Source organism: Paenibacillus sp. 2TAB23 (assembly GCF_052115165.1).
GTDB lineage: Bacteria > Bacillota > Bacilli > Paenibacillales > Paenibacillaceae > Pristimantibacillus.
Genome location: NZ_JBFRGD010000005.1, coordinates 1 through 57671, shown reverse-complemented (window position 1 = coordinate 57671; position 57671 = coordinate 1). Strand labels below are relative to the sequence as shown.

The 57671-nt window shown below is 46.3% G+C and carries 56 protein-coding genes, 1 tRNA gene, 1 rRNA gene and 1 pseudogene (1 of these 59 running past the window's edge); 15 read left to right on the top strand and 44 right to left on the bottom strand.

The annotated features are described in order from the left end of the window. From AB4Z29_RS09790 to AB4Z29_RS09760, 7 genes and pseudogenes are all read right to left on the bottom strand, one after another. On the bottom strand, nt 1-1033 hold the 5' portion of the coding sequence (locus tag AB4Z29_RS09790) for an ABC transporter permease (RefSeq protein ID WP_441942870.1). It extends 89 nt beyond the left edge of the window; only the first 1033 of its 1122 coding nucleotides appear in the window; the start codon lies at nt 1031-1033; its stop codon lies beyond the left edge, outside the window. A 124-nt stretch (nt 1034-1157) separates the two neighbouring features. Continuing rightward, entirely contained in the window at nt 1158-1724 is a 567-nt protein-coding gene (locus AB4Z29_RS09785; RefSeq protein ID WP_441942869.1) for a TetR/AcrR family transcriptional regulator, read from the bottom strand. 690 nt (nt 1725-2414) lie between these two features. Further along, a pseudogene (locus AB4Z29_RS09780) lies at nt 2415-3071 on the bottom strand (transposase). Next, a complete protein-coding gene (locus AB4Z29_RS09775) occupies nt 3061-3429 on the bottom strand; it encodes a helix-turn-helix domain-containing protein (RefSeq protein ID WP_441942868.1) in 369 nt (122 codons plus the stop codon). The pseudogene AB4Z29_RS09780 and the gene AB4Z29_RS09775 overlap by 11 nt, the downstream one beginning before the upstream one ends. Before the next feature lie 365 nt (nt 3430-3794). Then, the gene (rlmH, locus tag AB4Z29_RS09770; RefSeq protein WP_441942867.1) at nt 3795-4274 is read right to left on the bottom strand and encodes a 23S rRNA (pseudouridine(1915)-N(3))-methyltransferase RlmH; all 480 of its coding nucleotides are present in this window, start codon (nt 4272-4274) and stop codon (nt 3795-3797) included. 50 nt (nt 4275-4324) lie between these two features. Further along, on the bottom strand, nt 4325-4492 hold the full coding sequence (locus AB4Z29_RS09765) for a CxxH/CxxC protein (RefSeq protein WP_183563336.1): 168 nt from the start codon (nt 4490-4492) through the stop codon (nt 4325-4327). A 468-nt stretch (nt 4493-4960) separates the two neighbouring features. Further along, complete coding sequence (locus AB4Z29_RS09760; protein ID WP_441942866.1) at nt 4961-6322, bottom strand: S1C family serine protease; 1362 nt, start codon at nt 6320-6322, stop codon at nt 4961-4963. Nucleotides 6323-6482: 160 nt separating this feature from the next. Between AB4Z29_RS09760 and AB4Z29_RS09755 the strand changes: the two genes are divergently transcribed. Next, nucleotides 6483-6704, top strand: a complete 222-nt coding sequence (locus AB4Z29_RS09755; RefSeq protein WP_441942864.1) for a hypothetical protein — start codon at nt 6483-6485, stop codon at nt 6702-6704. On the opposite strand, the gene AB4Z29_RS09750 is transcribed toward AB4Z29_RS09755, so the two are convergent. From AB4Z29_RS09750 to AB4Z29_RS09685, 14 genes are all read right to left on the bottom strand, one after another. Further along, nucleotides 6673-7479, bottom strand: coding sequence for an MBL fold metallo-hydrolase (locus AB4Z29_RS09750; RefSeq protein WP_183563345.1), 807 nt, complete (start codon nt 7477-7479; stop codon nt 6673-6675). The two genes, AB4Z29_RS09755 and AB4Z29_RS09750, sit on opposite strands and share 32 nt — an antisense overlap. A gap of 32 nt (nt 7480-7511) precedes the next feature. Further along, nucleotides 7512-8267: a two-component system regulatory protein YycI gene (yycI, locus tag AB4Z29_RS09745; protein ID WP_183563349.1), complete on the bottom strand. Its 756-nt coding sequence runs from the start codon at nt 8265-8267 to the stop codon at nt 7512-7514. Nucleotides 8268-8299: 32 nt separating this feature from the next. Next, nucleotides 8300-9751, bottom strand: coding sequence for a YycH family regulatory protein (locus tag AB4Z29_RS09740; protein WP_441942863.1), 1452 nt, complete (start codon nt 9749-9751; stop codon nt 8300-8302). Further along, nucleotides 9748-11598, bottom strand: a complete 1851-nt coding sequence (gene walK / locus AB4Z29_RS09735; protein WP_441942862.1) for a cell wall metabolism sensor histidine kinase WalK — start codon at nt 11596-11598, stop codon at nt 9748-9750. Before walK ends, AB4Z29_RS09740 begins: the two co-directional genes overlap by 4 nt. A gap of 1 nt (nt 11599) precedes the next feature. Then, nucleotides 11600-12346, bottom strand: a complete 747-nt coding sequence (yycF, locus tag AB4Z29_RS09730) for a response regulator YycF (RefSeq protein ID WP_183563358.1) — start codon at nt 12344-12346, stop codon at nt 11600-11602. 198 nt (nt 12347-12544) lie between these two features. Beyond that, nucleotides 12545-14119, bottom strand: coding sequence for a peptidoglycan DD-metalloendopeptidase family protein (locus tag AB4Z29_RS09725; protein WP_441942861.1), 1575 nt, complete (start codon nt 14117-14119; stop codon nt 12545-12547). 141 nt (nt 14120-14260) lie between these two features. Continuing rightward, a complete protein-coding gene (locus AB4Z29_RS09720) occupies nt 14261-15034 on the bottom strand; it encodes a hypothetical protein (protein WP_441942860.1) in 774 nt (257 codons plus the stop codon). A gap of 165 nt (nt 15035-15199) precedes the next feature. After that, nucleotides 15200-16486 carry an adenylosuccinate synthase gene (locus AB4Z29_RS09715; protein WP_441942859.1) on the bottom strand — a complete coding sequence of 429 codons (1287 nt, stop codon included), beginning with the start codon at nt 16484-16486 and terminating at the stop codon, nt 15200-15202. 198 nt (nt 16487-16684) lie between these two features. After that, nucleotides 16685-18046: a replicative DNA helicase gene (gene dnaB, locus AB4Z29_RS09710; protein ID WP_183563370.1), complete on the bottom strand. Its 1362-nt coding sequence runs from the start codon at nt 18044-18046 to the stop codon at nt 16685-16687. A gap of 133 nt (nt 18047-18179) precedes the next feature. After that, complete coding sequence (gene rplI, locus AB4Z29_RS09705; RefSeq protein ID WP_441942858.1) at nt 18180-18623, bottom strand: 50S ribosomal protein L9; 444 nt, start codon at nt 18621-18623, stop codon at nt 18180-18182. Next, the gene (locus AB4Z29_RS09700) at nt 18620-20581 is read right to left on the bottom strand and encodes a DHH family phosphoesterase (protein ID WP_441942857.1); all 1962 of its coding nucleotides are present in this window, start codon (nt 20579-20581) and stop codon (nt 18620-18622) included. Before AB4Z29_RS09700 ends, rplI begins: the two co-directional genes overlap by 4 nt. Before the next feature lie 18 nt (nt 20582-20599). After that, the gene (locus AB4Z29_RS09695) at nt 20600-21505 is read right to left on the bottom strand and encodes a DUF2232 domain-containing protein (RefSeq protein WP_441942856.1); all 906 of its coding nucleotides are present in this window, start codon (nt 21503-21505) and stop codon (nt 20600-20602) included. A gap of 220 nt (nt 21506-21725) precedes the next feature. Then, nucleotides 21726-22154: a CBS domain-containing protein gene (locus AB4Z29_RS09690; RefSeq protein ID WP_441942855.1), complete on the bottom strand. Its 429-nt coding sequence runs from the start codon at nt 22152-22154 to the stop codon at nt 21726-21728. An 81-nt stretch (nt 22155-22235) separates the two neighbouring features. Next, complete coding sequence (locus AB4Z29_RS09685; protein ID WP_441942854.1) at nt 22236-23285, bottom strand: LCP family protein; 1050 nt, start codon at nt 23283-23285, stop codon at nt 22236-22238. A 205-nt stretch (nt 23286-23490) separates the two neighbouring features. On the opposite strand from AB4Z29_RS09685, the gene AB4Z29_RS09680 reads away from it, so the two are divergent. The 3 genes from AB4Z29_RS09680 (at nt 23491) to AB4Z29_RS09670 (ending at nt 26011) form a co-directional block, all read left to right on the top strand. Beyond that, on the top strand, nt 23491-23847 hold the full coding sequence (locus AB4Z29_RS09680; protein WP_312890899.1) for a DUF4870 domain-containing protein: 357 nt from the start codon (nt 23491-23493) through the stop codon (nt 23845-23847). A gap of 263 nt (nt 23848-24110) precedes the next feature. After that, on the top strand, nt 24111-25430 hold the full coding sequence (locus AB4Z29_RS09675) for a hemolysin family protein (protein ID WP_441942853.1): 1320 nt from the start codon (nt 24111-24113) through the stop codon (nt 25428-25430). 116 nt (nt 25431-25546) lie between these two features. Further along, on the top strand, nt 25547-26011 hold the full coding sequence (locus tag AB4Z29_RS09670; RefSeq protein ID WP_441942852.1) for a CBO0543 family protein: 465 nt from the start codon (nt 25547-25549) through the stop codon (nt 26009-26011). A gap of 3 nt (nt 26012-26014) precedes the next feature. Here the strand turns inward: AB4Z29_RS09670 and AB4Z29_RS09665 are convergent, their stop codons facing one another. From AB4Z29_RS09665 to rpsF, 5 genes are all read right to left on the bottom strand, one after another. Next, nucleotides 26015-27172, bottom strand: coding sequence for an AI-2E family transporter (locus AB4Z29_RS09665; RefSeq protein WP_441942851.1), 1158 nt, complete (start codon nt 27170-27172; stop codon nt 26015-26017). Between the two features lie 149 nt (nt 27173-27321). Next, a complete protein-coding gene (locus AB4Z29_RS09660; RefSeq protein WP_441942849.1) occupies nt 27322-28482 on the bottom strand; it encodes a cation:proton antiporter in 1161 nt (386 codons plus the stop codon). Between the two features lie 130 nt (nt 28483-28612). Then, nucleotides 28613-28897, bottom strand: a complete 285-nt coding sequence (gene rpsR, locus AB4Z29_RS09655; RefSeq protein ID WP_441942848.1) for a 30S ribosomal protein S18 — start codon at nt 28895-28897, stop codon at nt 28613-28615. Between the two features lie 111 nt (nt 28898-29008). Then, complete coding sequence (ssb, locus tag AB4Z29_RS09650; RefSeq protein WP_308997673.1) at nt 29009-29530, bottom strand: single-stranded DNA-binding protein; 522 nt, start codon at nt 29528-29530, stop codon at nt 29009-29011. A gap of 36 nt (nt 29531-29566) precedes the next feature. Then, complete coding sequence (gene rpsF, locus AB4Z29_RS09645) at nt 29567-29851, bottom strand: 30S ribosomal protein S6 (RefSeq protein WP_139990857.1); 285 nt, start codon at nt 29849-29851, stop codon at nt 29567-29569. A 250-nt stretch (nt 29852-30101) separates the two neighbouring features. On the opposite strand from rpsF, the gene AB4Z29_RS09640 reads away from it, so the two are divergent. Continuing rightward, complete coding sequence (locus AB4Z29_RS09640; protein ID WP_183563404.1) at nt 30102-30284, top strand: YjzC family protein; 183 nt, start codon at nt 30102-30104, stop codon at nt 30282-30284. Nucleotides 30285-30747: 463 nt separating this feature from the next. Here the strand turns inward: AB4Z29_RS09640 and AB4Z29_RS09635 are convergent, their stop codons facing one another. The 5 genes from AB4Z29_RS09635 to AB4Z29_RS09615 form a co-directional block, all read right to left on the bottom strand. Next, nucleotides 30748-31206: a helix-hairpin-helix domain-containing protein gene (locus AB4Z29_RS09635; protein ID WP_441942847.1), complete on the bottom strand. Its 459-nt coding sequence runs from the start codon at nt 31204-31206 to the stop codon at nt 30748-30750. A gap of 69 nt (nt 31207-31275) precedes the next feature. Continuing rightward, a tRNA-Ser gene (locus tag AB4Z29_RS09630) sits at nt 31276-31366 on the bottom strand. A 67-nt stretch (nt 31367-31433) separates the two neighbouring features. Then, nucleotides 31434-31655 (bottom strand): DUF951 domain-containing protein, encoded by a 222-nt coding sequence (locus tag AB4Z29_RS09625; protein WP_441942846.1) that lies wholly within the window; start codon nt 31653-31655, stop codon nt 31434-31436. Beyond that, nucleotides 31645-32520 carry a mechanosensitive ion channel family protein gene (locus AB4Z29_RS09620; RefSeq protein WP_441942845.1) on the bottom strand — a complete coding sequence of 292 codons (876 nt, stop codon included), beginning with the start codon at nt 32518-32520 and terminating at the stop codon, nt 31645-31647. Before AB4Z29_RS09620 ends, AB4Z29_RS09625 begins: the two co-directional genes overlap by 11 nt. A 31-nt stretch (nt 32521-32551) precedes the next feature. After that, a complete protein-coding gene (locus AB4Z29_RS09615; protein WP_441942844.1) occupies nt 32552-32791 on the bottom strand; it encodes a DUF3343 domain-containing protein in 240 nt (79 codons plus the stop codon). 126 nt (nt 32792-32917) lie between these two features. On the opposite strand from AB4Z29_RS09615, the gene yyaC reads away from it, so the two are divergent. Next, the gene (gene yyaC / locus AB4Z29_RS09610; protein ID WP_441942843.1) at nt 32918-33529 is read left to right on the top strand and encodes a spore protease YyaC; all 612 of its coding nucleotides are present in this window, start codon (nt 32918-32920) and stop codon (nt 33527-33529) included. Between the two features lie 19 nt (nt 33530-33548). Here the strand turns inward: yyaC and AB4Z29_RS09605 are convergent, their stop codons facing one another. The 12 genes from AB4Z29_RS09605 to rpmH all read right to left on the bottom strand — a co-directional run bounded on the left by AB4Z29_RS09605 (nt 33549) and on the right by rpmH (nt 45150). Further along, nucleotides 33549-34031, bottom strand: coding sequence for a DUF4446 family protein (locus AB4Z29_RS09605; protein ID WP_441942842.1), 483 nt, complete (start codon nt 34029-34031; stop codon nt 33549-33551). A 29-nt stretch (nt 34032-34060) separates the two neighbouring features. Then, nucleotides 34061-35233 (bottom strand): aminotransferase class V-fold PLP-dependent enzyme, encoded by a 1173-nt coding sequence (locus AB4Z29_RS09600; protein WP_441942841.1) that lies wholly within the window; start codon nt 35231-35233, stop codon nt 34061-34063. Nucleotides 35234-35336: 103 nt separating this feature from the next. Beyond that, nucleotides 35337-36191, bottom strand: coding sequence for a ParB/RepB/Spo0J family partition protein (locus AB4Z29_RS09595; RefSeq protein ID WP_441942840.1), 855 nt, complete (start codon nt 36189-36191; stop codon nt 35337-35339). Further along, complete coding sequence (locus AB4Z29_RS09590) at nt 36172-36945, bottom strand: ParA family protein (RefSeq protein WP_441942839.1); 774 nt, start codon at nt 36943-36945, stop codon at nt 36172-36174. Before AB4Z29_RS09590 ends, AB4Z29_RS09595 begins: the two co-directional genes overlap by 20 nt. Nucleotides 36946-37175: 230 nt before the next feature. Beyond that, nucleotides 37176-37994 (bottom strand): nucleoid occlusion protein, encoded by an 819-nt coding sequence (gene noc, locus AB4Z29_RS09585; protein ID WP_183563434.1) that lies wholly within the window; start codon nt 37992-37994, stop codon nt 37176-37178. A gap of 566 nt (nt 37995-38560) precedes the next feature. After that, nucleotides 38561-39283, bottom strand: a complete 723-nt coding sequence (gene rsmG, locus AB4Z29_RS09580; RefSeq protein ID WP_441942838.1) for a 16S rRNA (guanine(527)-N(7))-methyltransferase RsmG — start codon at nt 39281-39283, stop codon at nt 38561-38563. Between the two features lies 1 nt (nt 39284). Beyond that, on the bottom strand, nt 39285-41174 hold the full coding sequence (gene mnmG, locus AB4Z29_RS09575; RefSeq protein ID WP_441942837.1) for a tRNA uridine-5-carboxymethylaminomethyl(34) synthesis enzyme MnmG: 1890 nt from the start codon (nt 41172-41174) through the stop codon (nt 39285-39287). Between the two features lie 122 nt (nt 41175-41296). Further along, complete coding sequence (mnmE, locus tag AB4Z29_RS09570) at nt 41297-42676, bottom strand: tRNA uridine-5-carboxymethylaminomethyl(34) synthesis GTPase MnmE (protein WP_441942836.1); 1380 nt, start codon at nt 42674-42676, stop codon at nt 41297-41299. A 96-nt stretch (nt 42677-42772) separates the two neighbouring features. Next, nucleotides 42773-43396 carry an RNA-binding cell elongation regulator Jag/EloR gene (jag, locus tag AB4Z29_RS09565; RefSeq protein WP_441942835.1) on the bottom strand — a complete coding sequence of 208 codons (624 nt, stop codon included), beginning with the start codon at nt 43394-43396 and terminating at the stop codon, nt 42773-42775. Beyond that, nucleotides 43393-44175, bottom strand: coding sequence for a YidC/Oxa1 family membrane protein insertase (locus AB4Z29_RS09560; protein ID WP_183563445.1), 783 nt, complete (start codon nt 44173-44175; stop codon nt 43393-43395). Before AB4Z29_RS09560 ends, jag begins: the two co-directional genes overlap by 4 nt. A gap of 341 nt (nt 44176-44516) precedes the next feature. Beyond that, nucleotides 44517-44888, bottom strand: coding sequence for a ribonuclease P protein component (gene rnpA / locus AB4Z29_RS09555; protein ID WP_441942834.1), 372 nt, complete (start codon nt 44886-44888; stop codon nt 44517-44519). A gap of 127 nt (nt 44889-45015) precedes the next feature. Beyond that, complete coding sequence (rpmH, locus tag AB4Z29_RS09550) at nt 45016-45150, bottom strand: 50S ribosomal protein L34 (protein WP_054025773.1); 135 nt, start codon at nt 45148-45150, stop codon at nt 45016-45018. Between the two features lie 641 nt (nt 45151-45791). On the opposite strand from rpmH, the gene dnaA reads away from it, so the two are divergent. The 6 genes from dnaA to gyrB all read left to right on the top strand — a co-directional run bounded on the left by dnaA (nt 45792) and on the right by gyrB (nt 52250). Beyond that, nucleotides 45792-47147 (top strand): chromosomal replication initiator protein DnaA, encoded by a 1356-nt coding sequence (gene dnaA, locus AB4Z29_RS09545; RefSeq protein ID WP_441942833.1) that lies wholly within the window; start codon nt 45792-45794, stop codon nt 47145-47147. A gap of 331 nt (nt 47148-47478) precedes the next feature. After that, entirely contained in the window at nt 47479-48621 is a 1143-nt protein-coding gene (dnaN, locus tag AB4Z29_RS09540) for a DNA polymerase III subunit beta (RefSeq protein ID WP_441942832.1), read from the top strand. A 38-nt stretch (nt 48622-48659) separates the two neighbouring features. Further along, nucleotides 48660-48875, top strand: coding sequence for a S4 domain-containing protein YaaA (yaaA, locus tag AB4Z29_RS09535; protein ID WP_441942831.1), 216 nt, complete (start codon nt 48660-48662; stop codon nt 48873-48875). 27 nt (nt 48876-48902) lie between these two features. Continuing rightward, nucleotides 48903-50012 carry a DNA replication/repair protein RecF gene (recF, locus tag AB4Z29_RS09530; RefSeq protein ID WP_183563460.1) on the top strand — a complete coding sequence of 370 codons (1110 nt, stop codon included), beginning with the start codon at nt 48903-48905 and terminating at the stop codon, nt 50010-50012. 29 nt (nt 50013-50041) lie between these two features. Continuing rightward, nucleotides 50042-50293 carry an extracellular matrix regulator RemB gene (gene remB / locus AB4Z29_RS09525; protein ID WP_012772007.1) on the top strand — a complete coding sequence of 84 codons (252 nt, stop codon included), beginning with the start codon at nt 50042-50044 and terminating at the stop codon, nt 50291-50293. A 46-nt stretch (nt 50294-50339) separates the two neighbouring features. Next, nucleotides 50340-52250 carry a DNA topoisomerase (ATP-hydrolyzing) subunit B gene (gene gyrB, locus AB4Z29_RS09520; RefSeq protein ID WP_441942830.1) on the top strand — a complete coding sequence of 637 codons (1911 nt, stop codon included), beginning with the start codon at nt 50340-50342 and terminating at the stop codon, nt 52248-52250. A 115-nt stretch (nt 52251-52365) separates the two neighbouring features. Here gyrB and AB4Z29_RS09515 read toward each other — a convergent pair whose 3' ends face one another. After that, the gene (locus AB4Z29_RS09515) at nt 52366-53151 is read right to left on the bottom strand and encodes a YheC/YheD family protein (protein WP_441942829.1); all 786 of its coding nucleotides are present in this window, start codon (nt 53149-53151) and stop codon (nt 52366-52368) included. Between the two features lie 286 nt (nt 53152-53437). On the opposite strand from AB4Z29_RS09515, the gene gyrA reads away from it, so the two are divergent. The 3 genes from gyrA to AB4Z29_RS09500 all read left to right on the top strand — a co-directional run. Then, complete coding sequence (gene gyrA / locus AB4Z29_RS09510; protein ID WP_441942828.1) at nt 53438-55921, top strand: DNA gyrase subunit A; 2484 nt, start codon at nt 53438-53440, stop codon at nt 55919-55921. Between the two features lie 98 nt (nt 55922-56019). Continuing rightward, nucleotides 56020-57093, top strand: coding sequence for an HD-GYP domain-containing protein (locus AB4Z29_RS09505; RefSeq protein WP_441942827.1), 1074 nt, complete (start codon nt 56020-56022; stop codon nt 57091-57093). 477 nt (nt 57094-57570) lie between these two features. Beyond that, a 16S ribosomal RNA gene (locus tag AB4Z29_RS09500) occupies nt 57571-57671 on the top strand; the annotation flags it as partial.

The following is a 57671-nucleotide window of genomic DNA, read 5'->3' as shown; positions in this document are numbered from 1 at the left end:
AGATAACAGAATACGTGACGACAAGACTAATTTCCAGCTTGAATGGCATACCCTTTGGCATAATGGCAGCTGTTCCATAAGTCAGTAAAATTCCAACTACAATACTAGTCAGCGAAAGCACAAACACCTGTGATACAATAGCTTTGCCCAAAAATCTATTACTTGCACCAATAGCTTTCATAATGCCGAACTGGTTGGTCTTCTGCATCGTAATTACATAAAAGAACACCCCAAGCACGAATGCGGAGATAGCGAGCAGAAATGCAAGCATCATTAAAATAGTACCGTTCTCTTCTTTGTACCCTGGCATTCCTTGAACGGCTGCCGCTCGGGTAACTGTATCCGTATTGGATAGCTTACTATTAATTAAATCCGGATCGATATCCTTGCCTTGTAACATAATCGCATTAACGGGCCCTGCAACTCCTTTATCCGAACCCGGAGCCGCGAAGGTAATCTTCCGCCATTCAGCCATTGGAGTAAATACTGATGCAACGTGGTTATAGGTCTGATTCTCGACATATCCGATAATCATCAATGATTCCGTCGTTCCATCTAACTGAAAAGTGTCACCAATGTTATAGCCCTCATCCTTCATGGTTGAATTCACCACGACACCCGTAGGGTTCCCGGAAGATAGGCTTTCCCCTTCTACGATAGCCGGTTCCAAGAAGCTTCCTGGGTTAATTCCTATAATCGCGATGTCCACCTTATCTTCATTCTTGGTGCTTTGCTCCTTCAGCGCCGTTGCCATCGTTGTTCCCATGGGTGCGGCAGCACTCACATTTGGTAGCAGCTCCAGTTCCGTCATCAATTGATCAGACAGTAACGACTTGCTCATTGAAGACCGCGCTCCTTCTTCAAAGACAACATAATCAGCTTTCATTGTCTTAAATGTTGACGCAGCTAGCGTAGATAACCCATTCCCCAAACCTGATAAGATGAATACCAACCAAGCTATTAGTACAAAAATAATGACGATCATTAAAAATCTCATTTTACTATGCATCAATTCCTTCATAGCTAAAAACATTTTCTCCCCAACCCCTTATCTCTATTTTTTTGACACAAGTGTCATTTTTTTGGCACTATCAGACTTGTCTTATTAATTAAACAATATAAATGGCACTTGTGTCAAATTAATTACAAGACTGATACTAGCTCTTAGCTCCCCCGATCCACATTTGAAACAACAGCTTTCCCCAACCAGGCATAGGGATATTCAGCATATTAGGCGTATTAATTAAGTTAAAAAAAACACCAACAAGTACAGGCAATGGGATATCTTGCCGCAGGCCTTTATCCTGTTGTGCGCGTTCAAACAAGCGTGATAATTGAATTTTAAGGGTGATATGTGCTTCCTCAATAAATTCAAGATCTCTCGCTGCTGCAGAAGAATTAGTAGTATTAATTTTACCAGCATCCCCCAGAAGTTGATGGAGCGTAGATTCTTCTACGTAAACGAGAAGTAACTGCTCAAGAGCGTTCATAGGATCAGTCTCATCAATTCCTGATGAATTTTCTAATACCGCTGCTATTACGCGCTTCATACAAGCAGCAACTATCTCTTCTTTATTAGAATAATATTGATAAATAGTGCTCCGGGCTCCGGACAGATGCTGTGAGAGCAGCTTGAGATGAAAACCGTCGTAGCCATGCTCAAGCACTAATTTTTTTGTCATATCCAGTAGCTCTGTCTCAGTAAAAGATCGTTTTCTTCCCACTGAATCTCTTCCTTTTCATCATATACGTTCTGTGTTAGAAGTGAGATGAGTTACCACACAACTTCGCCACGCGTTGTATCGGCTTTGATCAAGTACTGGCTGAACTCCAAGCCATATTCACCACCATGGACTAACGCAGTCTTCTACAAGAGAAGTTCTTTTCATTTACAAAAAAATCTTGACGCTACCTTAAGATTTATCCTCACGTAAAAGAGTAATATCGTAAATTTAAAAGAATTGTACCTCTGATTTTATTTATTATCAGTATAGCATATGCTTTTAGGCATTGCCCGAAACAAGACCAGCGATCTCATTAAATAGAGGTGATTCGATCAAAAAACGAACTTGAGCGTGAATCCAGCCAATCAGTTCAGTAGCCAATTCTGCTACGTAAATAACATGATTGGTAGAATCCGTAACATCCTAAAGACTCACTAAGATAAGAATACACCACATTTACTAAAATAAATCATCAAAAAATAGCAAAGGCGGATAGGCAAGTATAGATTAAATAATAGACTTAGCTTCATAATTCACTTCGGCTCTTCACCCTACTGAATGGGTATCGCTGCATAGAAATAGGTTCATAGAGACTCTTGTTTCAATAGATTCTTAAAACATTGGTATAAATGGAAAGGGGAAACACAGGTTTAGGACCTCTGTGCTGCAAGCGATGGTAAACGATGTTTGTTAGCGGTCATGTAGACCATGGCTTATTAGATTATGAACGCTTCTATACCCGCGCGCTTTTCGTTTGGACGCTTGCACCAATCCATTAATACCTTCAAATAAACCATTCGTCATTCGGCTATGAAACCAACGAAGGATACCTTCTTCATGTTTCTTTACGCTCTTGGCTAGATCTACCATCGGTTCCAATTGCGAACGTCTAGGCCATCCTAGCCAATCCCGTAAGTAGACGTCAGCAAATACGTGTGGGGTTATCCATAGCTCCTGCATAGCTAATTTCAATCGGTAGGCTCTGCCTGTTTTTAAGTTTAGATCCTTGAGGCTTTGTAGGGTTTCTCGTTGTTCCGCCTTTAGATTGGCTTCATTCTTTAACCATATGAATTTAGTTCGTTTGAGTGCTGGCTCTTCTTTCTGCTCGGCTTTGCATACCTCATCCACAGCTTCATTTACCATCTTCATGACGTGAAACTTATCAAATGTAATTTCTGCTGTAGGGAGATGCTCTCCAATACCTCCAATAAATGAGGGGGACATATCACAGCAAATCTCCTGTATTTATATGGGTTCAACACCTTTTTGGAGTACATCTTCCTTAAACCGTGCTAAAGTATCTTTACCTTTTCCTTCTGTTGCGAAAAGGACTACTTTAGTATCCACATCCACAAACAAAGTAATGTAGCGATGACCCCGGCGTGATGACGTTTCGTCTGGCGATCCGCCGAACAGAAGTTAAGTCCAGCTCTTTCATGGCTTGTTCCACGTAGTGATGAAAGATCCGCCACATACGTGTATCATGCTCTCGTAATTCACGCGCTGCCGCATTCACAGGCATTTCAGCCATTAATCGCGTGGCCCAGGCGTCAAAATCTAAAGTATAATGCGACAACGGACGTGACCACTTCACTGGAATCATCTTGATCTTAATGCATTTTTTGCAATCGGTTCGGGGAACACTGGCATGGATATAGGTTTTCCATTTCCAAACATCGAGATGGCCACTGCTTTTTCTCTGCATCGTATGCAGAGTGTTCCACAATGCGGACAGGGAAATAGCGCTCCACGTTCAAAGTCAATAAATAAGTGCCACGCTTCTTCTTGCGGGTCATGCTCAATATCCACAAATTTTCAGGGTTCTTTCAAGTCTAACATGAACTTGAACACATCATTCATTATGATTATCTTGCTTGCTTAATGGGGTCCACATATTCTATCCCGCCTCGTAATTTTCTTACTAGACAGTATGGACACTTTCTCTATTAAAAGACATGTAACATTCACTTTAGCGATGAAGCTTCACTTCTCCACTTACCTTTTAGGTGTTTTAGTTTTATTAAGTGTTTATGTTATCAGTTTTAAACAGAATCTCCCAAATGTTTCGCCCTATTTGTGGTACGGTTCCCCCCGATTTATCTTCACAGCCCGATAAATCTGCTCCACCAGCACCAGCCGCATCAGCTGGTGCGGCAAGGTCATGCGCCCAAAGCTCAGCTTCTGCTGGGCGCGCTGCAAAACAGCGGGAGCAAGACCATTGCTCCCGCCAATAACAAAAGCCACGTGGCTTCGCCCATACGTGGCTAATTTATCGAGCTGGCCCGCGAGATCCTCGCTTGACCAGAGCTCGCCTTCAAGCGCGAGCGCGACTACGTGCGCCTCAGGCTTCAGCTGCGCTAGAAGCCTCTCGCCCTCTCGCTCGCGCACAATCGCTTCCTCCGCCGCACTCATCGTCTCCGGCGCCTTCTCATCGGGCACTTCCGTGAGCGTAAGCTTCACGTACGGCCCGAGCCGCTTGGCATATTCCGCTATGCCAAGCACCAAGTACTTTTCCTTCAGCTTGCCGACGGCAGCTATCTGTATATGCAAACCCGACACTTCCCTTTATTCTAAATAAGTTAAAATTCCTCTATTCACACCTAAACCACCAAAAAAGTAGCCGGCTCTACACAAAAATCACATTTCCGCGGCGGGTCCCAATCTGCGAACTGCGTTTCCTTCAAATCTACTACATCCGGTGCATCCTCATATTCATCTACAAATCGGTCCAAAGCCGTCTCCATATGCTCTTTACACACACAATACATCTTCTGCACGCTTCCTATCCTGGTTGATTGTATTTCTGCCTCGCGGCCTCGTCTTGCCTAATTATCTTGCTATGTCTTTATATGCCTTGCTATGTCTTTTCACTTTTTGCTTTGTCTTCATATGTCTTGCTATTTCCTGTCAGGTCTTGCTTTGTCTACATTTGTATTTCTTTGCTTTGTCGCGTCTTGCAATCTCTTCTCTTCCTATATCCTGCTTCAAGCATCCCTATTTCCGTCTTACCAGTCTGTCCAAAAATAACTATACTCAGCATATCAGAAAACGCCTTCCCTTTGAAGTCGACAATTTTCGCAAACGCCAAGCATTAGCCTCTATTTCCCCTTAGCAACACCTTATCCCCGTATGCTCTCCATCATCTCTCACCACGCTCACCATCCCAGCTCTTATCCAACAAAAAAACCGCAGCGCCCCTACGGTCTCCCGTACGTGCACTGCGGTTATTCAACCATTTATTCCTCGTCTTCCTTCTCGCCAAGCTTGAAGTGTGTCTCATTAAGCTTGCCGTCACGATAGTAAGTAATTTTAATCTCATCACCGATCTTTTTCTTGCCGTACAAATATTTGCGCAGATCCATCGTGCTGCTGATCGATTGACCATCGAGCTTTACAATAACGTCATTGAACAGCAAGCCCGCTTCCTGGGCAGGACCAACAGCCTCAAGTACGATTACGCCGTCATAGATGTCATCAGGCAGGTTCAGCTTTGGCAGTGTGCCTTCAATTACACTATCCGATTCTTCTTCAGGCGCTTCGGCCTCCGGCAGCAACTCATCTTCATCTGTATCGCCGTAAGCATCCTCGAAACCCTGCTGCTCCCAATACTGCTCCAGATCCATCGTGTAGACGCCTAGGTAAGGACGCGGGACATGGCCTAGCTTGATCAGACTCTCCACGATCGGCATAGCCAGATTAATGGGAATCGCAAAGCCGATGCCCTCAACGCCGAGATCGGCAATCTTCATGCTGTTGATGCCGACCACTCGCCCATTAAGATCAATAAGTGGCCCGCCGCTATTGCCTTGGTTAATGGACGCATCGATCTGAATGACCTCTTGCTCCCAGTCGTACACGCCATCCTGATTAAGCGATACCGGTACGATCTGCTTCGTCTTGCTCACACTTCCCGTCGTCACGGACTCCCCTAGCCCCAGCGGGTTGCCAATTGCGATAATATATTCAGCCGGACGAAGCGTCGAGGAATCGCCAATCTCAGCAACGACATCTATGCCCTTCGCATCAATTTCAAGCACGGCCAGATCGGTAATTTGATCCTTCCCGACGATTCGCGCCTCGCGCGTCTCGCCGTTCATAAGAACAACCTTTACCGCCTGCGCCTGGTCGATTACATGATAATTCGTAATAATGACTGCTTTGCCATCCTGCTTGCTTATAATGACGCCGGACCCTACGCCTACCTCGCGCAGCGTTCCTTTTTCCTCAGTGCCCTCGGGAAGCGGCTCGCCTTTGCCTATGCCAAGCGCGAATAACTGCTGGTTAATGACGCTTACGACGGCTGGCCTTACTTTGGCCGAAGCCTGTATCGGGCGCTCCAGCGGATCAACCGCCAGCACACCACCGGCTGTCGCTACTGCTCTGCCGCCGTTGCCTATCCCGCCTCCACCGCCAAAAACGGCGCCGAACAGCAAGGTTGCGGCCACTGCGCTAGTTATCGAGGATACGAATGCAATGCGGACGTTAGACCACTTTCGTTCCTTGCTTTTATATGGAAAAGCAAAGTCTCCCTTCTTGCTCTCGCGAGCAGCACGCTTGGAAACCTTGGTCGAATAAAAATCATCGTCGAAAAAGCTCATTGCTATCGCCCCTCTCGATGTCTTAGACATCAAGACTATTTTTTCAATATAGGAATGTTTTCGGAAGATTTGACTACAATAATAATAGATTCAAACGATGGACAGCAGATTTTTTTCATTCCGCTCACAAACCATTATAAATCCAAGGAGAGATGCCGCAATGAAAGCCAAAACCCCCGCCGCATGGGAACATGTACAGCTAGCCGCCAAGCTGGCGGATTTGAAGGATGACCACTACCGTACCGTTCTCACTTTAAGCGCAATGCTAGAGTTGTTCATAGATAAGGGCATACTTACGAGAGAAGAGCTAAGCGCTAAGGCCGAAGCGCTGGATGCGCAGCTCGAGTCGCTTATTTCCGCTTCACTTCATCCCATGGCGTAGGCTTATCGTGATACGTTGCCCGCAGGGGATGCTCTTCCTTCTTATAAAATATTCCGTGATCCTCCAAGATAGAATTCACGGTCAGCATCGCTAAATCCATCACGTTATGATCAAGGCTCAAGTGAGCCAAATAGACACGTTTCGTTCGATCCGTCATAAGCTCCAGCAGCGCTTCGCCTGCCGCGACGTTGGACAAGTGACCGACATCGCTCAAAATGCGGCGTTTCGTATTCCACGGATACCGCCCCATCCGGAGCATCTCGGTATCATGATTGGCCTCAAGCACCAGCACATCCGAATCGATGATATGACGCTTAACCTTCTCGCTCACATAACCTAGATCCGTTGCCAGGCTGAGCTTCTCGCCATTCTCCACAAAGCAGTAGCCGACTGGCTCCGCCGCATCATGCGAGATGGGATAAGATTGAATGGCCATTGATCCGAAAGTAACTTCTTCCCCTGTTTCCATAAACACACGTTTCTCGGCAGCAATGGTGCCTACATGCCTCTCCATCGCGGCCCATGTTGCCTCATTTGCATAAATCGGCAAATCATACTTGCGCGCGAACGCGCCGAGACCCTTAATATGATCGGAATGCTCATGCGTCACGAACAGCGCGTCGAGCTGATGCCCCGTTACTCCACGCTCGCGCATGAGCTCATCCAGCTTCTTCGCGCTCATTCCCGCATCGACAATAACCGTTTTTTCATTACCTTGCACGATTGTCGCATTGCCGGTCGAACCGCTTCCCAGTACCGTAAATCGAAGTCCCATAATGCTCTTTCCTGTCCCTTCTCCCGCTCCCGTTAACGTAAACCGTTCGCTGCCGCTTCCCCTTGCGCTTCATCCGTTGCAACCTCGCCGCTTATCGCATGCACATAGAACAAATGGCCGTCCTCCAGCATCACGCGCCAAGATGGTGCGGACACCTGCTTCTCCGAATCGAAGATTTGCCCTTTATAGCCGAGCTGAATATCCGAAATCACCGCGCCATCCGGCAAATACGTTTCAATAAGGCTCGCTACGATTTTCGCTGCCGGAAGCACCTGCTTGGCTTCGCCTGTGCCGAGCAGCTCTACCCGGTCCTGCAGGAATGATATAATTTTTTGATCGCTGATATACAGCGTCAGCTTCACGTCGAACATGGGCCGTCCTTCTACGACACGATAGAGGACGAATTGATCCACGCTGCTGTTCAGCAAATCGAATGCGTATTGATCAAGCTCGGGAATACGATTCCCCAGCGTTTTCAACAGCTCTTTTTTAGAATAAATAATGGTACTGTCCACCGGTTTGTCTAGAATGACAGGCTCCGCGTTCTTTCGGCTGTCCGAGTGCAAATTGTATGTTAAATCACCCAGCTCCGGCGTTTCCAGCGGCAGATTGGCTTCTAACGAAATTCGTTTCTGCTGCATGAGCAGCACTTTATCCTGCGGCAGCTCCGCTGTGTTCACATTCAGATTCAGCTGTTCTCTAATATCTAACCATAGCTGATAGCCCAGCAACACATTGAGCAGCAAAAACGAAATAATAAGCACATTTTTCGCTCGTCCCCAATCCACCCGCCTTCACCCCCCCGCCATCTCAAATATCCTTATTTCCCTTTTCCGAAAAACAGCGGGTTTGCTCCGCCGACCGATACGGTCGAAGCTCCTGCACCATTCGTAGCTGTTGCGGTGTCAGCATCATCTCCGCTGCCATCCGCGGCGTCGTTCATGGACGACTCCAGAACCTGCTTAGGGGGCTCATACCCGCTCGGATAAGCATCGGTCAGCATTTCTTCCGTTCCGTCCACTAGACGTACCGCCCAGATCGGGTTGAAACGAAGTCTCTCCTCATCTATCGGCAGCGCCTGCAGTGCTGGGAACAATGTCTTCACCTCGCTGCGGCGGTCATACCGGTTAAGAATGGATTGGAGCTCCTCGCCGCCGGGCAGCCATCTCACCGTACGGGATTCGGAATCCGCAGCGAGCGTAATCAGCGATCTCGCATACTCCGTCACGACTCCCTGCTGAAGCGTAAGCTTCATGTAGCCGTAATGGAACGGAGATGCCGCAAGGACCGGATATTGCTCCACGTATTGCTTGAAGCGAATAGCCTTGCCTTCGCCCCCTGGCAATGCATTCACGAACCGATGAACGCCGTCCCAACCTCCATGCTGATTCACAAAGTCTACCGAGGCATACACATTGTCGCTTAATAGATTTTCCGTAATTTGCGGCGCACTCGGATCGGTATAGTTAATCCACTTGCCGTTTTGCTCTACCTGAAGGCCCCGCTTGCCGTCTGTATATATCTGCGAGCCGCCCCGATCCTCTAGCGCCCTTGTCGTGCTCGGATCAAACATGCTGCGCTGCATTAAATCCGGCGAATAGGTATCGTAGGGGAACAGCATTTCCGTTGATTGGATCGGAACAGCCGGAACATATAGCCCGTCTGCGGTCATCGTATATTTCGGCTGGAATTGTCCGAAGCCTACATAATCCTGCACGTCGCGAACGGTTAAGTCGGCACGTACGGACTCATACACCATCTCGCCATCCGAGCTGAAGAAGAACGTTCTGATCTCCTCCGTACCGGTCGTTTTGAAAATCCAAATCCGGTCAATCGTCTCGTTTAGAAACAGCAGATCGCCTTCTAGCTTAAGCAGCTTCTGCAGCAGCTCCACCGGTATTCCGTTCTCGAACCGCAGTTCAATTCCAATATCGTTCTTCCGAATCTCTTCCCAATTCAGCACATCCGACGGGCTTCGTTGAAAGCCCTTGAATTCCCTGCCCTGAATACGCTGGTTAAGAATCATGTCGTAGAACTGCGTGCCTGGATAAATGATGGTATGCTTGTTGCCGCCCAGATGGATAACAAGCGTCTCTGGAAATATGACGCTCTCCACGCTTGTCGCCGTTCCCATCGGCTCGGTATTCACATAATCCTGGTCGCTTCTGACCGTCGCCCCAAGGCCTGGCATGCTGTAAGCCAGCAAGTAGCTTTGAAGAAGGCTGAGCGCGACAAGCACGATTAGTGTTGTCGTCTTTATTTTCTCCTTCATGCAGGCTCACCCCCTTCTTGCAGCAGCGGGAGCGTGAAGGTCACTGTCGTACCCTCGTTAAGCTCGGAATACAGCGAAATTGTGCCGCTGTGAGCCTTCACAATTTCCCGGGCAATCGAAAGCCCGAGGCCGGTTCCGCCCATGTTGCGCGAGCGTGCCTTATCCACGCGGTAGAATCGGTCAAAAATCCGATCCAAATCCTTTTTGGGAATACCAATCCCCGTATCTTTGACGCTGATGGCCAGCAATGCCGAATCGGACGGCTTCTTCGCCGTTAATTCAATGGTCCCACCGTCCAGCGTGTATTTAATCGCGTTCGAGAACAAATTATCGAGCACCTGGTCAATCTGATCGCGGTCAAGCCAAGCCGACTCCAATCCGTTATCGACGCGCACAGCTGCCTTGATCGACTTCTGCCTAAGCTGGAAGGAAAAACGGTCAGCCACCTCGTCCAGCATATCATGCACATTGGTCTGTCTGCGACGAAGGGGCGCCTGATTAGAGTCCAATCGGGACAGATGCAGCAGATCCGTTACCAGCCTGATCATACGCTCCGTCTCATTGCGGATAACGCCTACAAAACGCTCCGACAGCTCTCGTTCCTCTAGCGCACCGTCATTAAGTGCTTCTGCATAGCTTTTGATCGTGGTGAGCGGCGTCCGCAGCTCATGCGATACGTTGGCAACGAACTGGCGGCGCGACTGCTCAAGCTTCTCCTGCTCCGTTACGTCTTGAAGCACAGCTATCGTACCCGTAATTCCTTTATCGCGGCGATGAATCGGCGTAAAGGTAGCCCGCAGATGCCCTTCCTCGCTATCGCTCATGTCCTGCTCGTCCACACTGCGTGCAATGAGCAGCGTCTGACCGCGCCCTTGCTGAAGCTCACTCAGACGCTGCTCGGATAGTTCAAAGACCTCCGGCAATACAAGCCCCTCGAAGGTGCGTACGTCGAGCAGCTCCAGCGCACGTCTATTCCATACAATGACATTGCCGTTCTCGTCTGCCGCAACTACGCCATCACTCATATTCGACAGAATAGAAGCAAGCTTCTCATTCTCTTCTTCATTCACGGACAAGGCTTCCTTCAGCCTGATTGTCATATCATTGAACGCGACGCTCAAGCTGCCGATCTCATCATCCCCGAGCACAGGCACCTGAAGATCGAACTTCCCTTGCGCGATCGCTTCTGCCTGCCGCGTCAGCCCTTGGATGGGACTTGTAATCGTATGCGCCAGCAATATCCCGAGCACTCCCGTTAAGCCGAGCGCAATGAGCGTTCCCGAGAAAAAGATTTGATTGACCCGATTCACCGTCTCGTAGAGCTCATTCATCGAAGCTACGACATAGACGACGCCGACTACCTTGTTGTCATTAATCGTAACCGGCTGCGCGATCATTTTTTTGCGTGTGTTGTCCTCATCTATAATTTCCTGTTCATTGTCGGTTATGTTCTGAAGCGCCCTGCTCACGGCAAGCGACTTATTCTTCTGGCCGATATACGATTGATTGCTCTGAACCGAGGTCGCGACCATCTTGCCATTTGAGTCCAGCACCTGAACCTCCGCGCCGCTTATGCTGAACAGGTTGCGAACGACAAAGCTGAGATCCTCGGTCGTGCTCTCTGACGAATCGCCTTCTGTATCCGGCTTGGCAGCAAGGCTGGGAGCTGCGAATTTCGAGAGAATATCAGCCTGCTCCTTGAGGTTCTTCGTGAAGCTGTCTATCAATGAATTCTTTACTGTGCTGATGAAATAAACGCCAATTAGCTGCATCGCTACGAGAATAAGCAGCAAGTAGATGATGACCAGCTTGACTTGAATCGTTCGGAAGAAGCTTTTGCCCTTCATCCTACGCGAAGCCTCCGGACTTGGAATTGCGCATCATGTATCCGAGGCCGCGCCGGGTCATAATATACTCCGGACGACTTGGGTCATCCTCGATTTTCTCGCGGAGTCTCCTAATCGTTACGTCCACTGTCCGCACATCTCCAAAATACTCAAAGCCCCACACCGCCTGCAGCAAATGCTCGCGCGTCATCACCTTGCCGCTGTTGCGAGCCATATAATACACCAGCTCATATTCGCGATGAGTAAGGTCAAGCGGCTCACCGTCCTTATAAACGACGTACATATCGGTATCAATAAACAAATTAAACAGCTTGAATCCCTGCTGTTCCTGCTCGGCAGGCTCCTCGGAGGAGCTTGCACGCTCGCCATTTGCTCCAGCAGGCTTCTGCTGTCTGCGCAAATGCGCCTTCACGCGCGCCAGCAGCTCTCGCGTGCTGAATGGTTTCGTTACATAATCGTCGGCGCCCAGCTCAAGACCAAGCACCTTGTCAATTTCCGTATCCTTGGCAGTCAGCATAATAATCGGCATTTGCAGCTTGGCGCGAACCTCGCGGCATACGTCCATGCCATCCTTTACGGGAAGCATCAGGTCGAGCAGAATCAAATCAGGCAGCTCCTCAAATGCGAGCCGTACTGCTTCTCCGCCGTCAAAGGCGCAAATGACCTGATGGCCTTCCTTCTCCAAATTAAACTTTATAATATCGGCTATCGGCTGTTCGTCATCGACCACTAATATTTTTCCGTGCATCGCTACACCCGCCCGTCGCTTGTCCTATAATAAACACTTGTAACTTCTATTTTAACACACGTTATCCATTCCTTCACAATGAAACTTCCCTCATGTTAGCAAGGTTTTTCCTTTCAATCTTTTTACACGTTTACTTACAAAAAAAATCACCTCCGCATGAAGCGAAAGTGATTATTTCTGTTTATATTTGGGTATAAATTATAAGTACTTTAATGGATTCTGAAGAACGCCGTCCTTATGCACTTCGAAATGCAAATGTACGCCCGTTGAGTTTCCTGTGCTGCCCATGATACCGATAGTATCGCCTTGCTCGACAACGGCGCCTACCTTTGTTTTGTATGAGTTTAGATGCCCATAGACCGTAGTATATCCGTTTTTGTGGTTGATAATGATCGTCTTGCCTAGACCTGGCTTCGTGCCGACAAATTCAACAATGCCGTTATCGGAAGCATGGATATTCTTGTTGCCGGTCAAATCAATCCCGTTATGCATACGGCCCCAGCGTTTGCCGAACTTGCTCGTCAAACGTGATCCGGATACCGGCATCGCGAAACGTCCTGTTCCTTCGCCGAGTATAACCTTTGTTCCTCTCTCGACGATTTTAGGCATTGCTTCTTTGATAACTTCCTTTGTAAGAAGCTCTTCCGAGACGACATAACCGTTCTGCTTGGTAATGCGGTACGTTAATCGCTTCGAGCCAGCCGAGCCTTCTGAAATGGTCTTGGATTCGCCGACACGCATGTCCGCATTTTTCTTAATCTCAACCGGCGGCTCAATCGTCTCGACCTCAACCAGATTTTCGATGGTTTTAACCGTAAGCTCCGGCTGAAGGACCGTTAGATCGAGTACATCGCCAATCGTTATTTTGTCATCCTTGATCCAAGCATTATTCTTGTAGATGACTTCAGGAGAAATATCAAACTTCTGCGCGATACAGCCGACGCAATCTCCGGCTTGTACCGTGTATTTGGTAGGTTGAATGCTGCCCTGCACAAGCATCTTATAGATCGCTTCCGCTTCCATAATCTGTTCGGGATCGATATCGATTGATTCTGTCATAACAGCTTCTATGAATTCGACCTCTGTTACTTCACGCCCCGGCGTCTTGGACGCAGGCTTGGCTTCCGCAGCAGGTACTGCTTTCTCATTAGAATCGAAGGAGAGCGATTTAACTTCCTTCTGATTTTTCTTCGCTGCCGCAAGCTCAGGTGCAAACTTGCTTTGAACGCGCAGCAATACATCATCAGCCGTCTGCTGATCCTTTACGATGCCGATTACTTTTCCGTCTACCTTTACCTCTACGCCAACCGCATGAGATGCAAACAAGCCCTCGAGCTTGTCCAATGTGACATCCGTTTCAGGCGTTCCTTTGAAGGCTTCAGTAGCTTCGTATGTAATCGTACCCGTATCAAGCACCATGTTAAGACCTGGATTTGCTTGCTGAACCTCTTCTGTCTCCAGAAGAACGAGCTGTTCTACTTCCTGTGGGTCGCTTACGGTTCCAACCGCTGTGCCATTCATATATACGTTATAAAATTCGACTGTGTTTGCTTGGACATATTGGATTCCGCTAAATCCTGCTACTGTGAGGAGAACGAGAGCTCCCCCTGCCAATTGAACCGGTTTCTTCCGCCATATAGGCAATTTGGCCTTATCGCTTGCAGGTTGTTGCTGTTTCTTGCCACTCAAGTGTTGCGATCGGTCACGCCGAAAGTACTGAATCGATTGATTCCATACCTTCTGAATCCGACCCTTGTCCCTGAAAACGGTCATGATTGTCTCCTTTTCGCGCTTATGCAACTATTTTTCTGGCTTCCGACAATAAAAAAAGGCGAATTATCCTGTCGGATCACTCGCCTAATACTTTAACATATGCCCAACAATTGGAGCAACCTTTACAAGACGTTCGTAATATTAATATTTCTTCAGAATGTCCATCATTTGGGTATATTCCGTCTTGTCGAGATGCTGTGCCATGATCTGTTGGATAGCTGTCAGCTCCTGTTCCGTCAGCCCATTTTCGATATATTGTGAGATGGTTTGCCATGATTCCTGGGGCAATTTGCTCATTAATAGGCCAAATAGCTCATCCTTGTCCTTGTCGGACATCTGTTCCTTCACTTCCGTCAACTCATCGGTTGTCATTGCCGTTTCACTGCCATCAATTCCGGCCACGCCTTCCTCCACGACGGTCCCGCTATCTGGCGCCGAACCGGCACCCGCCTGTGTGCCTCCACCGATTCCAATATCCGTCAGCGGAGGATCCGATGCTTGGCTGAAAGCATCTACCGATGCCGGAGGATCTTTCTCCGTCTCTTGCTGCGCATTGGCTTCTGTTTTATCCTCCGTATTCGCGTTTGTATTATTCTCAGTACTCGCTTTCGGACTATCTTCATTACCCGCTTCTGGAGTATCCTCGGTTTTCGCTTCCGAAGTGTCTTTCGTATTCTCTTGCTCTTGCGCTTCCGTTTGTTCTGCAATATCCGTCGTCACTAACGGGTCAGCTCCCCAGAGCTTGCCCCATACGCCTGACATTGCCATAGGCGGCACCTCAAGCGGAAGATTGAATTGTTTTAATATAGACTCTACATAACTAGTAACAATATATCCGGTGGTCCATATGCATAGGAAGCTTAGAATCAGTCCTGAAGCAACCAGCTTACCCAGCCATCCGATTCGTTTCAACATTTGCCACATTCCCTTCGTTACGCAGCCTAGCTTTATTTCTTCAAAAGCTGACGTTACCATAATCTGTTATATACCATTATGGTCAACAAAAGGGACGGGCATTCTCACTTATGCCAAAACATGCAAAAAAGGATGGCCTCAGGGCCATCCTTCTATGTTAGCATTCTATTCGTAAATTGGGCGAACCGGGTTCGTTTGCTCACGGTTGCGTCCTACGGAGAAGATCGCAATCGGAATACCTGTAAGCTCTGATACGCGGTTCAAGTAGTTGCGTGTATTCACTGGCAGATCCTCAAGCGTCTTGGCATTGGAGATATCTTCTGACCAGCCTGGGTGCTCCTCGTAGATCGCTTCGCACTCCGAAACCATTTTGAGGCTCGCCGGATACGTTTCGATCACTTCGCCGCGCAGCTTGTAGCCTGTGCAGATCTTTACCGTTTCAAGACCTGTAAGCACATCTAGTGAATTCAGAGATAGACCCGTAATGCCGCTTACGCGGCGCGCATGGCGAACGACAACCGTATCGAACCAGCCGACGCGGCGCGGACGGCCTGTTACGGTGCCATATTCATGGCCTTTATCGCGAATCAATTGACCGATTTCATTATCCTGCTCCGTCGGGAAAGGACCGTCGCCTACACGGGTTGTATACGCTTTGGCAACGCCGATTACTTGCTGAATCTTTGATGGGCCTACGCCCGAACCGATACATACGCCGCCAGCCGATGGGTTGGAGGAGGTTACATACGGATAAGTGCCTTGGTCAATATCAAGCATAACGCCTTGTGCGCCTTCGAACAGCACCTTCTGACCTGCATCGATTGCATCGTTAAGCACAACGGACGTGTCTGTCACATATTTGCGCAGAACTTCAGCGAATCCAAGATAGTCGCGAACGATGGAATCCGCATCCAAATGCGAGCCTCCGTAGACCTGCTCGATCAATTGGTTTTTCTCGATGATGATGCTGCGAACTCTTGTTTCGAATTCCTCTGCATCCATCAAATCAGCGATACGGATACCGTTGCGAGCTGCTTTGTCCATATAGCAAGGGCCAATTCCTTTGCGAGTCGTACCAATCTTATTGTCGCCTTTGCGGTCTTCTTCAAGGCCGTCAAGCACAAGATGGTAAGGCATAATAACATGCGCGCGGTCACTGATTTTCAAGTTGTCCGTTGAGAAGCCGTTATCATGAATATAGTTAATTTCGTCGATCAGAGCTTCGGGGTTGATAACCATCCCGTTGCCGATGACGCAAGTTTTATTATGGTTGAAAATACCCGATGGAATCATCGTCAATTTATACTTTTTGTTATCAATAAGGATCGTGTGTCCGGCATTGTTTCCCCCTTGGTAACGAGCGACGACGTCGGCTCCCTCTGCCAAGTAATCAGTGATTTTGCCTTTACCTTCGTCTCCCCACTGTGTACCAACAACAACAACCGTAGACATAATTATACCCCCGTCCGGTGTTTATAAGCACCGAAAATTACCGTCCAAATGCTGCAGCACGCGATGTCCTTCATAAGAAAAGACATAATTGCTACGTGATATCAGTCAAAAGACAGCATTAATAGTGTAGCAGTCCATCTGCTAGAAGTCAAACTAAAAACGAACAATTGCATAGCTGCCCATGCAATTGTTCGGATATTAAGAGGCTTGCATCGGATCCTGATGCGCGCGGTCTATGCTGACGAATTTATTGTACTTTTTGAGGAACACCAGCTCGACCGTGCCAACCGGTCCGTTACGCTGTTTAGCGATAATAATTTCGATAATATCTTTTTTCTCGGACTCTTTATCGTAGTAGTCATCCCGGTAAAGGAAGGAAACGATATCAGCATCTTGCTCAATCGAACCCGATTCCCGAAGATCGGACATCATCGGGCGTTTATCCTGCCGCTGCTCAACACCCCGGCTGAGCTGCGAAAGCGCAATAACCGGAACCTCAAGCTCACGCGCGATTTGCTTCAGCGTCCGCGAAATCTCGGATACCTCCTGCTGCCTGTTCTCGCCCGCTTTACCACGGCCGGAAATCAGCTGCAAGTAATCGATCATAATCATGCCGAGCCCTTTTTCCTTCTTCAGACGACGGCATTTGGCACGAATCTCAGCTACCGTAATCCCCGGCGTGTCATCGATAAAAATTTGCGCTTCCGACAAGGAGCCGATTGCCATCGTGAGCTTTTCCCAATCGTCACCTTCCAGGTGGCCTGTACGCATGCGCTGTGCATCCACATTTGCTTCGGCGCAGATCATACGTTGAACCAGTTGAGCCGCTGACATCTCCAGACTGAATATGGCCACAGTCTCTCTCGCGCGCACGCCGACATTTTGCGCAACGTTCAGCGCGAATGCCGTTTTACCTACGGAAGGACGCGCTGCAACGATAATCAAGTCGCTTCGCTGGAAGCCGGCGGTCATCCGGTCTAGATCGGTAAAGCCCGACGGAATGCCCGTCGTGCCTCCCTTGTCCTGATAAAGCTGCTCAACCTTCTCGAATACCTCCATCAGCACGTCCCTGATGGAGATGAATCCGCTGCCGGAACGGCGATTCGATATCTCTAGAATTTGTTTCTCTGCGTCCCCAAGCAGGACGCCAACATCATCGGAATTGGCATAACCATCGGAAACGATATTCGTCGCGGTACGAATTAAACGCCTAAGCATCGATTTCTCTTCGACGATCTGCGCGTAATAATCAACATTCGCGGCAGTCGGCACCGAATTGGCCAGCTTCGCCAAATAGCTGACGCCGCCGATTTCTTCAAGCAGATGCTGATCCTGCAAATGCGCGGTCAAGGTCACGAGATCGACCGGTTGGTTGTTCTCAGCAATCTCAACCATCGCTTCGTAGATTTGTCTATGGGGACCGCTGTAGAAATCTTCGCTGCGCACCCGCTCCATCGCCGTGATGAGCGCTTCCGACTGCAGCAATATGGCTCCGATAACAGCTTGTTCAGCCTCTAGATTTTGCGGGGGAACTCGGTCAAACATCAGCTCGTTACTCATTGGGAACCTCCTAAAAGGTTTGCGTAGCAAACCTACTTCGTAAGCATTAACTTAGGTTTGCTACGCAAACCCGCATCCTATACATAAGCGAAGGCTTGCGTAGCAAATTTGCTGCACAAGCCCGGGTCGCTTTCTATTCTTCGCTTGCCTGAACGCTTAGCTTTGCCTTTACTTCAGGGTGAAGCTTAACAATGACCTGAGTTACGCCTAGCGTACGGATCGGATCATCCAGCTCGATTTTGCGTTTGTCGATTTTAATGCCTTGCGCTGCCAGAGCTTCACCGATTTGCTTGCTCGTGATGGCACCGAACAATCTTCCGCCTTCGCCTGCTTTGGTTTTAATGACAACCGTCATTTCCTCCATTTTCTTGCCAAGCGCCTGCGCGTCTTCCTTTTCTTTCTCCTTACGCTTCTGTTCCGAAGCTGTCTGAACCTCAAGCGTCTTCAGGTTGCCGTCAGACGCCAGCTTCGCCAGTCCTTGCGGCAATAAAAAATTACGTACATATCCTTCGGAAAGATCCTTTACTTGGCCTTTCTTCCCTTGTCCTTTAACATCCTGCAAAAAGATCACTTTCATTCAAATAACCCCTCTTCCGTTTCGATTTCGTCCAATACCTGTTTCAGTCGCTCGGCAACTTCCACTACCGAACCTTCAAGCTGAGCGGCCGCATTCGTCAAGTGTCCGCCTCCGCCCATTCTTTCCATTACGACCTGCACGTTCATATGACCGAGTGAACGAGCGCTAATGCCGATGAGCCCGTCAGCCCGCTCCCCGATAACAAAGGAAGCCAGTATGTCGGTCATATTCAGCAGCGTGTCTGCCGATTGAGCAATGAGCAGCTGCGAATATTTGCGGCCAGACTCCGTAACAGCGATGGCTACATGCTCGTATAGCACTTCGGCATGCTTAATGATTTCCGCTTTTCGTACGTACTCCTCGAGATCCTCCTTCAGCATCCGCTGAATCATCATCGAGTCAGCGCCATTGCGGCGCAGGAATGAGGCAGCCTCGAACGTTCTCGCTCCCGTGCGGAGCGAGAAGCTCTTCGTATCCACAGTGATGCCCGCAAGGAGCGCCGTGGACTCCCTAACATCGAGTACGACACGGTCATGTATATATTGAAGCAGCTCCGTAACGAGCTCGCAAGTCGACGAAGCGTACGGCTCCATGTAGACCAATATCGCATTAGCGATAAATTCCTCGCTGCGGCGATGATGATCAATTACGACGATACGGTCCGTTTGCGTAAGCAGCTTCGGCTCCTTCACCATCGACACCTTATGCGTATCAACGACGACCGCGAGCGTCTGCGGCGTAATGAGCGCCGTCGCTTGCTCAGGCGATACGAATCGCTTAGACAGCTTCTCGTCTTCCCTGATAAGCTCCATCATCTTCTGGATAGCAGGATTGACACCCTCTAATACGATATAAGCTTCCTTGCCAAACAGCTGCGCCGCTTTCATTACGCCGATTGCCGCGCCGATTGCATCCATATCCGGCATTTTGTGGCCCATGATGACAACATTATGACTCTCGCGAATCAAATCACGGAGCGCATGTGCAACGACACGGGCGCGAACCCGCGTCCGCTTCTCTACGGCATTCGACTTGCCGCCGTAGAACGACTGCCGACTCCCCACCTTAACGGCAGCCTGGTCTCCGCCGCGACCGAGCGCAATATCAAGGCTTGTGTGCGCCCATTGGCCAAGCTCGATAATATGCTCGGCACCCGCGGCGAACCCAATGCTTAGCGTGACAGGGATTTTGTGATCGCCTGTAATTTCTCTTACTTCGTCCAGCACGATAAAGCGGGATTGCTCCAGCTGCTTCAGCGTGCGCTGATCGGTTACAAGCAGGAACCGGTCCGAGGTGAGCCTTTTCAAATAAATTTGGTATTTCTGTGCCCATTCCGTAATCTCCGTTGTAACCTTTGCCAGCATCGAGCTGCGCTGATGATCATCAAGGCCCTGCGTTACTTCCTCAAGGTTATCAATCATGACAACGCCAAGCACGAGCTTCTCATCATCATATTTACGGCCAAGCTGCCAAAGCTCCGTAATATTTTTCACGTACAGGATTCGTTCCTTCGGCTTGAAGATCAGTTGGTATACCTGCGAGCCCACCGTCGCTTCCACGGTGCCTTCCCGCTCCTTTACCTGCTGCAAGGAAGGGAATATCTCGGCAAGCGGTACGCCAATGACCGTTTCCAATCCTGTCATATCCGCTATATAAGGATTATGCCACTCTACGATTCGATCCTCGTTATATAAAATAATTCCGAAGGGAAGCTCGCTGACAACGTCGTTGCCCGCTTTCTTCACCCGATATGACAATGTGCCCAAATATGTTTTAAGATCTTTGCGGAAAGCCCGCTCCGCCATTACGGTATAAACCAAAACCCCGCCGGTAAGCAGCAGCCCGAGCAGGCCAAGCAGCCATTCAAACCAAGCAAGCGCCACCGACATGAACACCATCAGGACAAAAGCCCATACCTGATGCATGCCATGCCAACGCGTAACCAAAAACTTCGGCATTTCCTATCCGCTCCTGTGCTATGGTTTCGTAAAAGACTTGCGGATTGGGAAAGCAGTATCCAGCACACCAATTAAGCTAAGCGGCGGGAACAATAGCACCGGAATTGCAATAAGCACCGGCACCGCTTTATTCCATCCTCGCTGGTGAGCGAGAAAGAAGAAAAATCCGACAGCCTGAAACGCAAAAACAAAACTAAGCAAAGGAACCAGGTTCAGTAAAGCGACCGAAAAGAAAGACTCGTTCGTTGTGGATGAGAATAGCTCCATTACATACGTAATTAAGTACAACACGACAAGCAGGCGCGGAAGCCGCCATTCCCTTGCACGCGTGAATCTTGGCACCTCTGGACCGCCGCTCCATTTCACGGCTCTGCGACCTAAAAACTGCGCAATTGCGGTGATCGTAAAGGAGATCATAATAAAGGTTACCGGAATAGAGTTGATCATCGTTTGAATAACCAGCTCCGTTAGGCTGGAATCCCATTCGGTTGGCAGCAGGCTTTGAGACATAAGGTCTTCAACAGACACGCGAATGAATGAGCTCAGCTCTTTGATGAGCGACAGATCCAAGAACACCTCAAATACGAGCAGCTCTAGCATCAACTGCGCCAGAACGACAACGCCGACCGTCCGAACCACCCTCGAAGCAGGCGCTTGCTTAATATACAAGTGGCCCATCACAATGGACGGGATGAGAAAAAACAATCCGATAATAAGCGTAGCTGGACCACCGATAAAAAATGCCAGCACCCAAACGGGCAGCAGATGCAGCGCGAACGCTTTGGGCGACAAGGTCGTATAAAGCACCACATACGGCACCATAAGCAGCAGCATGGCAAAAACATTCAAGAGCGGTACTAACAGGGTCAATAATAAAAGGAGTGCCGCACAGCTCCACAGCACTGGTTTCAAGCCGGTTCTCAAACCGTTCACCTCTTGCTTATATAATCTGGTTTCTTACGAAACTTTTACAACTCATTATAGCATAAAAGCAAAACATATCACGCACATTCACGCCAACGCCCCGCTTCACCCGAAAAAACAAAAAAGACGGAACAGTCATGCCATTCCGTCTCCATTTTTATTAGATTGCCCTGCTGAGCTTAAACTTAGTACCTGCGCGCCATTACAGGAGCCGTACCGGCTATTTGTCCTGCAGCACGTTATGCTGCTCCATAATAATTTTCTGGCAGTAATCGATAATTTCGCTTCTCCGAACGATGCCGATAAACCGGTTCATATCATCGACGACGGGCACGAAGTTTTGCAGCTTCGCGAGCGAGATCAGGTCATCCATATTGGCATCGATCCGAACGGTCTTGTTGTTCATACGAAGCGGCACATCCGCAAGCCTGATCTTATTGGTCTGATCCAGCGTCAAATCGGCATGGTCCTTGATGTACCATAGAAGATCGCCTTCCGTCACCGTACCTGCATAACCGCCGTCATCATTAATAATAGGTACTGCCGTATATCTGTGGTATTCCATGCGCTCAAGCGTCTGTCTAAGCGTCGCATCCTGCGTGAGGCACACGACCTCCTGTTTCGGCAATAAAAAGAAAGCAATATTCATATTCCCCAACAACTCCGTTCCGTTTGCTGTTTCCCCTATTCGTGTTGGCCGAAGGCAGCAGACGGATCGGAGCAAGCAGAATTACTGCTTGGAGGCTTCTTCGCTGCTCGATAGCGAGCCTACCTCTTTCACCTTGTTCACTGTGTACTTATCCGGCAATATCAAGCTGGATGCAGGCGCATCTGCGTTCAACCAGCTCTTAATCATCGTCTGTACCTTCGACAAATCCTCTTCATCGGCAAAATAATACCATGGCCCGCCGTTCTTCAAACGATGGCCGCTTCCAAGCAGAGAGTGACTGTAAATATTCCTATCCTTCGCCTGCAGCATGCTTTGGCCTAGATCGACGAGCTGCTGCGGACGCATATCCGTGCTGAAATTTTCGCCCATAATATTCATTAGATCGGGAATTTTGGACCATTGATTCATTTGCTTTGCTTTGTCCATGAGAAGGCCCAGAAAGATTTGATGCCGTTCCGTACGGTTCATATCTCCGCCTGCATCCTCACGATATCTCACGTAATTTAGCGTATCTTGACCATTATAGCTTTCTTGCCCTGCTTTGATGACGAATTTCTCGTGGTCGGCGTCATCATTAATCATGTCCTCTTCAATAGGGAGCGACATGCCGCCAAGCGTGTCTATCACATTGCGGAAGCCTTCGAAGTTAATAGAAGCGTAATAATTAATCGGCGCATCTAAAAACTTTTGTACGGTGTCCATCGCCATTCCTGCTCCGCCATACGCATATGCATGTGTAATTTTATCCTCTTTGTCCTTGCCCACGATCTCCACATACATATCCCGAGGAATCGAAACCATCAGCATATCTCCATCATTGGGACGAACAACCGTGTAGATCATCGTATCAGAGCGCCCGATCTCCTTGCCTCGCTGATCGACACCGAGCAGAAGTACGGAGAACGGATCCTGATTCTTATCTATTGTACTAACCGGAATGGGTTCCCGTCCATCTATCGGTTTATAGGTTTGCTCCAGCTGCTTCTCCACATGTCCTTCCAGAAACCAATCGAATCCCAGCATAGCCAATGCCCCGCGATTGAAAAAAACAGTAACGGCAAGGATAACCACTGCGGCTGACGCTGCATACATCCATTTACGTTTATTCATAATATGATGAATTCTCCTATCTGGTCTATTCTTTTATAAACACGCATTCTCAGTTTAGACGATATATTGTCGAAACAGGTTACAAAACTTTTACAATGGAATCATACCAGAAATGGATATTTTTTTATAATATAAAGAGGTCTAGTCCTAACTCGCGGCGAATACAATCAGGAAAGTATATGCAATTATAGAAAGGGTGAAAATTATGGATCATCCCCCATCCTTGAAACCGGACAGCTCCTCAACCGGCCTGGACCCTAAAGTAGCGGGCTTGCTTTGCTACCTCGGCGGCTTTATTACCGGCATTATATTCCTAGTTCTAGAGAAGAACAGCCGCTTCGTCAGACTGCATGCTGTGCAATCGATCGTAGTGTCAGTCGCTCTCATCGTCCTTAACCTGCTATTTGGCTTTATTCCCGTTATCGGCTGGTTGCTTGGGTTGCTGCTTGTGCCTGTCGGCTTTGTTCTGTGGATTGGCCTTATGCTGCTTACGCTGCAAGGCAAGCTCAATAAGCTTCCTGTTATAGGCGACTGGTCAGAGCAGCAAGCCAGCAAATTTTAATTCTATTGCTTCAAAATGGGACGGCCTTCTGCCGTTCTTTTTTGTTCTTTTAATAAGTTCATAAGAACTACTCTTAAAACCATTAACATTACCTCGTAATTTAAAGAAAATGTCTAATATCGATTAGCCCAACGCTCCAAATGCGCTTAATTGAACGCTTACCGCAATTTATCACCGATTCAGAGGTTTGAAGAATTGGCAGAAAGTTCGTACTATTAAATGAAACCAAAAAATCGAAACAAGAAGGATCGTGAATATTTCATATGGGTATAGGACTTAATCTAGTATTATTTGCTTTACTAATTGTGCTCACTGCTTTTTTCGTTGCTACTGAATTTGCCATTATCAAGCTTCGGACCAGCCGAGTTGATCAATTAGTCGTTGAGGGCAAGAAAAACGCGATTGCCGTTCAACGTGTAGTCAGTAATTTAGATGGATACCTATCGGCTTGTCAGCTCGGCATAACCATTACAGCGCTTGGACTCGGATGGCTCGGAGAGCCAACGGTAGAGAAATTATTGCTCCCGCTATTCGAAACATGGCAGCTCAACAGCGATCTTAGCCACATTCTTTCATTCGTCATTGCCTTTATCGGCGTAACGTTCCTGCATGTTGTCATCGGCGAGCTTGCTCCGAAGAGCATTGCGATTCAGAAGGCAGAGCTTGTCAGCTTCGCCGTTGTTAAACCGATTATTCTGTTCTACAAGGTCATGTACCCATTTATCTGGCTCTTAAACGGTTCAGCTAATGCATTAGTTCGTTTGTTCGGCTTGAAGCCGGCCAAGGAGCATGAGAATGCCCATAGCGAAGAAGAAATTCAAATTATATTAAGCGACAGCCTTGAAAGCGGCAAAATCAACACGACGGAATATGGTTATGTAAACCGCATATTTGCTTTTGATGAAATTTTGGCAAAAGAAATTATGGTTCCGCGTACTGATATGACCGTACTATATAAAAACAATACCTTGCAGCAAAATATGGACATCATCCGCAAGGAGCAATATACCCGCTTTCCTGTTGCCGGCGACAGCAAGGACAATATCGTTGGCATGATCAATACCAAGCAGCTGTTCCTTCAGTATCAAGAGAACAAGCAAATTGATTTGCAAACCCTCATCCAGCCGGTCATGTCCGTAGCTGAGGTGCTGCCTGTCAAAACCTTGCTGACGCGTATGCAGCAGGAGCGCGTACATTTTGCCATTGTTGTCGATGAATATGGCGGCACTTCCGGACTTGTTACCATTGAGGATATCCTTGAGGAAATTGTCGGAGATATCCGGGACGAATTCGATGCCGACGAACGTAAGGACATTGAGAAGATATCCGAGACGTCCTATCTCCTGGACGGCAAAGTATCGCTTACCGAGCTTGGCGACCTGATTGGTACGGAGCTGACTCATGAGGAAGTTGATACCGTTGGCGGTTGGCTTTACAGTGAGATGGAAGAAGCAAAACCCGGCAAGAAGTTGGACTTTCATCATTTGACCTTCACGATCCGCGAGGTAAGCAAGCACCGCATCAACAAAGTAGAGCTGACGATTACACCGCGACAGTCTTTGCTTAAACCTGAAATCGGCTAATAAGATAATAAGTAACAAGGCAGATGTCCAATGACCTCTGCCTTGTTTTTTGTCGCATGAATATACGGGCTGAGATCAAGGGCATCTTAATAAAAAAGAAAAGGAGAGGAATAAACATGCATATTGATATGGTCCTTAATATCATTTGTGGTTTGGTTATTCCTTGGCTCGCTGCTATTCCACTTATACGTAAGAAGCCGAGAGTCTTAGCTCTCATCTGTCCGATTGGTGCAGTGGCTTCCTTAGTCATCAACTCGCTTGGCTTCCAGATGGGATTCTGGGACTTTACGCCGTTTATCCCGAATGACGAATCCGTCTCCGCCATGCCGCTTGGCCTTGGCATTTACCCCATCCTTGGCAGCTATATGATTAGGACCATTCAACATCACAAGAGCAAGACGGCGCTCGTTTTGTTTTTGTTTATCTTTTTTACGACACTGCTTGAATTCATTGCCTTGCTATTCGGCAAAGTGTCCTACGGAAACGGTTGGAATATCGGCTATACATTCTTGTCCTATGTTCTGGCCTTTGGAATTGTTTATTTATACTACAAGCTGTTGAACCGCTTCCGTATGCTATGACAGCTATGACAGCTGATCCTCGCGCAGCTCTTCCTTGTATAGCGAAGAACGGCTTGTGAACCAATCATACAAGTGAATGACAATGACCTTCAGCACCGCATACCCAGGAACGGCTAACACGATTCCCGCTAGCCCGAACAGGTTCCCCGCCGTCAAGATGACGAATATGATCGTGATCGGATGGATCTGCAGGCTTTTGCCCATAATCTGCGGCGAGATGAATTTGCCTTCTATGAGTTGAACAATCGTCCAAATGACGATCATCTTCAGCAGCATAACAGGGGATGTGACGAGCGCTACGACCAAAGCAGGCGTAATCGCAATAGCAGGCCCGAGGTAAGGAATCACACTCGTGCAGGCTGCAACTAACGCAAGGACAAGCGAATACTCCAATCCAATAATCAAATATCCGATATACAGCAGCATGCCAATGCAGAAGCTGACGATAATCTGGCCTCTGATATAGCTGCTGATCTGGCCATTCATTTCTGCCATAATTCGTTTCGACTGCGGCTGCAGCTGGTTAGGCAGAAAACGGACAATCGCTTGCGGCAAATGCTTGCCATCCTTGAGAAGATAGAACAAAATGAACGGCAGCGTCACAATAGCTAGAAATACTTCCTTAATCGCACCTACAAACGATCCTACACTCGACAGCGTGCCATTCAGCAGCGAGGTTGCCTGCTCTGTGATATTGCCGGATAGCTCCGATGGATTTAAATTAAACCACTCCTGAATCTGCATAAAACCGGGACTATCCATAAAGCCCTCGAAATTGTTGCGCAGCTGTTCTCCGTACTTAGGGAAATTGTTGACGAAGCTAACCGCCTGTTCATTAAGAAAAGGAATTACTGCAACGAGCAATATCGTTATAAGACCTGCTCCGAGCAGGAATAACAGAATAATCGAGTACACCCTTTTAATGCGGTTGCGCTCCAAGTAATCCACGATCGGATTAAGCAGATAGTAAGCGATTCCCGCTAGTATGACAGGCAAAAGCAGCGTTTTAAGGAGCACCGTAATCGGCGTAAAGATATATGATATTTTGGTAAGCACCATAATATTTAACCCGACTAGCAGCAGCACAAGCAGAAACAAAACGAATTTGTTATTCAGAATAAACCGTTTGAACCGATCGGTTCCCGATTTTGCGTTTTCCATCTTAAAGTCCCTTTCCTTCCCATAAAGGCAATCATTTTGGTTTATTGTAGCATTACTTTAAACCAAAACGCGAATGGGAGGCTCGAGCATTCTTTACACAGCTCTATGCAGGCTGTCTTCTCCGTCTACCGTTACGCGCTGTCCCGGAATTATCTTTTTAATGCCTTCCCCTCTTCTGCCGACGGAAAGATAAGCTTCAACATAGGCGGAGTCACCAAAGTCGTAATCATAATGACCATAACTACAGCTGTAAAATAAATCTGCGGCAGCAATCCGGATTGTAATCCGCTAGCCGAAATAATAAGCGCTACTTCCCCTCTTGATACCATCCCGGCACCAATCGCAAGCGACGACCGATTATTAAACCCAGTCAGCCTTGCGCCTAACCCGCCCCCGAACAGCTTAGACAGAATAGCAACTAGGGATAGCACAATGATAAATATGAGTTGGTTGCCTACGCCATCCAAAGTAATGTTCAAGCCAATGCTGACGAAAAATACAGGAACGAAAAGGGTGTACGCGATAGGCTCAACCTTCTTCTCCACCTCATGTCTGAAAGACGTTTGCGAGATCGCAATCCCCGCGGCAAATGCCCCAATAATGCCTGCCACTCCCATTTTCTCTGCGAAATATGCAAATGAGAAGCAAGCAATCAAAGCCCCGCTCATCAACGCTTCCGTCACTTTAAGCCTTGCTATCAGCTTCATGAAGACTGGAACGACCCAGATAGAAACCGCAATAACCACTACAAAAAATAATGCCTTTTTGCCGATTAATGCCGGAATTGACACGCTTTCCGCCGTACCCAGCAAGCTGAGCATCACTGCCAGCAATATGACAACGACGACATCATCTACAACTGCTGCTCCCAGAATCGTGCTGCCTTCCTTTGAGTTAAGCTGATTCAGCTCCTTCAATGCCTGAACCGAGATACTGACGGAGGTTGCACAGAGCAGCAGCGCCAAGAACAATGATTCGGATTGCGATAATCCAAGCCATGAAGCAACGGCAAATCCGCCGATAAACGGCAAAATAATGCCGCCGATTGCAACCGCAAACGCAGATTTCCAGTTTTGTCTGAGCTGATTCAAATCTGTTTCCAGACCTGCAATAAACATAAGCAATAGCACACCTATTTCCGCAAAATGATCTATGAATTCACCAGGCTGTATCCAGCCGAGAAAAGCCGGCCCTAGAATGATGCCCACGATTAACTTGCCCAGCACGGCTGGCTGACCCAGCTTCACGGACAAGTGGCCAGCAGCTTTGGTCGCCGCAATAATCAGTGCTAAATAAAAAATAAACTGCATGAATGTACACTCCTTACCCGTTTGGCTTAGCATACAACAAAAAAAGGCCCTTATACATTGGGCCTCTAAACAAACAAAAAGAGCCCTTGGTGACAGGCTCCTCCGTTTTGGTGCATATTCATTTCACAACCTATTCAGTCGTGTAAGGAAGCAATGCGATTTGACGTGAACGTTTAATTGCGATTGTAAGCAAGCGTTGGTATTTCGCGCTTGTTCCAGTCACACGACGTGGCAAGATTTTGCCGCGCTCGCTGATAAACTTTTTCAGCAAATCAACATCTTTATAGTCAATTTTAGTGATTTTGTTTACAGTGAAGAAACACACTTTACGGCGTTTGTTACGTCCGCCTTTACGTCCGCTGAACTTACGTTCTGGACGCTCGTCGCCACCGTTATCTCTTTGCTTGAAAGCCATGATAGGTATCCTCCTTATCGTTGATAATTGTACAATTACACAGCTGCTCTATATTGCGATAAAGGCTGTATAATCGTTCCATCGATATGCGAAGTAGCTAGTACTCCGATATCAGAATGGCAAATCATCCTCTGATATATCAATCGGGCGTCCGTCATCCTGGAAAGGATCACGGCTGTCGTTACGTGAGTTATTGCCAGATGGCCGGTTACCGCCGCTTTGGGAAGCGTTGCCGCCGTAAGATCCGCCGCCGCTGCTTGTACCGCCGCTGTAGCTGCTTCCGCCTTCTTCGCGCGAGCCGCCGCCGTCTTTGTTGGATTCCAAGAACCGTACGTTATCAGCGATAACTTCCGTTACGTAGACGCGTTTGCCTTCGTTATTCTCGTAATTCCGCACTTGTATGCGTCCTTCAACCGCTGTTAAGCGGCCTTTACGCAAGTAGTTGGCGCAAGTCTCGGCCAGTTGACGCCAAGTTACAACCGGAATGAAATCCGCTTCACGCTCGCCTTGACCGCCGCTCGTAAACGGACGATCTACCGCTAACGTAAATTGTGTAACCGCAACACCTGCAGGCGTATAGCGAAGCTCTGGGTCTCTCGTCAATCTACCAATTAGTATAACACGATTCAACATCGTTTCTGACCTCCCAATCGAACAATCCAGCGTGGATTAAGCGACGTCTCTGACGATCAACGAACGGATAACTTCATCCGTAATCTTCATGATGCGGTCAAGTTCATTCACAACTTCAGTCGTTGCGTTGAAATGTACCAGTATAAAATAACCATCACGAAGCTTGTTGATTTCATACGCAAGACGACGTTTTCCGCTCACATCTTGCTTTGTGACCTCTCCGCCGTTGGAGATAATGCCATGGAATTTGTCAACGATTGCCTGCAAGGCTTCTTGCTCAACGTCTGGACGAACGATGTACATTACTTCATATTTGCGCATATTGTTTCACCTCCTCTTGGACTAGCGGCCCCATAAATGGAGCAAGGAACGAGCTTCTGCTCGCATCTCTATATTATATCAAATCCAAAAGCCTATGACAAGTGATTTTAACAGTTGAGTTCCATTTGTATGTTTATAGCCGATATCTGCTACTTATGCAATCGAGCTTTACTGCAGATACTATCCCAGCGGATAGATGTGAACCATCGATCTTACCGTGCAAATATTACGTATATGGAGGGTGATCCTAATGGGTGAAGGTACCATGTTTTCTCCGGGAGACAAAGCACCGAACGACGGCACTTACATCGAGGATGGAGTGAATTCCTTTCACATGGGCATTCAAAACCCCAAAAAAGTAACCTTGAACAAAGGGCAACGATTCCCCGATACAAGCAACCATGAGCGCAAATGGAAGCGCATGGGCCATTAATTGTCAATTATCTAGCTGTATAGGGTTGAAAAGGACTGGTTATTCTATTATGTGACGGTGTAAGAGAGGTGTGGTTCCGTTGAACCATTCTGGCAATAAGCGTAACGGCTATACCCGCAATCAAGCGGATTAGCTCTCGTTTCGCTCATGAACATTTGCAGCATTTGCAGCCTTTAGGTTACAAGCTGTGCATGAAGCCTTAAGAGAATTTCTTTCACACAGGATTGAAGCGGAGGATTGTGCCAAAGACGCTTGTCTCTCATGCACATGCATTCGAGCATCGCTGCAAGCAACCGTTCAATCGGAATTGCAGCATTGTGCTCAAGTGGAATAAATGAGGCTTTGGCTAATTTTCTCCAATTGACGAATGAAGTTTCCCATGTTTCAGATACTTGTCGTGTTTATGAATTGACTCGACCATTCAACACCGTCAAGAAGAGGGCTCGCGAGAGCCCTCTTTCATTTATTTATGCCATGCTTTGTTGGGTCGATCAGATGGATAACCCTGTTCTGCTCTGTATTGCTTACGCTCCGCCGTGAAGTCCCACCACTGCTTATCGCTGCCAGGGTGGCTAGCATGATGCACGGCAAGCCTCATCACGTCTTCTACGCAGGGATCCATCCAAACCCCGTGCAGCCGCTCTAGCCGCTCAACGAGCTGGGCGCCGCTCTCTCCGCTGCTTTTAATCTGTTCTAATGAATGAAAACCAAGCTCATATAGATTTTGAGCGAGGCTCGGCCCAATGGAAGGTATGTTTTGAAAAAGTGCTAGAGCCCGTATATGCGATGCCCTCTCCTGCGGTACATGCATGATCAGACAAAGTTCACGTACAGAGCAGTTTTTCAGGTCTATTAGTTTTACTTTTGCATGTCTTAAATGCTTGCGTTCATCATCGGTTAAAGGCAGCTTCGGTATACTCATCGAAGGGACCTCCCAGCATAAAATATAAAAAAAACGATTCGGTAATCGAATCGTTTAACTGTTTGTTTATGGCGGAGAAGGTGGGATTCGAACCCACGCACGGTTTGACCCGCCTAGCTGATTTCGAGTCAGCCCCCTTGGGCCTCTTGGGTACCTCTCCGCATGTAAAAATTATTGTAGCACACAGCATGTCTTCCTGCAAGTGCTTTCTTCAAAATAAACGTTGATTATTGTAAACCCGATAAACCTTCCGTAGAAGCATTTGAACGAAGAACCTTCTTCATGTTTTTCTCAAACTTAGCTCTAGGGATCAACACGCTGTGCTTGCAGCCTACGCATTTAATGCGAATATCCATCCCCATGCGTATAATTTCCATTTCATTAGAGCCGCAAGGATGCTGTTTTTTCATTTGAACAACATCTCCCAGCTCAAACTGCTTACGCTCCATCTTTGACGCCTCCTTTTTCATTGCGCTGATAGGTTACCATTCTTGGGTAAGGAATTTCAATTCCGTTTGCATCCAGCGACTTCTTGATTACCATATTGAGCTTACGCGAAACAATGGGATGCGTATTCGGTCTGCATTCCGCCACAACACGTATCGTTACCCCTGTAGGAGCAATGGTCTGAATACCGAGAACCTCCGGGGCATTTATCAGATTCTCATCCTGCATAGTAATCATCGTATGACGAATAACCTCGAGTGCTCGATCGACCTCTTCCTCAAAGGCAATCGAAATATCAATAACCGCTATACTATTATTTATAGAGAAGTTAGTCACTTCATTAATCATTCCGTTGGGAACAATATGTACTTCTCCCGTCCAGCTTTGTATGCGTGTCGTGCGCAAACCAATAACCTCTACTGTTCCTTTGAACTGCCCTGTCTGAATGACATCACCAACAGCGAATTGATCCTCCAGCACGATAAAAAAGCCAGTGATGATATCCTTCACCAAGCTTTGTGCGCCAAACCCGATAGCAAGACCGAGAACGCCTGCTCCTGCGAGCAAAGGCCCCAGATTGATGCCGAACTCTGACAATACAAGCATTACCGTAATAAAGTAAACGACATACGAGGCTACATTTTTCATTAGCTTGCCTACTGTAGTCATTCGTCTTGTATGGTTTGCAGGTCTCTTGCTCTCACGCTCTAAGATAACGCGATCAATGGTTTTATGTATGATCCACACGACAAGTCGGCCTATAGCGAGGAACATAATGATTCTCAGCGCCGAGCTTCCAAAGGCCTCCCACAATTCGTTATCTGTCAACCATGCGACAACCTTATCATATCGTTCGTTGATTGACATCCCCATACCTCCTTCGTCTGTCTATTTCCGTTCACATTTCAATCTGCTCATAACCGGATTCAACCGGCTTGAATATGCCTCTAACTTCCACATTTTCTTGAACAATGACATCCTTCACCATCGTTAAATCCTCTTCTGGGAAATGAATAGACAACGCGCAGCCGGCTGTGATTTCCTTGGGAGTCGGACAAATATCAATTTCAATCTCGGCATACTCAAGCAGCATCTCAGCACGCAACGCCTGCTGCGTCGAATCAAATGCAATTAACACGTGCAAGACCTCCGTTTTGTTGAAATAACGATCAGCTATGCATAATAAATATCAAAACTATCTGACGTATAAAATGGTTGTCCTATCCATATACTAGTAACATATCGGTATTATCGGAGGGATTCTATGAAACTTTCATTTATCAAAGAAACGCCTTTGAAGGTGCCCTACACAACTGCGAACGTTATTGGCATGCTGGTCAACCGCCTGACCGCCATGCTGGATGAGCTCGCCGATAACCGTCCCATTGTTGTTGTATGCATAGGTACCGACCGTTCCACCGGCGATTCATTAGGACCGCTAATTGGAACTAACTTATCGAAATACCGGAGCCCTCATTTTTCTTTATTTGGGACTTTAGAGAACCCCGTTCATGCTATGAATTTGGATGATACGCTTATCGAAATTAATCGACGCTTTCATAAGCCATTTGTCATTGGCATCGATGCTTGCCTAGGTCAGGTTGCCAGTGTTGGAAGCATTCAAGTCGGAGTCGGCCCTGTTCGTCCTGGCGCTGGCGTCAACAAGGATCTCCCGCCGGTTGGCGACGTTCACATTACCGGTATCGTAAACGTCGGCGGGTTTATGGAGTATTTCGTATTGCAAAACACCAGATTGCATCTCGTGATGAAAATGTCGGACATCATATCTCTTAGCTTATTTACAGCCATTGCGAATCACGCCCATCTTTCCAACGGCAGTGCACTTGAGCAAACAGCTGCATCCGATACGATCTAGCTTTCTTCCTATTCCTGATTTATTTGGCCTCTTGAATAGCCTTACGCTCCTCAGGAGTCAATGGATAGGTTGATTCGCCTTTTTCCACTGGTTTCGCATAAACGTATGTGTTTTCTCTACTATGGATGCCCGAAAAAATAGCGCCGTCTTTTTCCTGATTAATAATGGCTATGGAGAAGCTAAGATCACTTCCTTGTTCGGCAAAAGCATTGTATCGAACAATACCTACTCTGCTCTTTTGAAGCGGAAGAGCCGCTTGGACGTCTGCCAATTGTGCTTTTAACACAATATTGGCTTGTTGTTGTTCAGCAAGCCCTTCTTTAAGCTGAATGATGACTTCCTCTACATTTGTAACGCCTGTGTTCCCCATGACCGCTGTATATTGCTTACGCAGCTTTTTCAGCCGCCCGCCAATAACTGCTATCCATACGAATAATAGGATAACCAATAATGCAATTCCTACTGTTACAGCATTCATCGGATTTGTCGTCCAGTCTTCCATCGTTGTTAATCCGCCCCCCACAATCATTGCTATGCCCTGTACTGTTTTGCAATTTCCTTAATGGCAGTTGATAAAGCATCAACTTCCTCGTTCGTTGTATACACACCTACGCTAGCCCGAATTGCTCCCGTCTCAGTCGTACCTGCGCATGCATGTGCGAGCGGTGTACAGTGAAAGCCAGCTCGCACGGCAATATGATAATGCTGATCCAATATAAAGGAAAGCTCGGATGGATCTACCCCATTTACATTAAAAGCCACTATACCTGTACGCTGTTCCCCAAGTTCCGGCCCCAGCAGCTTAACCTCGTTAATAAGCTTTAGCCCTTCCATAAGCCTTTGCGACAATGCCCATTCCTTAGTATGGATTTTCTGAACCGTCTCATTCAGCACATACTGTACACCAGCCTTTAAGCCTGCTATACCTGGAGTGTTTTGCGTACCTGCCTCATAACGATCAGGCCTCACCCAAGGCTGCTCACGCGCCTCAGATTGACTCCCGGTCCCACCATGTAGCAATGGCACTAATTCAAGCTCAGGATCAACGTACAGCCCTCCTGTGCCCTGTGGTCCCAACAGTCCTTTATGCCCTGGGAATGCCAGCATATCAATGCCCATTGCTTTAACATCTATCGGGATAATCCCGGCGCTTTGCGCCGCGTCTACAAGAAGCTTTATACCGTGTTTTTTCGTTAACTCTGCTATAGCTGCAACAGGCATTATCGTGCCAAGAAGATTGGAGCTGTGGTTCAAAACGATAAGTGTGGTTTGTGGGCGTATGGCTTTAGAAACGGCATCGATATCTAAATACCCTTGCTCATCTGACTCTATATAAGTAACCTCGACACCACTGGTCTGTTCCAAATAATATAAAGGTCTTCGCACAGAGTTATGCTCAACGGATGTTGTTATAACGTGGTCGYCAGGTTTAACATATCCTTTTATGGCCATATTAAGTGACATCGTCGTATTCGAAGTGAATGCTATATCATTCGGATTTTTTATGTTAAATAGCTTTGCAAGATATTTGCGTGTATCGAATAAAATCCGACTTGCTCGTACAGCCATCGCATGGCTTCCTCTGCCAGGATTAGCCGCATCGTTCAACATCGCTTGAATCACTGCGTCTGTTACCTCAGGTGGTTTTGGCCATGAAGTCGCTGCATGATCCAAATATATGATAGGTTTATCTTTATTAACCACAATTCCGCATCCTTTCAAGCTGTCTCTCCACAACAATGGCATACCTTAGTTTAATCTTTCAAAAGCAAGATTACAACTTAGGTATGCCACTGTTTAATAGGCTCTATGCCATATATTGAAGCAATTCAAGCAGTCTTTCCAAATCTTGTTTACTGTAATATTGAAGCTCTATTTTACCCTTATCTTTTTGTTGCTTAATTTTCACCGTCGTCTTAAACCGTTCACGCAATGATTCTTCAAGATGATCGATGTAAGGGTCACGTTTGCGTTGGTTTGGCTTCGTTACCGTATCCTCGTCCTGCTTCGAATCAAGCTTTTGAATGGCCTCTTCTAACTCACGAACACTCCATTCCTGTGAAACAGTCAAGTCGGCAAGCTCTTTTTGAATTTTGTTATCTTTTATTCCAACCAATGCTCTTGCATGTCCCATGGAAATTGTTCCACGTGAAACATTATCTTTGATCTCCGAAGGAAGCGAAAGCAATCTAACAAAGTTTGCAATATGCGAGCGCGACTTTCCAACCTTCATGGAAAGCTCCTCTTGTGTAAGCTTGAACTTATCAATGAGTGCTTGATAGGCTACGGCAACTTCGATTGCATTCAAATCCTCACGTTGAAGATTTTCAATCAATGCAATTTCCATAACCTGTTGGTCAGTAAAAGATCTTACCACTGCTGGTATCGTCTTGTTACCGCAATATTGTGATGCTCTGAATCGTCTTTCTCCTGCTATAATCTCGTAGCCCTTCAGAACTGTCCGAACAATAATAGGTTGGATAATACCATGCTGCTTAATGGATTCAGCCAATTCTTTAATAGAATCCTCATCGAACGTTTTTCTTGGCTGATACGGATTCGGTCTAAGCTGCGTCAAAGAAATTTCAATAACTTTATCGTCATCATTCACAGAAAGCGATGGGATAAGCGCATCCAGCCCTCTACCTAGCCGCTTGCTCATACATAATCACTTCCTTTGCGAGTTCAGTATAAACTTCCGCACCTTTTGAACGTGGATCATATGTGATTATTGCTTGTCCATGCGATGGCGCCTCACTTAAACGAACATTACGAGGGATAATCGTTTGATAAACCTTCTGTTGGAAATACTTCTTTACTTCTTCAATAACTTGAATGCCCAAATTCGTCCTAGCATCAAGCATGGTCAGAAGGACACCTTCAATTTGAAGCGACGTATTTAAGTGTTTTTGTACAAGTCTTACTGTGTTTAACAACTGACTTAAGCCTTCTAGCGCATAATATTCACATTGAATCGGAATAAGGACGGAATCCGCAGCAGTTAGTGAGTTAATCGTAAGAATACCAAGTGACGGAGGGCAATCAATGAGAACGTAGTCAAAATCATCCTTGACCATATGAAGTGATTTTTTCAAACGAAGCTCACGTGAAATGGTCGGAACAAGCTCTATCTCAGCTCCTGCCAACTGAATCGTTGCTGGAATGATCTTCAGTCCAGGCACACTCGTTTCAAACATCGCATCTTTAGGATGGACATCATTAATAAGCACATCATAAATACAATTTGTTACGTCACCCTTGTTGATACCTAATCCACTCGTTGTATTCCCCTGTGGATCGATGTCGACTAACAGCACTTTTCTTCCAAGTGATGCAAGACAAGCAGCTAAATTGACAGACGTTGTCGTTTTCCCGACACCGCCTTTTTGATTGGCTATTGCTATAATTTTCGACAAAACCGGCTCACCTCTATGTGTACAACTTTTATGTGCAGTATCTTGAAGTTAGAAAATGATTAGAAATAGTATTAATCTAGCATTACTATTAGCTACGGGTAATAAAACCGTCTCTTAAAAGACGTCATTATAGCTGGTATTAATTTTGTTACATTAGCTACAAATGGCTTCGCCGCCCTCGCAGAGGGCGGCACAAAGAAAAGAGAATAATGGCAGCAGCCACCTATATTTTATCGTTTAGGAATCTGTATAACGATCTCATAATGATCGTCGTGATCCTTTTCATTCGTTTTGATCTGCAAGCCAGAGCCAGATACCATCTCGATGGATTGACGAATTGTATTTAAAGCCAAACGAACATCCTTCGTAAATGAAATACGCTTCGCTTTTTTTAACTTCGTAGATTCCTTCAAGAAAGCTATTCTAACCTCAGTCTGCTTAACATTAAGATCCTTGGTTATAATTTCTTCTAAAACTTTCAACTGCAATTCTTCCGTATCCAATGATAACAAAGCACGAGCATGTCGTTCAGTTATCTTGCGCTCCATCAATGCCATCTTTATCGTATCATTGAGCATTAATAATCGCAATTTATTTGCAATTGTCGATTGGCTTTTACCTAACCGTTGTGCAAGGCTTTCTTGTGTCAGCTGATGAAGCTCGATTAGCTTTTGATAAGCAATCGCTTCTTCTATAGCTGACAATCCTTCTCTTTGAAGATTCTCAATTAAAGCAATAGAAGCAGTCTGTGAATCATTGAATTCACGCACAATACCCGGTATTGTATCATATCCGAGCTTTGTCACTGCACGCCAACGACGCTCCCCTGCAATAATCTCATATCTGCCATTACGCATTCTTACAACGATAGGCTGAATAACGCCATGGGTTTTAATCGTTTGACATAACTCTTCAATTCGTTCGTCATCAAATATCGTACGAGGCTGAAAAGGACTCGGATCAATTTCTTGAATCGGTATTTGCCGAACTTCTTCTTGCGGTATGCGCTGCTCGGACAGGCCGAACAATCGAGAAAATTGTTCTTTCATATCGATAATTACCACCCGATCATGAGATAAACCTAGTTTTAACCACTTCAAATGAAACCATTTTCCCCATAACATTCATGGAAACCATGCGTTTCACAACAGATACAGTATCAATGTACAGTTACTTCTACATTAAAACCGTTATTCAATTAAAGTGCCAACACAAGGTTTTTGCAATAAATACGCTTCAGCAGTAAGATTGGTTCATTGCCAATTGGATTATTAAGGTTGCTTGAACCTCTCTCAGGTAATAATCGTCAACTGCACGGCGAACATCCATAACAACGTTCATTCGGAAATGATAAGAGAGGCGTCTTCCCAATATAATCATGTATGTCTTAACGTTGATATACTATGTTTATATTTACCCGCTTCCCGAACTGCTGCCCATTCTAAGAATGCGGCTCATTATTCGCGTCTTACGGTATCGTTCAGTCTCTTCATCTATTTTATAAATTCGACTATGGCTGAGCGTTCTCCTGCTTGACACAGCGATGAATGAATAAATGTTGTATAAATATGGCGATAAAAACACAACATGTTTCACGTGGAACAATTCATGTTCTCTACATAAGCGGTTGCTTAATTGGGGTTCCCGCTTTTCTTGGATATTTGCGCGGTGTGCTATCAAGCTTTTGAATTAATATAATATGGCGTTCTGATTGCYCATTGGGGAGTGAAAGCTGATGTTGTGATTTGATTTTCCCTTTAAGCTCTTTTAGGCTAAATGCCGCTTCGCGGGCTTCCTCATCAGATTGCGAACCTTTCATGGCCGCGAATATACCGCCTTTTTTGACGARAGGCAAACAAAACTCATTTAAAACATTCAGACGTGCAACTGCTCTTGCGGTTACCAAATCATAGCTGTCACGATGTTCTTGCAGTTGAGCTACATCCTCAGCACGGCCATGTAAACATAACACGTCATTCAAACCAAGCTGCTCCGTCAAATGCGTGAGAAACTGAATTCGTTTATTTAACGAATCCACAATCATGATTTGGAGATGCGGGAAGCAGATTTTAAGCGGAATGCTTGGGAAGCCCGCCCCCGATCCAATGTCAGCAAGCTTGCGCACGCTATCCATCTTGGTGTAGAAGGAAAGAGATACCGAATCATAAAAATGTTTTTCGTAAACCGCATCTCTTTCTGTAATTCCTGTTAAATTCATTTTCTCGTTCCATTCAACTAGCAAACGGAAATATTGCTCGAATTGTTCAAGCTGGATGGAAGACAGCGGAATCCCGCTCTCCTCCATTCTTTTCGTAAACCACTGTATTGTTTCATCCATATTATGAACCTCTCGCTGCCGTTACACGGTTATAGTGCTCTAGATGTACAAGTAAAATGGAAATATCCGCTGGTGTTACCCCTGCAATTCGAGAAGCCTGGCCAATAGACAATGGTCGTATTAGAGATAACTTTTGTTTGGCTTCTGAAGCTAAGCTGCGAACTTCATTGTAATCAATATCATCCGGAATTCGCTTTTTCTCCATTTTGTTCAAGCGTGCCACTTGTACAAGCTGCTTCTCAATGTATCCGGCATATTTGATTTGGATTTCAACCTGCTCTTTCATTTCTTCATTCATTTCTGGAACCGAAGGTACTACCGTCTCGAGCATAGCATAAGTAACCTCAGGGCGTCTCAGCAAGGAAAGAGCATCGGTTCCATGCTCCATTGGAGCAGTCCCTGCAGCTATAAGCATAGCATTCACTTGGTCAGGCTTCACCTTTGTTCCACGCAAACGCTCAATATCTATTTCAACCAATTCTTTTTTTCTAAGAAACTTATTATATCGTTCGTCGGAAATAAGACCAATTTCATGTCCCGTTGGTGTCAAACGCAGATCTGCATTGTCATGGCGGAGCAGCAAACGATATTCTGCCCGTGAAGTGAGCAAACGATATGGATCGTTCGTACCTTTCGTAACCAAATCATCGATCATAACACCAATGTAGCCTTCAGAGCGGCCAATAATAATCGGATCTTTCCCCTGCACCTTGCGAGCTGCGTTGATGCCTGCCATAACGCCTTGGCCAGCTGCCTCTTCATAGCCCGATGTTCCATTAATTTGACCAGCCGTAAACAAACCATCGATCACCTTTGTTTCCAAGGAAGGCCAAAGCTGAGTTGGAACAACAGCATCATATTCAATAGCATAGCCATTGCGCATCATCTCAACCTTTTCCAAACCTGGGATTGATCGTAAAATGCCGAGTTGTACATCCTCTGGCATACTGGTCGATAATCCTTGTACGTAATATTCAGAAGTGTTCTTACCTTCTGGCTCCAAAAATATTTGATGCTTTGGCTTATCCGCGAAGCGAACAATTTTATCCTCAATAGAAGGACAATAGCGCGGCCCCGTACCTTCGATGGCACCGGAAAACATCGGAGCGCGATGCAAGTTATCGTTAATGATTTTATGTGTCGCTTCTGATGTATACGTTAACCAGCATGGCAATTGCTCGTTTGTTGAAGATTCTGTTTCATGCGAGAAAAACTTTGGTTTATCGTCACCAGGCTGAATTTCTGTTTTGGAGAAATCAATGGTATCTTTATGCACACGCGGAGGCGTGCCCGTCTTGAAACGAACAAGCTCAAGCCCATGCTCTTTCAAGCTAGCTGACAATCGAACAGACGGCTGTTGATTGTTAGGACCACTTTCGTACATCAGCTCACCCATAATGATTTTGCCGCGCAAATACGTACCTGTAGTCACTACCGTTGTGCGGGCGCGATACTCTGCACCCGTTTTCGTAACAATGCCTAAACACTTGCCATCCTCAACAATAAGCTCCTCTGCCATTCCTTGACGCAGCGTCAAATGAGGCGTTTCTTCAATGGTCTTCTTCATTACATGCTGATAATCGAATTTATCGGCTTGCGCGCGCAAGGCGTGAACCGCAGGTCCTTTACCCGTATTAAGCATTCTCATTTGGATAAAGGTTTTGTCGATATTGCGACCCATTTCTCCGCCTAACGCATCGATTTCCCGAACAACATGCCCTTTTGCCGGACCGCCAATTGACGGGTTGCATGGCATGAATGCGACCATGTCTAAGTTAATTGTGAGCAGCAGTGTTTCACAACCCATGCGCGCAGCGGCAAGTGCAGCCTCACAGCCTGCATGACCCGCGCCAATAACGATAACATCATATTCACCAGCTAGATATCTCATTGTCCTATTACCCTCCTCCAGGTTTTCATAGAAAACCTGCTTCCTAAACGTGAGCGCCTTATTTCCATGAAAATTTGCAGCTCAACTTATCATCTTGCGTATATAAAAGCGACTGACGGCATCTACTTTCCTAAGCAGAACTGCGAAAATATTTGATCAATCAACGAATCGCCAGCTTCATCGCCAAGGATCTCACCTAATGATTCCCAAGCTGAACGAGCATCGATTTGAATGAGGTCGATCGGAATGCCGGAATCTGAAGCATCGATCGCATCAACTAGTGATTGTTTTGCCCGTTTTAATAATGCTATATGTCGAACATTGCTCACATAGGTCAAATCCCCTGATTCGAGCTGCCCTTCGAAAAACATTTCACTTATTGTTTTTTCCAAACGGTCGAGACCGTCTTCCTCAAGAACCGACATTTTCACGATCGAATCAGCAGCAATCGACTCCTCCACCACCTCAATTTCTAATTGACGCGGCAAGTCAGTCTTATTAATGATCGCAATGACCGGACGACCCTTCATTTGCAGCAAAAGCTCTCGATCATCCATTTGCAACGGCTCATTATAGTTAAGCACAAGCAGAATAAGATCAGCCTCCTCCAACGCATTGCGTGAGCGTTCCACACCAATACGTTCGACTACATCTGTCGTCTCTCGGATACCTGCAGTATCAAGCAACCGAAGCGGTATGCCATTAAGCGCTACAAATTGCTCAATGACGTCGCGCGTCGTTCCTGGGATATCGGTAACAATCGCCTTATTCTCCTGCGTCAGCACATTCATCAGCGAGGACTTGCCGACATTGGGTCGTCCCACAATAGCGGTTACGATCCCTTCCCGTAATATCTTGCCTTCATTCGCCGTTTTTAACAAACGATCTATTTCATCAATAGCAGAATCGCATTGGTCACGAATAAAAGCATTCGTCATTTCCTCCACGTCATGCTCCGGATAATCGATATTCACTTCAATATGGGCAAGCAGCTCAATAACCGTCTGCCGCAATGCTTTAATTCGTTTAGATAATACGCCTTCTGCTTGCTTGCGAGCAACAGAGAACGCTCGATCTGACTTAGACCTGATTAAATCGATAACAGCCTCCGCTTGCATGAGATCAATGCGTCCATTCAGGAATGCCCGCTTCGTGAACTCCCCCGGTTCAGCCGTACGGTAGCCCTCTAGCTGCAATACAACATCAAGCACCTTTTTAACGGCTATAACACCGCCATGTGCATTAATTTCAACAACATCCTCCGCAGTGAAGGAACGCGGTCCCCGCATAAGCGTAACAAGTACCTCTTCAACTTTTTCACCAGATAGCGGATCAACAATATGCCCATAGTGCAGCGTATGTGTATCGGCATCTTTAAGATCAATTTTCGAACGAAAAACAGTAGCGATTCCGGTAATTGCCTCCGGGCCGCTAACTCGTATTATAGCGATACCGCCTTCTCCGACCGCTGTCGAAATGGCTGCTATCGTATCATGTACCATTGCTGTCAGCACCTCTCAAATGGAAAAACAGCAATGACCATTATGAGCCATTGCTGTGGATAGCGTATTGATTCGTATACTTTTATAAGGTTAACCTTATTGTCTGAGTGCGATGACGACGCGCCGGTTGGGCTCATCGCCTTTACTGAATGTTTTCACCTTAGGGTGGTTCTGCAATTGCGAATGAATAACTTTGCGCTCATGCGGCGACATCGGCTCCAGGACAACCTCTTTCCTAGTGCGAATTACTCGTCCCGCTAAACGATCGGATAAATCCGCTAACGTTTTGCGGCGGCGCTCACGAAAATCCTCTGCATCAAGAACGATACGCAAATGACTGTCAGAGTAACGATTTGCCACAATGTTAACCAAGTACTGTAATGCATCCAACGTTTGTCCGCGACGTCCAATCAGCATACCAAGGTCGCCACTGCCTGTTACAGACAGATGAGTTCCTTCTCTTGTTTGCTTTCGATCGATGTTCACTTGCAACCCCATCGTACCAGCTACTTCACGGAGAAATTGCTCCGCTTCCAGCATCGGATCGGGAATTAGCTCAAGCTCAACTTTCGCTTCTTTTGCGCCAAACAGTCCAAAAAATCCTTTGGTCGGCTGTTCAAGCACAACTTGCTTAACGCGGTCTTCAGTGACTTGCAATTGTGATAATCCGTTACGTACAGCATCTTCTACCGTTTTCCCTGATGCAATGATTTTCTTCATTTCGCAGGGACCTCCTTGCCCTTGTCAGATGAACGAACATACAGGAAGTAGTTTTGTACAATGGTGTAAATGTTGCTGTAAACCCAATATAGAGGCAAAGCTGCCGGGAACGAAAGCGCCATTACAAAGATAAGCACTGGGAAAATCGCCAGCATCATCCCCATACCGGGCATCGTTTGCGTTTGCTGCTTCTGCATCATTTTGGATTGAATGAAAGTCGTAGCAGCGGCTAGTATCGGAAGAATGTAATAAGGATCCTTCTCTCCAAGCTCCAGCCATAAAAACGTATGCTCACGAATATCAGGGTTTTTATAAATGGAATTATAAAGCGCGATAAAAATCGGCATTTGAACGATTAGCGGCAAGCAGCCTGCCATTGGATTAACCTTATGCGTTTGAAACAGCTTCATCGTTTCTTCCTGCTGCTTCTGCGGGTTATCCTTATGTTTTTTCTTAATTTCAGCCATCTGTGGCTGCAGAGCTTGCATCGCTTTCGAGCTGCGGTATTGTTTCAGCGTTAATGGTAATATCAACGTTCTTACAATAATCGTCAGGAGCAATATAGCAAGTCCGTAAGACTCATTAAACCAGCCTGCGAACGTATCAAGCGTAATTGCAAAATAATAAACGACGTTTTTCTCCCAGAAGTTCCCCTTCAATAAGTCGGCGGTCTCCGTCGTCTGGGTTGTTGGCGCGCCGCAGCCTGCAAGCACACCCATAAGCATGACAAGGCCAAGCACTAAAATCCATTTCTTGTTTTTAGTCCAAAACAACAACATTAAAACTCCTCTCTAAGAGCATTTACATCAAGCGTATAACGGCAAAAGCCGTTCTTTCGGCAAAACTCGTCGCGAAGTGAAACATAAGCTATGTATAGAAGAAACGCTCATACCTTATCTTATATTTCAAGCTTTAACGGCTATGTCCGTACCCTTGCGGCGCAGCATGTGATTCAAGACAAAATACAGGCATTGTATATCTCATACAATACTACATTTTCAATCTAGACTATACCATAATTTATGGGACAAAGAAACAACGAGACCTGCCATGCATCCGCTTTCTTCGTCCGTGTAAAAGATCGAATTTTGAGCACGCGAAGCAAGCCGGCAAAAAAACGCTAATCTACCCGCTTTTCCTTCGTATTTGCCGTGCTTTTCAGCAATCCCGCTTTCTTTAACACATGCAGTACGCTCTTCTCCATTTCCTTCATCTTCATTAACGTAGCAGGCTTTCTTACTATTAGAATGAAGTCGGTCCTGGGAACAATCCGATTCGCTTGATGGCGGACTATCTCTTTGATCATTCGACGCATCCGATTGCGAACAACCGCATTGCCTATTTTTTTACTCGCGGAAACGCCAAGGCGAAATGGGTCCGCCGAAGGCTGCTTAGACCAATAAACGACAAACTGCCCATTCGCAAACGATTTGCCGCCTCGATAAATCCGACTGAAGTCTTCACGGTTGCGAAGACGCAATTTTCTATGCACGACTGATGGCCACCGTTCCCTCATTGATCTTCTAAGTATCGCCAGCAAGTGAGCAGCATAAGCAGCCTGCTCCCCGCTCCTCATCCTCATAAGCAAAAAAAAAAGACCACCGGACGTGGTCTTCTGCTTATGCGCTCAGTACTTTTCTTCCTCTTTGACGACGCGCTGCCAAAACTTTACGTCCGTTCTTCGTGCTCATCCGTTTGCGGAATCCATGCACTTTCGCGCGTTTGCTTACATTAGGTCTAAATGTAGGTCTCATCGTTCTGCACCTCCTATACTGCGTGTTTCCAATCAAGCGTAAACGGCTCTCGCCGTCTAAGTCGACGGAGCAGCATCGTTTCGCGGTGAAATATAAGAATGTCAATAAGTGTGCTACTTATATCGCCTTATATTTAAAAAAACGCTTTTTTTATTAAACCATGTTAGCGCTCAAAAGTCAATGATCGCCTCCGGCATGAAATGGTGGATAAAAATAAAAACTATCGCCGCTGTGGATAACGCATGAAAAGCCCCTGTTCATCAAAAACTAATAACATGTGCACAATCCACAGCTGCCCACAACGAACTTTGTCGAAATCTTAACAAGATATAAACAATATGTAGTGGTGTAGATAACTTTTATGCACAAGCAGTTGAGAATGTGGATAAAATATGCGAATTCGTTGAAATATAAGGGATCTTTTGCTATGATAATTATGTTTTCATTGTGGATTAGATCAATACAGCCTCAGTTTTATCAACAGCCTGTGGATAACATTGTGAACAAACTCATCCCCTATTTATAACTCATCCGCTCAATAAACGGTACAATGTGGATGGTTTCGTTATAATACCCTGAATTTCGACATTTTTTCTTGCAACTGCGCCACTCGTGGCGATTTGGATAAGGAGTGACAGTCTGTGGACAGCCATACCTATGATTTATGGCAGCAAGTGTTGTCGATCATTCAGACTAAATTAAGCAAGCCGAGCTTTGACACCTGGTTCAAAGCGACGAAGGCTTCTTTTGTCGATGATTCCATGCTTGAAGTAACAGCGCCGACAACATTTGCGGCCGAATGGCTGGAAGGCCGTTATACGAAGCTAATCAGAACAACGCTTTTTGAGTTTTTGGGTAGACAAGTGGACGTGCGTTTCTCTATCGAGGAGCCTAAAGGTACCGAGCCGGCATATATGTTCCCGCCGAAAGCGGTGCATTCGCCTGTAATGAGTGAAGAAGCAACGCCTACTCATATGCTTAACCCCAAATATACATTTGATACATTTGTTATTGGGGCCAACAACCGTTTCGCACACGCAGCCTCGCTTGCTGTGGCCGAAGCACCCGCCAAAGCGTACAATCCCTTGTTTCTATATGGGGGCGTCGGGCTTGGCAAAACCCACTTAATGCATGCAATTGGTCATTATATTATGGATCACAACCCAAATACGAAGGTTCTATATATTTCGTCCGAGAAATTTACGAACGAATTTATTAACGCCATTCGGGATAACCGAGGCGAAAGCTTTCGCACCAAATACCGCAATATCGATGTGCTGCTAATCGATGATATTCAGTTTCTGGCAGGGAAAGAACAGACGCAGGAAGAGTTTTTCCATACGTTTAACGCGCTCCATGAAGAACGGAAGCAAATCGTTATCTCTAGTGATAGGCCGCCAAAGGAAATTCCGACGTTGGAGGAGCGCTTGCGCTCACGCTTCGAGTGGGGGCTTATTACCGACATTCAACCTCCGGACCTGGAGACACGGATCGCGATTCTTCGCAAAAAGGCTAGAGCGGAAAACCTGGATATTCCAAACGAGGCAATGATCTATATCGCTAACCAAATCGACACGAACATTCGTGAATTGGAGGGTGCCCTCATACGGGTAGTCGCCTATTCATCCCTTATAAATGCAGATATTACGTCGCATTTGGCGGCGGAAGCGCTCAAGGATATCATTCCATCCAGCAGGCCAAGAATGATAACAATGCATGATATTCAAACAAAAGTAGGCGAATTCTACGGACTGCGTCTAGAGGAATTTAAAGCGCGGAAACGAACAAAAGCCGTTGCCTATCCGAGGCAAATTGCCATGTATCTGTCCAGGGAGCTCACCGACTTCTCGCTTCCTAAGATTGGAGAGGCGTTCGGGGGCCGAGATCATACCACGGTCATCCATGCACATGAGAAAATTACGCAGCAATTGAAGATCGATCAGGATCTATACAAAATCGTTCAAAACTTGACCGAAAAAATCAAAAATCATATGTGAACAACTAAGCAAGCCTATGCACACGCTATGCACATGTGGATAGGCTTGCTTTATCGGTCTTCCACGGGGTTATCCACATATTCAGTGCCCCTACTACTACGACTACTAAAAATCTTTAAAAAAACATCATCAAATAAGCGTAAACGGCAATTGCGTTCCTTCGGCAGCAAATGCTCGTTTCGCGTGAAAATATAAGCAGTGTGCTACGTAAAAAAATGACATAGCCATCTTATATTTAAAGCGTAAACGGCTATCGCCTGTTTTTGAAACCCAAAACCGATTTCGCGCAATCATACATGAATCTATTTATAAGAACGCTAGGAGTGAAACCATGAAATTAACCATTTCAAAAAATGAACTAAACGATGCGATTCAGCAAGTAGCCAAAGCTGCCTCTTCACGCCCTGCCATACCGATTCTTGGCGGTATCAAAATCGAAGTCACTCATTTAGGCGTAACGCTAACCGCAAGCGATACCGATATTTCCATCCAAAGCTTCATCCCTGTGGAAAGAGATCAATTCGTTATTGCACATGTGGATAAGCCTGGCAGCGTTGTACTTCCAGCAAAGTTTTTTGTGGAAATCGTAAAAAAACTTCCTTCCGAGCAAGTAATGATCGAAGTCAGCCCAACTTATCAAACGATGATTCGTTCAGGCTCCACAGAAATCCAGATGGTTGGTCTTGACCCTGAAGAGTTCCCAGTACTTCCATCCATTGAGCAGAACGAAGTTTTGCAAATGCCAGGCGATCTATTAAAAGCGATGATTCGTCAAACCGTGCTAGCAGCTTCGGCGAGCGAACAAACGCCTATTTTGACAGGGGTGCTTTGGAACCTTTTAGAAGGCGAGCTTAAATTCATCGCCACTGACCGCCATAGACTTGCCAGCCGTACCGCTCAAGTTGACACGGATGCACAGTTTAAATTCAGCAATGTCGTTATTTCTGCCAAAACATTAATTGAGCTCTCCAAGCTCGTACCCGAGCAAAATGCATTAGTTGATATTGTCGTAGCAGACAATCAAGTTTTATTTAAGCTTGGCAACGTGTTGTTCTATACCCGTATCCTGGATGGCATCTATCCCGATACTTCTAAGATTATTCCGCAGACATTCAAAACAGAACTTGTTCTCGATACAAAAAATGTAATGGATGCCATTGACCGTGCGTATCTGATGTCGCGTGAGGAAAAAACGAATATCGTTCGCCTTATGACGCTGGAAGACGGAACAATTGAAATTTCATCAAGCTCTACAGAGCTTGGACGAGTAACCGAGCAGCTTGAAGCGAAGGAATTCAACGGCGATCCGCTTAGAATTGCATTTAACTCCAAGTATATGCTTGATGTTCTAAAAGTAATTGACAGTGAGCAGCTGTTTTTTGGCTTTACAGGAGCTATGAGCCCCATCATTATCAGGCCGATGGATCACGCATACAGCATGTACGTCATTCTGCCTTACCGGACAACAGGCTAAATGCCAGGCATAAGCAGAGAAAGGAATGATTAAACCCGATGAAAGAAATTAAAATCAAGACCGAATATATAACGCTTGGACAGTTCTTGAAGCTGTCCGATTGCATCTCGACAGGCGGCCACGCAAAGTTTTTTCTGCAGGAGAACACGGTTATCATTAACGGAGAAGCGGACAATCGCCGTGGCAGGAAGCTATATGTAGGGGATAAAGTAGAGGTTGAGGGCTGCGGCGCATTCACGGTTGGAAAAGCGTAACGCACCAAGGGACCTGGAGGTCGAAACGTGTTTTTAACAAGCATACAGCTGCAAAATTACCGCAACTATACCGAGATCGATCTGCAAACGCCGAATAAGGTTAATGTGTTTTTGGGCCCGAATGCCCAAGGAAAAACGAATCTGCTTGAAGCGATATTCGTGCTCGCGTTAACGAAATCCCATCGCACATCGAAGGACAAAGAGCTTATCGGCTGGCAAGCGGATTCTGCGCGCATTTCAGGCGAGGTCGATAAAAAATATGGATCGATTAAGCTGGATCTCCTCTATTCGTCACAAGGAAAGAAAGCCAAAATCAACGGACTAGAACAACGTAAGCTTAGCGATTTCATCGGATCCGTGAATGTCGTGATGTTCGCGCCGGAGGATCTTGAAATTGTAAAAGGTACGCCGGGTGTGCGAAGACGGTTTCTCGATATGGAAATCGGTCAGGTGCAGCCCGGCTATTTGTATACTCTCCAGCAGTACGGGAAGGTGCTGCAGCAGCGCAATAATTTTTTGAAAGCTGCTTATCCTGGAGGGGCTAATCAAACGATGCTGGATGTGTGGAACATGCAGCTAGCGGAGCATGGTGTTAAAATCATGAAAAAAAGGAAACACTTCATACATAAATTACAAACGTTTGCAGAACAGATCCATGCAGGCATAACGAACGGGGCTGAACAACTCACAATAGAGTATCGCCCGTCTTTTGATGCGGATGCCCAGCAAGATGAAACTGTTTTATTTGATCAATTTATGATAAAGTTAACACAGGTGAAAGATCAGGAGATTCGCAGAGGGGTTACGCTAGTGGGACCGCATCGCGATGATCTGGCGTTTTTTATAAACGGCAAAGAAGCGCAGACATTCGGCTCTCAAGGGCAGCAGCGAACGACGGCCTTATCTTTAAAATTGGCAGAAATAGAGCTCATTAACGAGGAAATCGGCGAGTATCCGATTCTCCTGCTTGACGATGTGTTGTCTGAGCTCGATCAGAATCGTCAAACACAGCTTATTGAGACGTTTCAAAGCAAAGTACAAACCTTTATTACAACGACCGGCCTTGAAAGCGTGAATGTGAGCAAACTTCAGGATGCCGGCATCTACCATGTGAAAAACGGCCAAGTGACGCGTTAGGTGCGAATAGGAGAGGTGAGGAAGAGGACATGTACATCCATTTGGGCGGCGAGAAAATAATTCGGGCTGCGGAGCTCGTGGCCATCTTTGATATTTCTATCGAGCAATCCTCCAAACTCTCCAAGCAATTTGTTGCGGGAGCACGAAAACGCAAGGACGTTGAAACGATAGGCGAGGAAGAGCCGAAATCGATCGTTGTAACGAAGCAGAAAATATATTATTCGCCTATTTCTTCCTCTACGCTTAAGAAAAGAGCACATCATTTTGCAGCGAACGGCTAGAGCGAGGGCGGTCAGGAACAGCAGTTGAGAGGAGCAGTGAAGTTGCATGTCTTTGGAGCAGCATACGTATGACGAGAGTCAGATACAGGTCTTGGAAGGATTAGAGGCGGTACGCAAACGTCCGGGGATGTATATTGGCTCCACCAGTGGCAAAGGTCTTCATCATCTCGTATGGGAGGTTGTCGATAACAGTATTGACGAGGCTTTGGCCGGTTTTTGCTCAAGAATCCAAGTAATTATTCACGAGAATAACAGCATAACCGTTATCGATAATGGACGCGGCATTCCTGTGGGAGAGAATACGAAACTGAAGAAATCGACCCTTGAGGTCGTAATGACGGTTTTGCATGCCGGAGGTAAATTCGGCGGTGAGGGCTATAAAGTATCCGGCGGCTTGCATGGCGTCGGTATATCTGTCGTAAACGCGCTGTCCGAGCTCGTCATTGTTCAAGTTAAACGTGAAGGACATATCTATCAGCAAGAATACCGTAAAGGCGCTCCGCAATATGATATCAAAATTATCGGAGATACGACGGAAACGGGCACACAGACTACGTTTACGCCGGATAGCGAGATTTTTACGGAAACAACCGTTTTTGATTATGAAACGCTGCAATCGCGTATCCGCGAGCTGGCGTTTTTGAATAAAGGCATTGAAATTGTACTGTCCGATGAGCGCACGGGTGTATCGAATACATTTATGTACGAGGGCGGACTAATCGAGTTCGTAAAGTATTTGAACCGTACCCGGGAGCCGCTTCATGAGCAGCCGATTTATGTGGAAGGGTCGAAGGATCATATTCATGTAGAGGTTGCGTTGCAATACAACGACAGCTATACAGAGAACATTCATTCCTTTGCCAATAACATTAATACGCATGAGGGTGGTACGCATGAGTCCGGCTTTAAGAGCGCTCTGACACGTATCATCAATGACTATGCACGCAAATCCAACCTGATTAAGGATAATGATTCGAACTTCTCCGGAGACGATGTGCGCGAAGGCTTGACGGCTATCATTTCCGTTAAGATTCCTGAGCCGCAATTCGAGGGCCAGACGAAAACCAAGCTGGGCAACAGCGAGGTTCGCGGAATTGTAGAGTCGTTTTTTGCTGAGAAGCTTCAGGAGTTTCTCGAAGAGAATCCGTCCGTATCACGCAAAATCATCGAAAAAGGGCTGCAGGCCGCACGTGCCCGTGAAGCAGCGCGCAAAGCTCGTGAGCTCACTCGTCGCAAAAGCGCTCTTGAGGTTGGCTCGCTTCCCGGCAAGCTTGCCGACTGTTCCTCCAAGGATGCATCGATTAGCGAACTGTACATCGTAGAAGGTGACTCTGCAGGCGGATCTGCAAAGCAAGGACGTGACCGTCACTTCCAAGCTATTTTGCCGCTGCGGGGTAAAATCCTTAACGTTGAGAAAGCGCGTCTTGACCGTATTCTTGGCAATGCAGAGATTCGGGCAATCATAACAGCGCTTGGAACCGGTATTAGCGATGACTTTGATCTCGCCAAAGCTAGATACCACAAAATCATAATCATGACCGATGCCGACGTCGATGGCGCTCACATTCGTACGCTAATGCTGACGTTCTTCTATCGGTACATGCGACAAATCATAGATGCAGGTTATATTTATATCGCTCAGCCGCCGCTCTTCAAGATTGAACGGAATAAGGTTATCCGCTATGCACAGACCGAAAAGGAACGTGATCGGATTATTGCCGAGTTTGGTGAAGGCGTTAAAGTGAATGTCCAGCGCTATAAAGGACTAGGCGAGATGAACGCTACGCAGCTATGGGAGACAACGATGGACCCAGAGAGCCGTACGATGCTGCAGGTAACCATTGAGGATGCGATCGAAGCGGATGTTGTTTTCGACACGCTCATGGGCGACAACGTTGAACCGCGCCGTGATTTCATTCAGAAATACGCTAGATACGTAACCAACTTGGATTTCTAAGCAAACAAAGGGAAAAGAAGCAGCCGCCCGTTATGGACGCCTGCTTCTTTTTTTGAAATATAGGAAAGGATATCATGCTGCAAACTTTCTCTATATTTCTACGCGAAACGTTAGCTTAGCCGCCAGAGGACGGCTTCACCCGTTTACGCTTGAATCGACCGTAAGCTATCGCATAGCGGTAAACCTTGTGGAAAACGCTTTGATCGGGCAATTTTCGGAAAATAAACGGATCCGGCAGCGTATTTACTTCCAGAATCCAAGGATGTAGCTTCGCATCAATGGCGATGTCGACACCGATCTCCTTCAAACGAGGATAAGAAGCTTCGAGGTTGTTGGCTATTGTAATGCTCAGCTTCCGTAACCGGTTTTTAAAGGCGGCAAGCTCGGAGGGGCTGGCGTGATCACTCATTAGCCGCTCGATCGCCATAGGAGTTCCCCCGCTATGATAGTTTGTTACAATTTTTGCAGGATGGGCAAGTCGCCCGATAATGCCGGTCGCTTCCCATACATTGCGAGGGTTCTTCTGTACCATAACCCGAATGTCGAATCGCCGCTTTTGATGACGCAGCAGGTGGATTCCTTTTTGTACAATGTGGCTTCTACCTTTCTTTTGCTTCGATAGGTACTGATAAAGCTGCTCGAAGCTGGAGAAGAACATGATCTTGGTATCCAACTGGTATCGGTAGCCGAGAGATGGTGTCGTTGTCCTTTCTATTCGCGTAACACCATTGCCAAAGGTGCCATTGATGGGCTTGAAGTAAACCATTCCGTACTCATTCAACATCGTACGCAGATTAGTACGGTCAAACAGTTTGGTAACGGGCATGAACTGACGTAAATAATCCGATTTAAGCATAATTTTGGTTTTAGCCCATTTACTCTTAACACGTTGAATGGTCAACGAATTTTCTCCTCTCTCGCTGTTTCTGATCTTCAATGGGAAATCAAATGATGAAGGAGACAGACTTGGAATTGAGTGGTATAATGAAAGTTGGGTCTGTTTATTTTATGGCAGCTTTTTATGTATGGAGAGCGGTAATTCACCTATTTTTAACGAAAATTGACAAGAGATTTACGGGAATTCCGAAAGCACGAGCGAAAAAGGTTTATATGCTCGCTTTTTGAGAAAGAAATATAAGGTTATGTTGATTTAAGATTAGCTATAGATGGCGTCAGGGAGGTAAATCATGGCGGAAGAACAACGTATATCTATAAAAGACCGGGATATTGGTACGGAGATGCGGGATTCCTTTATGGATTACGCAATGAGTATCATTGTAAGCCGTGCTCTTCCCGATGTTAGGGATGGACTTAAGCCCGTGCATCGACGTATTTTGTATGCGATGTCTGAGCTAGGCATGTCACCGGACAAGCCCCATAAGAAATCTGCGAGAATAGTTGGAGAAGTAATCGGTAAGTACCATCCTCACGGTGATTCGGCCGTGTATGAATCGATGGTTCGGATGGCACAGGATTTCTCCATGCGTTACATGCTCGTTGATGGACATGGGAACTTTGGCTCGATAGATGGTGACTTTGCAGCAGCCATGCGATATACAGAGGCTCGTCTCTCCAAAATTGCAATGGAGCTGCTGCGTGATATTAACAAGGAAACAATCGATTTCGCTCCCAACTATGACGGTGAAGAATCGGAGCCGGTTGTACTGCCTGCTCGTTATCCTAACCTTCTAGTCAATGGAGTTACGGGAATTGCAGTCGGTATGGCAACGAACATTCCACCGCATAACCTAAACGAGGTTATCGATGGGGTTCAGGCGCTTATTGTGAATCCTGATATTACGCCAGTCGAATTAATGGAATATATAAAAGGTCCAGATTTCCCGACAGCTGCTTTTGTAATGGGGCGCCAAGGAATCCGTCAAGCTTATTTGACAGGTAGAGGGTCCGTAACGATGCGTGCGCGTGCGACTATTGAGGAGAACAACGGCAAAGCGCGCATTATTGTGCATGAGCTGCCGTATCAAGTCATTAAAGCACGTTTAGTCGAGAAGATAGCTGAGCTTGTGCGAGAGAAGAAAATCGAGGGCATCACCGATTTGCGAGATGAATCTGATCGTAACGGGATGCGTGTTGTCATTGAGCTTCGCCGCGATGTGAATCCAAGCATTGTGCTCAATAACTTATATAAGCACACGCAGTTGCAATCCAACTTCGGGATCAACATGCTGGCGCTAGTTAATGGCGAGCCTAAGACTTTGAATATTCGCGATATGCTATATCATTATTTGCAGCATCAAATCGAGGTTATTCGTCGCCGCACCGAATTTGAACTGAAAAAGGCAGAAGCACGTGCGCATATTTTGGAAGGCTTGCGCATTGCTCTTGACCACCTGGATGAGGTAATCGCGTTAATTCGTGCATCTCAAACGGCAGATCAAGCTCGTGAAGGATTGATAACGAGATTCTCACTCAGTCATGAGCAAGCTCAAGCAATTCTAGATATGCGTTTGCAGCGTCTGACTGGACTGGAAAGAGATAAAATTGAAGCAGAATACGCGGAGCTTATGCGGAAAATTGCTGAATATAAAGCTATTCTTGCCGACGAGCAGCTCGTACTGGATATAATCAGCACAGAGCTTGCCGAATTGAAAGAACGTTTCGGCGATGACCGTCGCACAGAACTAATGGCAAGTGATGAGGAAATTATGGATGAGGATCTCATTCCACGCGAGGATGTTATTATCTCGATTACGCATACCGGCTATATCAAGCGTTTGCCGGTCGGTACTTATCGCAGCCAGAAACGGGGTGGTAAAGGCGTTGTTGGAATGGGAACAAAGGATGATGATTTTGTCGAGCATCTATTCGTCTCCAATACGCATCACTACCTCCTGTTCTTTACGAATAAAGGCAAGGTATATAAGCTAAAAGCTTACGAGATACCTGATCTTAATCGTACTGCGCGCGGAACGCCGATCATCAACCTTATTCAAATTGAACAAGGTGAGACCATTAATGCGGTTATTCCGGTTCAGGAATTTGATTCAGAGCACTTCTTGTTCTTTGCTACAAGACAAGGGGTTGTGAAGAAAACTCCGCTTGATGATTATGTCAACATCCGTAAAGTAGGTCTCATTGCTATCTCGCTCCGCGAGGATGATGATCTAATTGGCGTGAAGCTGACTGACGGCAACCAGGAGATCATAATGGGTACTGCCGAGGGGATGTCCATTCGATACTCCGAACAGGATGTTCGATCTATGGGACGCTCTGCAACTGGCGTGAAAGGCATCCAGCTTGACGATAACGACACAGTTATTGATATGGATGTTATCGTACCGGATAAGGACATCTTGATCGTTACCTCCAAAGGCTACGGCAAACGAACACCGGTTGCGGATTACCGCATTCAGAACCGCGGCGGCAAGGGTATTAAAACTCTTAACGTAACGGATAAGAATGGTCCGATCGTTTCGCTTAAGGTTGTAGAGAATGACGAGGACCTTATGATTATGACTGCTTCCGGAACGATGATTCGAACCAGCATGGAAGGAATCTCGACGATGGGCCGTAACACGCAAGGCGTCAAACTCATCAACACACGCGAAGACGATACCGTAGCGACGGTTACGCGTGTAGCGCGCAGCGAAGAGAGCGAGGCTCTCGAAGAGGGCGAAGAGGAAGAAAACGGCGAAATGCCAATCGAATAGGAATAAACATAGCTGATACCGCCAACCTGCGGGTCAGCTTGTGTTTTAGTTAACAAAATAAATGGCAAGTATATTCATACATAGGGGAGAGGACTCTCGTGGCGGCGGTAACGTTATTACATCTTAAATTAGGCGATAAAATCATTGAAGATGTCCTCACTCCACTTGGCGGTGTTCTGTTTCAAAAGGGTAAGGTAGTTACGCCTAAAGAAATGGAAATCCTGCAAGCATTCCTCATTACAAGTGTAGAGATCGAATCAAACCAAGCTGTAAGCAAAACGCGTGAGGACACAGTTGAGGATGCCGGCCAAGAGTCGAGTCCGACTATCGTTGCATCTCCCCTTCATGAAGAGTATGACAAAATGGTTATTGTGCTGCGCCAAGTTTTTAATTCTTTTGTTGCTGGCCAAGCACTACCTGTTATGGATATTCGCAAGCAACTGGAAAAATTGCTCGAGCACATCAAAAGCTATAATTTACTCACTTTTGCGCCGCGTCAATTTATGGAGAAAGATTATTTGCTTCATAACAGCATCACCTGCGCTTTAACCTCTTATCAAATTGCACAATGGACGGGCTTCCCACAGAAAGATTGGATGCAAATCGCATTTGCCGGTTTGCTTCATGATATCGGGAACGTAAAGATAGATAAGTCTATCCTTACAAAGCCTAATTCATTGTCTGTAGAAGAAAAAGAAGAAATGATGCGTCATACCGTACTTGGCTATCAACTGCTCAAAAATGTACCTGCATTAAATGAAGGTGTTAAAATGGCCGCACTGCAGCATCATGAAAAGGTTGATGGCACGGGATATCCGCTTGGAATTGATGCAACGAAAATAAATCCTTATGCCAAGATTGTGGCTATCGCAGATATCTTCCATGCCATGACCTTAAACAAAGCTTATAGAAAAGCGGTATCTCCATATTTGGTGCTGGAGCAAATCCAAAGCGATGCTTTCGGTAAGCTTGATCCCACTTATGTGCGCATCTTCGTCGAGAAGGCAACACAGTTCCATAATGGGACTATTGTAAGACTTAGTGATGAGAGAATTGGAGAAATTGTATTCTCGGATCATAACTACCCAACAAGGCCTTGGGTTTCCATTGAAGGTGTCATTGTTAATCTAATTAATGAGCGGCAACTTCATATTAAGGAAGTATTGAGGTAATTATATTGACGATGTTTGAAGCAAGCACTTAAATGCTGCCTGAAGAATGCTTTCAGAAGGTATATTGATGTGCTTGTTTTTTTGTATACAAATGTATGTTCTAAAAGCTAAATTGGAGGAGATAATTTATCCAGACTGAGAAATTCATTTCTCATGTTGGAAATGGAGGAGAATAAATTTGCAACAAATAGGAATCTTACAATAGGTTGTTCTGTTTGAATTAGCTCGTTAAACAGACGTTAAGACACGGAAAAAAAGGTGCAAAATGATATCCTAAAGAAAAAAACGTTAAAAATGAAAAAAACACTTGCAATGCTATAGGCGAACGTGATATATTATCTAGGTCGCCAACGAGACACACGGTCGACACGAAAGAAAAGATTGCTCTTTGAAAACTGAACAACGAGTAACAACTGCCTCGCAAATCCATCGGGATAAGCGAAAAAGCGATAACAAGTAATGAGCATTTCAAACACCAATTTGGAGAGTTTGATCCTGGCTCAGGACGAACGCTGGCGGCGTGCCTAATACATGCAAGTCGAGCGGATCTTGTCCTTCGGGACAAGGTTAGCGGCGGA

Excerpts from the sequence above, each read along its gene's own strand:
- AB4Z29_RS09775 (WP_441942868.1), bottom strand. The coding sequence starts at position 3,429 with ATGCAGAGAAAAAGCAGTGGCCATCTCGATGTTTGGAAATGGAAAACC.
- AB4Z29_RS09765 (WP_183563336.1), bottom strand. The coding sequence starts at position 4,492 with ATGTATTGTGTGTGTAAAGAGCATATGGAGACGGCTTTGGACCGATTT.
- AB4Z29_RS09760 (WP_441942866.1), bottom strand. The coding sequence starts at position 6,322 with ATGAGCTTTTTCGACGATGATTTTTATTCGACCAAGGTTTCCAAGCGT.
- AB4Z29_RS09755 (WP_441942864.1), top strand. The coding sequence starts at position 6,483 with ATGAAAGCCAAAACCCCCGCCGCATGGGAACATGTACAGCTAGCCGCC.
- AB4Z29_RS09750 (WP_183563345.1), bottom strand. The coding sequence starts at position 7,479 with ATGGGACTTCGATTTACGGTACTGGGAAGCGGTTCGACCGGCAATGCG.
- AB4Z29_RS09740 (WP_441942863.1), bottom strand. The coding sequence starts at position 9,751 with ATGAAGGAGAAAATAAAGACGACAACACTAATCGTGCTTGTCGCGCTC.
- walK (WP_441942862.1), bottom strand. The coding sequence starts at position 11,598 with ATGAAGGGCAAAAGCTTCTTCCGAACGATTCAAGTCAAGCTGGTCATC.
- yycF (WP_183563358.1), bottom strand. The coding sequence starts at position 12,346 with ATGCACGGAAAAATATTAGTGGTCGATGACGAACAGCCGATAGCCGAT.
- AB4Z29_RS09725 (WP_441942861.1), bottom strand. The coding sequence starts at position 14,119 with ATGACCGTTTTCAGGGACAAGGGTCGGATTCAGAAGGTATGGAATCAA.
- AB4Z29_RS09720 (WP_441942860.1), bottom strand. The coding sequence starts at position 15,034 with ATGTTGAAACGAATCGGATGGCTGGGTAAGCTGGTTGCTTCAGGACTG.
- AB4Z29_RS09715 (WP_441942859.1), bottom strand. The coding sequence starts at position 16,486 with ATGTCTACGGTTGTTGTTGTTGGTACACAGTGGGGAGACGAAGGTAAA.
- dnaB (WP_183563370.1), bottom strand. The coding sequence starts at position 18,046 with ATGAGTAACGAGCTGATGTTTGACCGAGTTCCCCCGCAAAATCTAGAG.
- rplI (WP_441942858.1), bottom strand. The coding sequence starts at position 18,623 with ATGAAAGTGATCTTTTTGCAGGATGTTAAAGGACAAGGGAAGAAAGGC.
- AB4Z29_RS09700 (WP_441942857.1), bottom strand. The coding sequence starts at position 20,581 with ATGCCGAAGTTTTTGGTTACGCGTTGGCATGGCATGCATCAGGTATGG.
- AB4Z29_RS09690 (WP_441942855.1), bottom strand. The coding sequence starts at position 22,154 with ATGAATATTGCTTTCTTTTTATTGCCGAAACAGGAGGTCGTGTGCCTC.
- AB4Z29_RS09685 (WP_441942854.1), bottom strand. The coding sequence starts at position 23,285 with ATGAATAAACGTAAATGGATGTATGCAGCGTCAGCCGCAGTGGTTATC.
- AB4Z29_RS09680 (WP_312890899.1), top strand. The coding sequence starts at position 23,491 with ATGGATCATCCCCCATCCTTGAAACCGGACAGCTCCTCAACCGGCCTG.
- AB4Z29_RS09675 (WP_441942853.1), top strand. The coding sequence starts at position 24,111 with ATGGGTATAGGACTTAATCTAGTATTATTTGCTTTACTAATTGTGCTC.
- AB4Z29_RS09670 (WP_441942852.1), top strand. The coding sequence starts at position 25,547 with ATGCATATTGATATGGTCCTTAATATCATTTGTGGTTTGGTTATTCCT.
- AB4Z29_RS09665 (WP_441942851.1), bottom strand. The coding sequence starts at position 27,172 with ATGGAAAACGCAAAATCGGGAACCGATCGGTTCAAACGGTTTATTCTG.
- AB4Z29_RS09660 (WP_441942849.1), bottom strand. The coding sequence starts at position 28,482 with ATGCAGTTTATTTTTTATTTAGCACTGATTATTGCGGCGACCAAAGCT.
- rpsR (WP_441942848.1), bottom strand. The coding sequence starts at position 28,897 with ATGGCTTTCAAGCAAAGAGATAACGGTGGCGACGAGCGTCCAGAACGT.
- ssb (WP_308997673.1), bottom strand. The coding sequence starts at position 29,530 with ATGTTGAATCGTGTTATACTAATTGGTAGATTGACGAGAGACCCAGAG.
- rpsF (WP_139990857.1), bottom strand. The coding sequence starts at position 29,851 with ATGCGCAAATATGAAGTAATGTACATCGTTCGTCCAGACGTTGAGCAA.
- AB4Z29_RS09640 (WP_183563404.1), top strand. The coding sequence starts at position 30,102 with ATGGGTGAAGGTACCATGTTTTCTCCGGGAGACAAAGCACCGAACGAC.
- AB4Z29_RS09635 (WP_441942847.1), bottom strand. The coding sequence starts at position 31,206 with ATGAGTATACCGAAGCTGCCTTTAACCGATGATGAACGCAAGCATTTA.
- AB4Z29_RS09625 (WP_441942846.1), bottom strand. The coding sequence starts at position 31,655 with ATGGAGCGTAAGCAGTTTGAGCTGGGAGATGTTGTTCAAATGAAAAAA.
- AB4Z29_RS09620 (WP_441942845.1), bottom strand. The coding sequence starts at position 32,520 with ATGTCAATCAACGAACGATATGATAAGGTTGTCGCATGGTTGACAGAT.
- yyaC (WP_441942843.1), top strand. The coding sequence starts at position 32,918 with ATGAAACTTTCATTTATCAAAGAAACGCCTTTGAAGGTGCCCTACACA.
- AB4Z29_RS09605 (WP_441942842.1), bottom strand. The coding sequence starts at position 34,031 with ATGGAAGACTGGACGACAAATCCGATGAATGCTGTAACAGTAGGAATT.
- AB4Z29_RS09595 (WP_441942840.1), bottom strand. The coding sequence starts at position 36,191 with ATGAGCAAGCGGCTAGGTAGAGGGCTGGATGCGCTTATCCCATCGCTT.
- noc (WP_183563434.1), bottom strand. The coding sequence starts at position 37,994 with ATGAAAGAACAATTTTCTCGATTGTTCGGCCTGTCCGAGCAGCGCATA.
- mnmG (WP_441942837.1), bottom strand. The coding sequence starts at position 41,174 with ATGAGATATCTAGCTGGTGAATATGATGTTATCGTTATTGGCGCGGGT.
- mnmE (WP_441942836.1), bottom strand. The coding sequence starts at position 42,676 with ATGGTACATGATACGATAGCAGCCATTTCGACAGCGGTCGGAGAAGGC.
- jag (WP_441942835.1), bottom strand. The coding sequence starts at position 43,396 with ATGAAGAAAATCATTGCATCAGGGAAAACGGTAGAAGATGCTGTACGT.
- AB4Z29_RS09560 (WP_183563445.1), bottom strand. The coding sequence starts at position 44,175 with ATGTTGTTGTTTTGGACTAAAAACAAGAAATGGATTTTAGTGCTTGGC.
- rpmH (WP_054025773.1), bottom strand. The coding sequence starts at position 45,150 with ATGAGACCTACATTTAGACCTAATGTAAGCAAACGCGCGAAAGTGCAT.
- dnaN (WP_441942832.1), top strand. The coding sequence starts at position 47,479 with ATGAAATTAACCATTTCAAAAAATGAACTAAACGATGCGATTCAGCAA.
- yaaA (WP_441942831.1), top strand. The coding sequence starts at position 48,660 with ATGAAAGAAATTAAAATCAAGACCGAATATATAACGCTTGGACAGTTC.
- remB (WP_012772007.1), top strand. The coding sequence starts at position 50,042 with ATGTACATCCATTTGGGCGGCGAGAAAATAATTCGGGCTGCGGAGCTC.
- gyrB (WP_441942830.1), top strand. The coding sequence starts at position 50,340 with ATGTCTTTGGAGCAGCATACGTATGACGAGAGTCAGATACAGGTCTTG.
- gyrA (WP_441942828.1), top strand. The coding sequence starts at position 53,438 with ATGGCGGAAGAACAACGTATATCTATAAAAGACCGGGATATTGGTACG.